Raw genomic sequence first — 53,970 nt, forward strand, 5'->3', positions numbered from 1 at the left:
GCCGGAAAAAATTGATATGGTCGATGTCTTCCGTAATTCCGAGGCGGCGTGGGAAGTGGCGCAGGACGCTATCGCCGTAGGCGCAAAAACGCTGTGGATGCAGCTGGGCGTGATTAACGAGCAGGCCGCCGTGCTGGCGCGGGATGCGGGGTTGAAGGTTGTCATGGACCGCTGCCCGGCGATCGACATCCCCCGTCTGGGGCTGGCGAAGTAAAAAAAAGCCCGTTCATCGGGCTTTTTTTACACGCTTAGTTCCGCAGGCGCGGAGCCTGTAACTGTTTGCGGATAGTCTGAGCAAGTTCATCCATTGTGGGTTGCTCCGGATGTTCTTCCTGCAGCTCGCTACTCAGCTGCGCTTCGGCCAGATAGGTGTGAACGGGTTGTCCATCATCACCTTCCATTACCACGTGGTACCAGGGCGCGGCGCGAAGCTCTGCGTTCACCGCCAGCTCGTCTGCTGACGGTTCATCAAGGGAATACTCCGGGTCGATATCCACGACCACACCCAAATACCCTAGCAAAGTGTGGCGGACCTGCTGGCCGATACCGAATTTGCTGGCAATCATAGTCACCTCCCGGGAAACACTACTTACACGTTATGTGCGGGCAATATTTCTCTTTTCAAGTTACATGACGCGACAGGCAAACCCTTTCAGATACAGTCCTTCCGGGTAGGTAGCAATCACGGGGTGATCGGCTGCCTGACGGAACTGCTCTATAAATTGTACATCACGGCCAGCATCTATTGCGGCATCGGCGATGATTTTCTGAAATAAATCTGTGGTCATCAGGCCGGAGCAGGAGAAGGTGAGCAGAACCCCGCCCGGGTTCAGAAGCTGGATAGCCAGCATGTTGATATCTTTATACCCACGGCACGCGCCCATCAGCTGGCTTTTGTTTTCCACAAACTTTGGTGGATCCATCACGATGACGTCGAACTTCTCGCCCTGGTCGCGATACTTACGCAGCAGCTTAAAGACGTCATCGCGCACAAACTCCGCTTTGCTCAAGTCCAGCTTGTTGAGCTCGACGTTCTGTTTTGCCACGTCCAGCGCTTCCTGGGAGGTGTCCACGCTCACTACCTGGGCACAGCCGCCCATCAGCGCCGAAACGGCAAAACCGCCGGTATAGGAGAAGCAGTTCAGCACGCGTTTGTCAGCAACGTACTGACGCGTAGCCAGACGGCTGTCGCGCTGGTCGAGGTAGTAACCGGTTTTGTGCCCGCCCTGAATATCCACCAGCAGCTTCATGCCGTGCTCTTCAATCGGCAGCAGGGCCGGTGGCAGTTCGCCCGTTACGGGCCCCTGAGTCAGCTCCATACCTTCTTTTTTACGTACTGCAACGTCGCTGCGGTCATAGATGGCACACTGCGGGAACAGGGTTTGCAGCGCGCTAATCAGCGCGGCGCGCTGGTATTCCGCTCCGGCGCTCAGGAGCTGCAGCACCAGGAAGTTACCGAAGCGATCGATGGTCACGCCCGGCAGGCCGTCGGACTCACCGGCAATCAGGCGGTAGCTGTCCAGCCCATCGCGTTTTGCCAGCCAGTCGCGCCACTGCTGCGCCTGCTGCAGACGGCGAACGAAGAAGTCGATGTCGATGGTTTCATCTTTATCAAACGTCCAGACGCGAGCACGGATCTGGGACGCTGGCGAGTAGGCGCCTCGCGCTAACCATTTCCCCTGATGGTCAACGATATCAATGGTTTCACCGAGGCTGGCTTTGCCTTCCATACGGGCAACCGCGCCGGAAAAGACCCAGGGATGACGGCGCAGTAATGATTTCTCGCGCCCTTTGGCTAACACTAAACGTACACTCATAATTTGCTGTTCTGTCGATTTCAGGAAATGGCGCGTAGATTACCACATTCAGCAAGGCGCAATCATCTGCGGATGCCGTTGAGCGTTTCGGCACAAAATCAAATCGCTTAGGCACATTACGATATTGCAGCTGGCTGTAGAGTGGGGCTTCCGGTACAGCAAAGGGAGCACCCATGAAAAAGCGCAGTGTAATCGCAATAGCCGCTCTGGCGGCGATGAGTTTTCAGGCTTTAGCAACAACGCCTTTCGGCGTCACCAGCCGGGATATTTCCTTCGAAAAGCGACTGGCGCAACAGCAGGTATTTGAGGGGTTTGGCTGCCACGGTGGGAATATTTCTCCACAGCTGGCATGGAAAAATCCGCCCGCCGGTACGAAAAGTTTTGCCGTCACGGTATATGACCCGGATGCGCCCACCGGCAGCGGCTGGTGGCACTGGACCGTAGCCAATATCCCGGCGAAGACAATGACGCTGCCCGCTGATGCCGGTAACCCGAACGGCGAGAAATTACCTGCCGGCGTTGTGCAGGGGCGTAATGATTTCGGCTATTCTGGATTCGGCGGCGCATGTCCACCCGAAGGGGACAAGCCTCATCGCTATCAGATTACCGTCTGGGCTCTGGACGTGGATAAACTGCCCGTCGACAACAATGCCAGCGGCGCGCTGGTCGGTTTTATGCTCAATAGTCACGTTCTGGCAAAGGCTCAGTTAACGGCAACCTACAGCAGATAAGGATGACAGGGTGCAGGAGTTCCATTTTCGACATAACCATCTCACGGCGGGTGAAGTGACTGCCAGCAAAATGCATCGCCTGCACCAGGTTAAACTGTTTTTTCCGGCTATTTGTCATATCACTCACGGCACTAAGGTGATAGTTCAGGATGATAACCGCCTGGAGGCGACACGGGATGAGCTTATTATTATCCCGGCCAATACGGCGATGGAGATTATCAATCAGCCTGTAAACGGTCTGTTTCACTCGGATTTGCTGATGTTGTCCCCGGAGATCGTCGCCGAGTTTAAGGCGCATTACCTGAAATCCTGGCCGCGCACGACGCTGCATTCGCTCTGCGCCCCGCTGAGCGAGGGGCTGGCGTTTATGTGGGACAACCTGCTGCACGCCGTCCGTCAGGATTTACCGGAGGCGCTACAAAAGCATCAGGCCTTCGGCCTTTTGCTGGCCCTGATGCATGACGGTGTGGCGGGTCCGCTGCTTATTGAGCGAAACAGTAACCTGACAGAGCAGGTGCGGCAGTTCATTATGCTGTCGCCTGCCAGAGCCTGGACCGCGCAGGACGTCGCCAGCCGTCTGGCCTTAAGCGTGCCGACGCTGCGCAGGCGCTTACGTGAAGAGTCGCAGAGTTTTCGCCAGATCGTGGAGGAGGTGAGGATGGCCGTTGCTTTGTCACAGCTCCAGTCAACCCGATTACCAATTGGCGAAATCGCATTACAATGTGGGTATCTTTCCAGCTCTCGTTTCACCGCCCGTTTCCGGCAGCACTATGGCTGTTTGCCGAAAACGCTACGTTAAGGAGAAGAAAAATGTCAAAAGTCTGCACCATTGCCTGGGTTCACGGCGTTGTTCAGGGTGTGGGGTTCCGCTACAGCACCCAGCGCGAAGCGGTTGAGCTTGGGCTAACGGGATACGCGCGAAATATGGACGACGGCAGCGTTGAGGTGGTCGCCTGCGGCGAAGCGGAGCAGGTCGACAAGCTGGTGGCGTGGCTGAAAGCGGGCGGCCCGCGCAGCGCAAGGGTTGATAAGGTGTTAACGGAACCGCATCAACCCGGGCGCGAATACGTAAACTTCGGGATTCGGTATTAAATACACTTCACCGGCTTAGGCAGGCCAGCAATTTTGGTGGCTTGTTTTGCCGGGCCTTTCGGGAACAGACGATACAGATAGCGGCTGTTACCTTTCTCTTCGCCGAACTTATTGGCCATGGCTTTAACCAGCATGCGGATCGCCGGAGAGGTGTTGAATTCAAGATAGAACTCGCGAACAAAACGCACCACTTCCCAGTGTTCGGGAGAGAGGGTAATCCCTTCGTTTTCCGCAATTTTCTCCGCCAGCGGTTCGCTCCAGAGCGTCGTATCTTTCAAATAGCCTTCGTTATCGGTCTCAATTTCCTGGCCTGCAAAAATGAACATAATCTTCTGTCGTCTGTGAAAAAAACGGCGACAGTGTAGCAAAAAAGCCGCCGCAGGATAAACCGTGACCTACAGGAGCAGCTGCAGCAGATTGTTGGCGTTGAGCTTTTTCAGCGCGTTGCATTTATGGGTCGAAACCTGTTTCTCAGACATACGCGTCACGATGGCAATGTGGCGTACCGGCAACCCGGTAAGCATCAGATCGAGCACGTTGAATTCAAGACCGGTAAGACAGCAGTCAAGGCTTCGGACGCGGCGAGGCTCTTTTGCCAGCAGATATGCCGCATCTGCGACGGCGATCCGGTCATCGATGATATAAAGGGTTAACGTACTGAAACGCTTGCGTAAATGCGTCGCCAGCGCCCACCCCTTTTCATTGCAAACCAGATACAGGCTGCCTTGCCAGCGGGCTGCTTCCAGTCTGAGCAAAATGTTTATCAGCGCCTGATGCGTGGCGGCCACGGAAAAACGGCAGCGCACAACAAGCACGCGGCGGCTAAGCAGCGCTGGCTGCCATTGCACGGTGTCGCTTTGGACCTCTGGCTGAACGCCCCGACGCAGCAGCGCGTAGCGCAACCCTTCGGCGTAAAATCGATTATTGTCGAGAATGGCGTAACTCACGGTGACCTCGTTATAACGTGCTGGGCGTATAGATAACGCGCAGCGTGCCGGTATAGTCGCCCGCGTTTTTGCTGCTGGCGGCAAACGCGGGGGTTTTCAGGATAATAGGGGCAGGGATGCACAGTACGCTCTCGCGTCCGCCGGGCAGCACGACCTGACGCAGATACTGCGGATCGTTTGTACCTTGCCAGACCAGGGTTTTACCGTTCGAGACGGTTTCGGTTGCGCCTGTTATTGGATTGGTGACGGAGACCCGATAATCGAGACGATCCCGCGTATCGGTCTGGCTACCGCCGCGTCGCCTGATAGAAAACGCGCCTTCGGCACGGTCCGCAGACGTGACTCCGTCGTCTTCAAACCGAAGGTAGGCGCGGGTGCTGGTGCTGTTATTACCGTCGTACAGACACATATCCAGCGAGTTTTCACCCTGGATCTCACTACCACCCGGCCGCCCCGGGAAGTTGGTCAGGTTGAGGTTAACGATGGGCGTTGAGTGCGGAAATGCCGGCAGATAAATTTGCTGATTACCCGGATCGACCACCTCAATGCGAATGTTGGCCTGCCACCTGGCGATAGTGAGATAGCCAGGGCATCCGACGTTTACGTCATTGAAGTTCCCGCCACAGTCGGCGCTCCCCCATTGACGCAGGTTCTGCTTAAGCGTTGCGGTCCAGATCCCCGGCAGGGCGAGCTTATCCAGTTCGCTTTTCACAATATAGAAATCGAAGTAGGGCTCTCTGTTCCAGTCAGCAATTGTGGCCGTTCCCCCTGTCACAAAGCTGGCAAAGATAAACACTTTATTGTTGATAAACATGTAGTGATCGCCATACACCTTGATATCCACCGTCTTGCTGGTGAGGGCATGCGTGAAACGTAAATTGATGGCATAGGGCGCGGCCGGGTTACCCGAGAACCACACCGGGGCGGTCATGCAGGCTCCGTAGGTGGTGTCGGTGCGGGATAAACAGGTCAGGGTATTGCGCCCCCACTTTTGCGGGTCGGCTGCGTCATAGCCGCCCGATTCATGAAGCCAGATATCGAAACGCGCGGGCGGTGCCGTGCGATCGAAGCTGATCCCAACGCTGGTGTTTCGTCCCGCAGGGGCACCCGCCAGCGTCTGGCCTGTCCACAGGCTTAAAAACAGTAAAATAAAGAGACACTTAATCACATCATTTCCCTTTAGCGAGGTTGTCGGCGTTCATGGCGGTCGGGCTGACTGGGGTCGTTCGTCCGGCCAGCATCAGCTGTGCCTGCTGCTGGACGGCATCCGGCAGGGCGGAGAAGGTTAACTCCCGGCAAGGAATGGAACCGACGTAGCGCACCACGTCGCGCATACTCTTCACGTTCAGCGCGCACTGATAAAACTGCTGCTGACGCACCAGGTAGAGGTTATGCAGCAGGGCGTTGCTTTGGGCGCTAAACCCGCCGTTGCCAAGATCGCTCCAGCCGTTCACGTTCAGCGGCACGGCGCCGATAAACGGCGAATGACGCTCGTCGGTTAACTGGCCGAGCCAGGTGTAGCTTGCGGTGGTTTGCACATCCCGACGCAGCAGTTTGCCCGGCACCATAAACAGCGTTCTGCTGCCTGAACCTTGCGTAATTTCACTGCTGGCTCCTCGCGAGACGTCCAGCGATTCGTTAATCGTCAACGTTGACTGCTGATAGCCCGGCACTGCGAAGAGGGCGCGACTATTGCCCGGAATGTCTGCACTACCGCCGTTATCCAGCGACACGGCGACGCTCGGACCAAGAGTCTCTTCCGGGGTGGCAACGTTAACCGCGACGGCGGAAGCAGGACGTCCATCGCTCCAGCGGCCCAGCCACAGGCCAGAGCGCGACAGCGCAAGAGTCGAGCTGTAGTTGCCGCTGCTGCTCAGCGTATGGCGACGATCCTGACGATCCCAGGCATCGCTGACGGTCAGGCTGCCGTTGCCGTATCGCCCGCCCTGGCGCGTATAGGCTGAGGTATTCAGCGAGTCGCTGTTAATGCCCGACGCGCTCAGACCGTACTCGTTTTCACCGCGTGCATCGGCGTACCAGTTATGCGCCACGTTGTAGCTCAGCTGATTTTTTTCACGCTGCTGGTGCTGCCAGGTCGCGCCCATAGAGGTATAGCTCGACGCATCACCCTGACGGTTATGCGCCATGGACAGGCTCACGCTCAGGTAGCCGCCTTTGTCCCTGCCGTCGCGGGCGTCATCGTTACGCATGAACAGGTTAATGCTGCTGTTAATGTTGAGGCCTCGGGTGCTAAAGGCATTGCTCAGGCCTCCCTGCCAGGCCCGCGAGCGCGAGCGGGTCATATAAACCGATTCCCACGGCAAACCCGCATCGTGGCGATCGTCGCTATCCGGCAGCTCCCGACGTGAAACGTAACGTCCTTCGTTGCGGTTATCCGAATACCCCAGGCTCGCATACCAGGCGCCGACAGGGACGGAAAACATCACCGAGAGGGTTCTATAGCAGCCGTTCACGGCGTCAAACCCCGCGCTTCGGGTGTTGCAGTTTTCCGCTGATAGCGCGTTGCGATAGAGGCTCAGTGAAAAACCGTCGTTGTAGCTGATTTGCTGAATATTGCCGCGCTGGCCTTCGCTGCCGTAAAGGTAGCTAAACCGGGTACTCAGCACGCCGTCGATCGGACCCGCGTTGAAGCCCCGGCTCCAGTCGAGCGCATTTTCCAGGAAGCGCTGGTTTTTCTTTATCGTTGCTCCGCTGGTAAGCGCTAAGGTCGGGGTGACGGGCAGGCGTACGCCCGCTTGCGCAACCGCGCTGCGTTCTTCGTTTTGATCGCTATTGTCGGTTTCACCCGCCTGCAGGAACCACTCGACGCGGTCAAATGGCGTAATGCCGGTTCGGGTAAACGGCACCTGCTCGGTACGCGTCAGCCGGTTATTTTCATAGACCGACAGCGTGACGGTGTAGCTCCCGTCCGGAAACGAGCGCGTGTCCAGGGTTTGCGCCCCGGCATTCAGGTAAAAGCTGGCCAGCAGCTGATTGCCACGGCGGGCGTCGATACGCGCGTCATGGGAAAGCAGCACGGTGACAGGGGTTCCCTTTGACCGCTGAATCGGATTAATCCACGCCCGTGTTGAACCCGTGCGCAGACCGCGAATTTTGCCCAGCGGCAGCTGGCTGAGGTTGATATTTCCGCCGGCATTACTGAACAGATCGCGGGTATCCATCTCGCCCAGCTGGACATAGTACTGGCGCAAGATATCCTGGCGGAACCAGGCGTTGTTGACGGTGATTTCCTGTTGCTGCTGACGCCGTGAACGCTGTCCCAGCCAGGTCCAGTCGAGATTAACATAGCCGTCCTGCGTGAGCGCCAGCGCGCCATTGCCCTGCACAGTGGCAGACTGATAGTCCCTGTCGGCAACGAAGTTAACATTCTGCTGATGGATCAGCGCATTTTCGGTGTCCTGCGTGGGCTGATACCACTGATTTTCCGCGGTGGCTTTAGGCAGAAATTTCTTGTCCAAAAACAGGCTAATACGGGCGTTATTCTCGTCATAGATAATGGCCGCGCGGTCGGTATTAATGTAATCGCAGCCCGTTGCGGAGCCGTTGCTGCTGCAGGCCAGGTTGCCGTTACGGGCAAGCGGAACGGCCAGCGCGGCAGACACGGTGCCAACGAGAGCAGGGTCGTCGTTAAACCGTCGTTTGATGGCCGCTACAACGGTTTCAGGTGCGACAAAACTGACCGTTTCAAGCGTGATATCCGTTTCAAAAAGTCCAAGCGACTCGCCGTAGAGGTTGACCTCTGTCCACAGGCGCTGCGTTTTCGCCAGATCTTCAAAACCTGCCGGGACGGTCATCCCGGCGCAGGCGAGTTGGATGGATGCGGGTAACAAAGCAACAAAGAGGAGAGTATTTCTGTGAAACGCCATGAACGAGCCTCGACATCATCCTGACGTCAGAGGGCGGGCACCCTCTGACGTTATTCCTTAGGTGCTGTGGTGTTACGCACCGCCTTCCGTGGTAGTCGCCTGCGTCAGCATCAGGCTGACAACGCCGCTGTACTGACCGGTTTTCAGAATGCCTTTGGTGGTCTGAGAAATGGTCAGCGGCAGTACCGCTGAACCGTTTTCGATGCTCCCCGGGAACAGTTCAGTACCGGTATATTCAACATCGGCGGTAGAGAGGGTTTTATCGCCTAGCTTCACCGTCATTGGGATGGTCTCAGCACCGTCGGCATTTGCCAGCTTCGCGGCGCTCACCAGACGCACTTTCACATTGCTGGTGGCGGAGTTAGACCATACCTTGGTATTCAGGCGGTAGCTTTCCAGACCGCGGCCAGGCAGGTACTGCATATCGATGCTTGCTGGCAGCGGCGTGTTATCGGCCTGGGTCATGTCCAGCTGTGAATCAACGCTGGCATTGACGGTAATATCTTTTTGGATCGCCAGCGCGCTAACGGACGTGGTCATCGCGGCAACAATCATCAGAGGTTTAAAGTACTTACGCATTGATATCTCCATATTTATAAATGAGCACCCTGGCTCTTTAAACAAACCCTTTGGGGTCTTTACGGTAACGTCGTGTTATTGCACGACGGGTAAATCAGCTTCTTCAGCGGTTTTATTCACCCAGTTGAAGTAGCGGAATTTATATTTCTGGCCTTGTGTCTTTGTGAGCGTTTTTAATTTCCGTTCAGTGTCCGGATAAATCGTCGCGTCTTCTTTAATCCATTTACACGACGAATCTGCGTCACAAATACCGATCTCTCTCAGCGGCACGCGCAGCGTACCGTTGTTTTTTAACGTGCCCCTGCGAGGGTCAATCGAGAGTGAAACCACACTTTTTTCCGGGGCGAGGTGGATCAGGGCGCCCCAGATCACATTGACGCCCAATGTCGCCGTCGCAGCAGGGCTTTCTGCCTTGCCGGGAATAATGCTGTCAGGCTGCTTTACCCCTTCAAAATAGACGCGCCAGGTGGTCTCTTTTTCCGGTGGCGTAAGCGATACCAGACGAACCACGCGCATTGCGCCTGCCGCGAGGGCAAATTTTTCGGGCGTGACAACAACGCCGCCTTCTTTCCACGAGGCCACATCAATTTCTTTTTCCTGGGCCGTGCCGGGATTAAGAATTTTCTTTTGCCTCACTCGAATGAACTGAATATCATCCGTTTTCGACGCTACCTTAATTTGTGCCGCACCGGACTTGTCCATATTCAATTCCATCGGGTACACGCTCATATTGGCCATTGCCATTTCTGAGAAAAATGGCAATGACAGCGCGGCGACATAAAAGGCGGTTGTCATGTTCACTCTATTTTTCTGTTTCACATTCAGTCTGCCTGCTCTGAGTTCATCGGCGGCGCGTTAACACCAGGACACCGTCTGCTTTCGTATTGCTTCAGGGCAGGGAAACTTTAACCAGAACAGCGGTTTGTGAAAATTTGTATTAATTAACTCGCTAAATACAGGTTTTTATCCTGCTTTTCTGGCTTTAAGGTTGTATAGTTAAGCGAAAATACCGCGACCAGGGATAGGAAGAAAATTCCTTCTGATGAAAAAATAAGCAGGTCAGGAGGCGGTTTTCATGTCGATGTACCAGGGATAAAAAAGCATGCGGTAACAGCCGAGAATAAAAGATGTTTTTTATATGCAATAATTCGTTGTTATTCGATCCTGAAGCACATGCAATAAGTCTTGTTGGACAACCAGAATCTGTATTAACGCTTTCGGCGCCAGCCGTGCGGCTTTTGCAGGAATTTATTAAACACAAAGGATGCGACCTGAGTCGGGAGGAATTAATCACTCGCGTGTGGGAGGAATTTGGCTTTACGCCATCGGGAAATAATCTCAATAAAGCGGTTAGCGAATTACGTAAAAGCTTCCAGTCTCTGGGAGAGGGGCACGAGTTTATCGTGACCGTGCCCCGTTACGGGTTTCGTTTTGAGGCTGATGTGATTTTTCAGCCCGGAGAGAATATTCCATCCGCCGATCCGCAGCCTTCTTCCGCACCGCAAGAGGTGAAGCCTCAGCGCGCATCCGGGAAAAAATGGGTAATTGTGGCCGTATTGATCGTCGCTGCGCTGGTGACGAGCTTCTACTTCAGCCGACCGCAGGGGATCATCGCTCCGGCGAAGCTCAAGCCGCTTAAGGAAAAAATCGCGCGTTGCAGCCTCTGGATTATCAACGATCACGGAAGGCCGCTGGTGCTATCGAAATTAGCGGAACGGCTGGAGGCCAATAGCGTGGCGTGCGAACGCGAGGAGTATGACATTTATTATTTCAGCGCCCGTTTTTCTATTTCAGATGCAGATGAGGTGTTCATTGGTGCCTGCCCGGCCAGCAAAACCAGCCTGTGCAAAACCATACGTTATAAAAGCGGGGCTCAAAAATGAAAATAAAACTTCTTTTTGGGCTGGGTGGTGCAGTGGTCGGCAGTGCCCTGGCGCTGTTTTACTATTCCGGCTGTGCGGTTAAAAAGGATGTGCTGGCCTGCAGCACTGAATTTAACTTTACGCGCAATGAAGGAAAAGCCAGTGAAGTGAAGGTCAATGCCGTTGCCCAGTTCTATTTTCATCGGGACGGAACCGGGTTGACCACCTATAAAGGCGCGGCAAGGGCTGGCGGGCAAAATTTGATCGTTGACAGGGATGTGGACTTTACCTGGCAGCAGCGGGACGATGATAACGTGATTGTGTTGAGCTACACCAAAACCTGGCGTCGGCACAATGACAATACGCCTGATGCTCAGTGGGGGAGTTTCGCCAACCCAACCGCACGCTACTATCTGACGATCTCTGAACTCGCGCCTTCCGTGTGGCTGATTCAGGACCGGCGTTACCCCACCTATATTTGCCGGGGTGAGTAGGGCATAAAAAAAGGAGAATGCCGTTGGCATTCTCCTTTTTTGTATCCGTTGTGCTTAATCGCGGCTGGCGAAGCCCAGGATGCTCAACAGGCTGACGAAGATGTTGTACAGCGACACATACAGGCTCACGGTGGCGCGGATATAGTTCGTCTCACCGCCGCGAATGATATTGCTGGTTTCAAACAGGATCGCGCCTGAGGAGATCAGAATAAACACGGCGCTGATTGCCAGATGCAGGGCAGGCAGCTGCAGGAAGATGTTTGCCACCATACCCACCAGCACCACCACGACACCCGCCATCAGCATACCGCCGAGGAAGGACATGTCCTTACGGGTGGTCAGCACGTAGGCCGAGCAGCAGAAGAATACCAGCGCGGTGCCGCCCAGCGCCATGCCGATAAGGTCACCCATACCGGCAGACAGATACGCATTCAGCATCGGCCCCAGGATGTAGCCCAGGAAGCCGGTGAAGGCAAACGCGGACAGAATACCGACGGGCTTGTCAGCGGTTTTGTAGGTCAGGAACATCAGACCATACATACCCACCAGCGTCAGGATCAGCCCCGGAGATGGCAGCATCAGCACGGTGCTGGCGGTTGCGGTGATCGCGGAGAATGCCAGCGTCAGGCTGAGCATGAAATAGGTATTGCGCAGCACCTTGTGGGTGCTGAGTAGCGATGTGCGGTCGCGTGAAGAAGTAATTATACGATCCATGAGTCACTCTCTTATGACAGATGTAATTAGCGGAAAGAATAGGAAACGACACGCCAGTCTCAAAGTGGTTTTACCCATCTTTACTCAGCACGTTAGCGCTGGAGGTGGTTATTTCTTCTGCAGAAATCCGTTTCGCCAGTATGAACAGCGGTTTGCGACAATTTACCAGATCAAGCTCTTATAGGTTACTGAAAAATATTGCGTTATTACCATTCGAACGCTAAGAGTTATTTCCGGATCGTCATAAAACAGACTATAAGGCGAAGGAAATGAAACCACAAACACGCACTCACTTTACGCTCTCTTTGTTAACCGCAGGGATCCTGTGCGCCAGCACGGCAGCCTGGGCGGCTAACGTGCCGGCAGGAACCGCGCTGGCCGATAAGCAGGAACTGGTGAGAAACAACGGCAGTGAACCGGCTTCGCTCGACCCGCATAAAGTCGAAAGCGATGTCGAATTCAATATTATCAGCGATTTATTCGAAGGACTTGTAAGCGTCTCCCCGACAGGCGAAGTCCAACCCCGACTGGCGGAAAAATGGGAGAACAAGGACAACACCGTCTGGACGTTCCATTTGCGTCCGGGCATCACCTGGAGCGACGGCACGGCGATTACCGCTGAGGATGTGGTCTGGAGCTGGCAGCGCCTGATCGATCCGAAAACGGCTTCGCCTTATGCGAGCTATCCGGGCAACATGCATATCGTCAACGCGGCCGATATTGCTCAGGGGAAAAAAGCGCCCGATACGCTGGGCGTAAAAGCGATTAACGACACCACGCTGGAAGTGACCCTCACGCAGCCAAACGCGGCCTTCCTCGCGATGCTGGCGCACCCGTCGCTGGTGCCGGTGGATAAAGTGCTGATTGGCCGCTTCGGCGATAAGTGGACCAAACCGGAGCATTTCGTCAGCAGCGGGGCGTATAAGCTATCGCAGTGGGTGGTCAACGAACGCATCGTGGCGGAGCGCAACCCGCGCTACTGGGATAACGCGCATACCGTGATTAACAAAGTCACCTACCTGCCCATCACGTCCGAGGCCTCGGATGTGAACCGCTATAAGGCGGGCGAAATTGACATCGTGTACACGGTGCCGATTAACCAGTTTGCCCAGCTCAAGAAAACCCTGGGCAGCGAGCTGGACGTTTCACCTCAGCTGGCGACCTATTACTACGAATTCAATACCACCCGGCCGCCGTTCAACGACGCGCGCGTGCGCAAGGCGCTGAACATGGCGCTGGATAAAGACATCATTGCCGGGAAAGTATTAGGGCAGGGGCAGCGCCCGGCGTGGCTCATCAGCCAGCCGGATATCGGCGGCGTGAAGCTACAGAACCCGGATTACGCCAGCTGGCCGCTGGACAAGCGCATCGCCGAGGCGAAAAAGCTGCTGAACGAGGCCGGATATAACGCCAGCCACCCTCTGAGCTTCAACCTGCTCTATAACACCTCTGAATCGCACCAGCGTATCGCGATTGCGGCCAGCTCCATGTGGAAGAAAAACCTTGGCGTGGAGGCAAAGCTGCAAAACCAGGAGTGGAAAACCATGCTGGATACCATGCACACCCACAACTTTGACGCGGTGCGGTACGCGTGGATTGCCGATTACGACGATGCGGCGACCTTCCTGAACAACTTCCGCACGGGCGACAGCGAAAACACCAGCCAGTACAGCAATCCGGACTACGATCGCGCGCTGCTCAACGCCGCAAAAGCCAAATCAGCGGAAGAGCGGGGTAAGTTCTACCAGCAGGCGGAAGATCTGCTGGGGCGTGATGTACCGGCCATTCCGGTTTATCACTACGTCCGTACGCACCTGGTGAAACCGTGGGTGGGCGGATTTACGCCGGATAAGCTGGGGTACTATTTCACGAAAGACATGTACATCAAAAAACACTAAGCCTGTGCTGATAAAATCGTCGATGTGTCGTCAGTTCAACCGATTAAACACGTTTTGACTATTTTTACAGCGAACGAGTGCAGCCACTCTTTACAGCACGCGGTGAGGTGTTTATAGTTCGCCTCACTTAGGAAGCGTGGCCGAGCGGTTGAAGGCACCGGTCTTGAAAACCGGCGACCCGAAAGGGTTCTAGAGTTCGAATCTCTACGCTTCCGCCAGATATAAGCCCCAGGTTACTCGTTAACCTGGGGTTTTTCTTTTTGGATTTGCCGATCCGCCTCACACTTTTAAGTCCCTGCCATTTCCCTGTAAAAAACAGGCGTTATCATTCATCCCGTAAATATATTGCTATCTCTTACCGAGGCTTTGATGCTGGAGAATGTTTTCATCAGATAATCAGTCTCCCGCCCTTTTCAGGACGGACTGGTTATCGCTGCGCTTAAACCTTACGCGCGCACCTGCGGGTGTGGGCTCGTTTTTACGCATGATGATTACACAGGTTTTCCAGTATGAATTTATCCCGTCAGGAACAACGTACCTTACACGTTCTCGCCAAAGGTGGACGTATTGTGCACGTCCGCGACAGCTCTGGCCGCGTCACTTCCGTTGAGTGCTATACCCGTGAAGGGCTGGTGCTGAGCGACTGCACGCTTAGCGTCTTTAAAAAACTCCGCACCAAAAAGCTGATCCGATCCGTGAACGGGCAGCCTTACCGCATCAATACCACCGGGCTGAACAACGTTCGCGCCCAGCTGGATAATCGCTAAGCGGAATAAACAACGCCACCCGCGGGTGGCGTTCATGCATTAAACGGTGCAATGCAGGGATATCGTTGCGGATGCAGGAATGTAGGCCGGGTAAGCGCAGCGCTACCCGGCAATAAAGGCGATGTTTAAGAGCGGATAAAGGCCAGAATGTCCGCGTTGATAGTATCCGCGTGCGTGGTATGCATCCCGTGCGGGAAGCCCGGGTAAATTTTCAGTACGCTGTTCGCCAGCAGCTTGTCCTGCAGCAGGGCAGCATTCTTATACGGCACGACCTGATCGTCGTCGCCCTGCATTACCAGAACGGGAACCGTGATCGTTTTTAAATCTTCCGTCTGGTCGGTCTCTGAAAACGCCTTAATCCCCTCGTAGTGGGCCTTTGCGCTACCGATCATCCCTTGACGCCACCAGTTCTGGATCGTCCCCTGTGAAACGTCCGCGCCATCCCGATTAAAGCCGTAGAACGGTCCGCTGGCGACGTCGAGGTAAAACTGGGCGCGGTTAGCCGCCAGCGCTTTGCGGAAGCCGTCGAAAACCTCGATGGGCGTTCCGCCGGGGTTACCGTCCGTTTTGACCATCAGCGGCGGCACGGCGCTGACGAGCACCGCTTTGGCGACGCGCCCCTGCGGTTGCCCATACTGCGCAACATAGCGGGCGACCTGTCCGCCGCCGGTGGAGTGACCGACGTGCACGGCATTGCGCAGATCCAGGCTTTCCACCACGGCTGACGCGTCGGCCGCATAATGATCCATATCGTGGCCTTCACTCACCTGGTCCGAACGCCCGTGACCGCGACGATCGATAGCGATAACGCGATAGCCTTCAGCGAGGAAGAAGAGCATCTGGTTATCCCAGTCATCGGCACTCAGCGGCCAGCCGTGGTGGAAAACAATGGGTTGAGCCTCTTTTGGGCCCCAGTCTTTGTAGTAAATATTGACGCCATCTTTCGTTGTTACGAATGCCATACCGCAGACTCCTCTGTTAAAGGCAAAACGTTCCCCGGCTGAGCGCACAGCGAATCATTAATGCCTTAATTAAGTTGGCTTTTTTCTGTTTCCCGTACCGACAGTACTCCTAAAGTGTAGGAGAAATAGTAAAAGCAGTCGGTTTCATTCCTGTGAAAGGGAGCAGGACAGCGTTCAGGAGGAGGGGGAACGAAAGAAGGCTCTGGAGCGATCCTCCAGAGCCTTCAGGGCAGCATTAACCGCAGGGGCGTTTAGCGGTTTTCTTCAATATAGCGGGCCAGGTCCGCCGGGGTTTTTAGCACCGTCGCCACGTCAGTTGGCGGGATCATGCAGCCGTAAACGTCCTGCACTTCCAGCACCATATCGACTGCCAGGATGGAGTCGAGAATGTCGGATTCAATCAGTTCATCGTGAAAGCCCACCTTACGGGATAACACTTTTTCGAACAGGGCGAGAATTTCTTGTTCCATAATTTTTCCTGGGGTCATTAATTTGTGCGGGCGTAAGCGTCCAGCAGCTTGCGGTCAATTTTGCCGTTAGGATTCAGCGGCAAAGCGTCTTTTACGATAATTTGTGAAGGCACCATATAGTGCGGAACGACCTTCGAAAGCGATGTTTTGATGGTGTCCGGCGCCATATCCGTCACGCAGAACGCGGCAATGCGCAGCACGCTGCCGCAGGATTTCATCAGCGGCAGGACCACCGCTTCGTTGATGCCGGACATGGCCAGCAGGCGGTTTTCAATCTCATTGATTTCAATACGGTAACCGTTAAGTTTGACCTGGCTGTCGTTGCGGCCCTGGCAGTAGATCAGCCCCGCTTCATAGCCCAGATCGCCGGTACGGTAGCCGCGAAACGCTTCATCTTCCCGACGGAGTAATTTCGCCGCGTTCTCCTGCGGCAGGCCGAGATAGCCGCGCATGACGTTTTTACCCCAGATAATCAGCTCGCCGTCGGTGGAAATTTCCATTTTGCTCTCAGGCATCATGACCCCCACCGGCAGCACGGCGCTGTCGCTGTTCAGGATCGCATCCGTGATTTCAACCACGGTCGTCGCAATCGTCGCTTCCGTAGGGCCATAGGAGTTAATGATTTTGGCCTGCGGGAAGCGGCGGCGAAGCTGTTTAACCAGCGCCTTATTGAGCACTTCACCAATGAAGATAAAGACGTTGAGCGCAGGCAAATACTCGCTGTTGAACTGCGGGGAAAGCAGCTGCTGGTAAGCAAAAGAGGGGGTTGAAACCCAGGCGGAGACCGCGTTGCTTTTCAGTCGCTCCAGCCAGTTCTCTTTCTGAATGTCTTCTTTGGCGTTCAGCACGATGTGTCCGCCCATCGCCAGATTCGCCAGCAAAGGGATCAGGGAGAGGTCAAAGCTGAATACCGCGTGGTTCATCAGGACCGGTTTTTCCGGCAGTGAAAAGTCCTGGCTGACCCATTTCATGAAGTGCCATACGCTTTCACGCCCAATCTGCACGCCTTTAGGTTTACCGGTGCTGCCTGAAGTAAACATGATGTAGGCCAGATCCTGCTCCTCCAGTACCTTGCCCGGTTCCCCGGTGGCGATGAACTGCCGGGTCGCGACGTCGTAATAGTAAGGGGCGCTGGCCAGATGGCAGATCTCCCGAAGGCGCTCCTGCGGGTAAATGCAGTCCACCGGGATGTACGGAATGTTGTGCAGCAGGCAGCTATAAATCGCCACGGCGAACTCGGCCTGCTGGTGTCCGTACAATACGACCGGCGTACCGGCAACAGGCTGGCAGCGCTGATAGCGCTGCGCCCAGTCCGTCACGGCAGCGGAAAGCTGTAGCCAGCTTAAGGCTTCGTCGCTGCCGCTGATGGCCAGCTGCTGCGGGGAGGCGGGATCGCATAATGCCGCACGTAAGAAATCCTGCAGTTCCTGAAGATCGGAGTGATTTTTCATAGAGGTGACATTCCACTAAAGATGTAAAGGGATCCCGCGGCGCTTCCCAGCGTCAGGATTCGCCCTAAAAACGCAACGGCCGGATACTGCAAGCCGCGGTGCAATGCCGGGCTGCGTTTGGCTGACCACAGCAGCATATTGTGAGCGACGGAAATCGCGCCAAACAGCGCGCCGCTGATGACGTAATGGCGTTCCAGGCCATTCCATGCCCCCATGCAGAATAAGGTGCAAAAAATACCGATATTTTGCGCCAGCGTTTTGTTCTGACGGAAAAAGTTGAATTTCATCAGGTTCATATAAACGGGCATAAACACCACATCGCGCAGCCATTCAGACAAGCTGATGTGGAAGCGGCGCCAGAAATCCTGCGGGTTCTTTGCCAGAAGCGGCATGTTGAAGTTTGCCGGAATATTGAGTCCAAACAGGCGGCCTGCGCCGATGGCCATATTGCTGTAGCCCGCAAAATCAAAGTACAGGTAGGTGCTGTAGGCAATCGACATCACCACGCCCACGGTCAGCGTAAACGGCTTATGGCTCCAGGGCTGCACGACCAGCGAATCAATAAGCATGGCAAACAGGAACTTCTGAACAATGCCGGTAATGATTTGCTCTAACGCGACTAAAAACTGTTCGCGGTTAAGGGCAAATACGGGCTTGCTGACGTCACTCATCCATGTCCGCCAGCGGTACATTGGGCCGGCCAGGATAATAAAAGGCATAAACAGATAACAGAAATAGTGCAGGAAATTCTGACCTTCTTTTTTACTGCGATAGAGCAGCACGTCCAGCGCGCGGAACGTCATAAAAGAGAGGCCGATCATGCCCCAGTGGTTATTTAAATGTAATTTCACCAGCAGCAGCGGCAATAATGTCAGAACGACCGCCTGCCACGTTTTTAACCATCCCTTCTCTTTTAGCGTGGCAAAAACATAAAAGCTGAAAAAAACGGCGACGGGGACAATATAATCGCCCTGAAATATATATCCCCATCCCAGCGCCGTCAGCACCGATAGCGCAGATAACCAGGTCAGACGATGGCGTAATACGCGATTAACCAGCGCAAACGCCAGCGCGGATGAAAACAAATAAACAAAAAACATTCCTGAGCTGTACATCATTCGGCCTCAGAACTTTTGATATTCAAAATGCAGCTGCATACTCATGCTGTCATCGACAGAGGTCCACGCGACGATGGTGATCGCCAGCAGGAGATAAAGGAAAAAAAGACGGATCGCGATTTTCATCATTTAAAACTCTGTGCAATAAAGCGAATCATAGGAACCCAGGCCAGTTCGGAAGGGTGCAAACGATCCCAGTTCCAGCCATTCTGATAAGGCATGGCGTACATATCTAAATAAGGGATCTGGTTTTTTTCCAGAATGGTTTTTATTTGTTTATCAACCGGACGGAAGGTATCGGTATTGTAAAGCGCCCAGGGGTTAACCGGGTCGACGATAGCAATCACCTGCACGTGACGTTCTTTCAACAGCTGAACGGTTTTACTGAAAGCGGCGATTTGCGCAGGCACAACCGGCGTGTCGTCCCACTGCTGCGGCTTACCGTCCTCGTCGTAAATCGTTTTGTCCATCCACAGCGTAGCCGCGCTCTGCTGGCGTTTTTTATTTAACTCGCGCGCATTCGCCAGCTCTTTATCCCAGTCGGGGGCAATGTGGGTTGTTGGCTGCTGCGGCCAGGGCTGTACCGTCTGGGGCGTGATGTTGAGCAGCGCCAGCCAGTCGTTTTTTATCAGGGTGCAGACGTTGGCAAACTGGAAGCTCAGCTCGTCCCACATCAGATCGGGGTGCCAGCCAAAGACGCGCATTTGGCCAAAGGTTAAATGGCTTATTTCTTTACTATCAATATGCTTTAAATAATTAACCAGCAGCGGGCGCGCCTGCGGATCCTTCATCAGCGGATTAAAAATAGAGCCGGGGAAATTATCGGCATAGATAGCCGGTGGCAGCCCTTTTGAGTAAAAGCTGTCAGGGGCCAGAAGCAAAACAACTTTACTGTTTGCGTTAAGGCTATTTTTAAAACGTGAGAACAGTAAAAATTGCGTTTCATCATCGACGAACGCATCGCCATACGCCACGACGGGTTTGTGCAATTGCTTATTAAAGTAATTATATACAGCGTAATGTTCATCTTCTGAGGTGGCAACCTCAGACGCCCCAATGAAGAAAATAGCATTCCCTTCTAAGGCATGGGAAATAGTCGCAATTTTTTCCGCTTGTTCTTTAGGCGTGCCCGCCATTGATTTAATCAGCGGCTGGAAGGTGAGGGGCGGATTGAAGCTCGTCACCAGCGGGTGAACACAGAGGAACAAAATGGCCAGGGTCGCCATCAGGATATGTAAGCAAGGCGTATTTTTGATTTTCATCATCAACCAGTAACACTGCATGGCAGTAATTTCTAAATCTGTGGGTACGCAGATTTATAACAATTACACAACAAATGACCGTTTATTTTTGTGGCATTCTATACCAGAGCGATTTAAAAGGATGAGCGTTGCTGTGTAACGGTATGTACAAGGGGGCTGTGACCGATGCGCGGCAAGCGTCTGGGTGATTTTTGCGCAGTCAAACGCCGGTGGGTAAAAATAGAAAAATTCCTGCTTTACAAGGTGCTAATAGATGTTTATAGTGCGCCTCACTTTGGAAGCGTGGCCGAGCGGTTGAAGGCACCGGTCTTGAAAACCGGCGACCCGAAAGGGTTCTAGAGTTCGAATCTCTACGCTTCCGCCAAATTCGAAACCCTGCGATAGCAATATCGCAGGGTTTTTTCGTTTTACAGGGCAATCACCAGCTCCCCGGAATGGCTCCGCGAACAGCACAGCGCGACCTGCTGGTTTGGCGCGCCTTTTTCCGCCTCCGACTGCACGCTATCCCGATGATCCACCACGCCGTCAATCACCGGCGTCAGGCACGCCCCGCAAATCCCCATTTCGCATGACAGCGGCACGTCTACGCCGTTTTCCTGTAATACCTGAGCGATGGTCTTATCCGCGGGCACCGGCCAGCGCTCCCCGGTCGAGGCGAGTTTGACCGTAAAGATCTCGCCCGCGTCACCGCGTGCGGCAGGGGCCGCGGGCTGAAACGCCTCGCTGTGAAGATGGCCATCATCCCAACCCCTTACCGTCGCCACGTCTCGTACTTTTTCCATAAAACCTGCCGGGCCGCAGATCCAGGCGTGATGACCCGCCTCAGCCGCCGGGAGATGTTCTGCCAGCGCCGTGCGCGGGCTGGCGGTATGAATGTGGCACTCACCGAACCGGGAGAGTTCGCGCGCAAACGCCGCGCTTTCGCGGCGTTTGACGTAATAGTGCAGCGTAAACGGCGTTCCGGCCGCCTTCAGCTGCAGGGCCATCGCATACAGCGGCGTAATGCCAATGCCCGCCGCCAGCAGCAACACCCGCTCAGCCTGATGCAGCGGAAACAGATTGCGCGGGGCAGAGATCGCTAATTTCTGCCCGGGTCGCAGCGTCTCGTGAACGTAGCGCGATCCGCCGCGCGAGGCGGTTTCCCGCCCCACGCAGATAAGATAGCTCTCGTCTCCACATGCCCCGGTCAGGGAATACTGGCGCACCGCGCCGCAGGGCAAGTGCACATCAATGTGCGCGCCGGGCTGCCACGCCGGCAGCGCGTTACCGTCTTCAGCCACCAGCCTGACGGCGAGGCTTTTATCGCCCTCGCGCCACAGTCCGTCAACAATTACGCTCAGCATATCGGCCTCCGTCATACGAGGAAAAATTCGCCAAAGCCCATCTTCTTCAGTCCCCGACGGTAGGCAATTGAGCTTTTATCGGCGGGAATATGGGCTTCCAGCGTCAGATCCAGCGGCAGACTTTCCGGGCGCTGGGTTTCGACCATCAGGCGATCCTCTTCAAAAATGCGCAGGTTAAAGGCATGTACATCCTCCACCGGAATATGCAGGTCAAAGTTACGCGCGATAGGGGCGAACATGCGGGTGACGCGCGATGACACGGGCGACGCGGCGTTCATGATCGCCAGTCTCGATTCTCCCGGAAAATGAATCGTCAGGGTGGCGGTAAACGGTAGATGCATTTCAAAATGGCGCAGCCACTGGAACCCTTCCGGCGCCTGCACGGGTGAACTGGCGGGATAGTTGCTCACGGTGCTCCAGTAATCGGCAACAAAACCGAACGGCGTCTCCTGCGGCTGATAGGCGGGCACAAGCTGGTTACTGGGATCGGCAAAGGTATCGGTGTGGATCCAGGCAAAGTGCGCCACGTCCAGAAATCCCTCCACCTGTCGCCCGGCGAAGCCGTTCACCTCAAAAGCCGGGCAGTTGATCTGCTGAAATCCGTCGTCATCCCAGTGCGGCATGGTGGGCAGCGGTACAGGATTGTCCGGGTCAAACGCCAGGCAGGTCCAGATCAGGCCGAAGCGTTCCTCAACGGCGTAGTTAATCAGGTTCAGCTTCGCCGGAACGGGCTGGTCGGGGCTGGACGGAATACGATTGCAGCGCCCGTCCTCCCCAAAGCGGAGGCCGTGGTAGGGGCAGATAATCCCGTGCTCGTCGTGGAAGCCGAGCGTCAGCGGCACGCCGCGGTGCGGGCAGACGTCACGGGCGACCACGACCTGGTCGTTAATCCGGTAAATCACCAGCTGTTCATCCAGCAGGGTCGCCTTGACCGGTGCCGGACCGACGTCGCAGGCGCGCGCGACCGGGTGCCAGCATTTCGCCAGGCGCAGCCAGTCCTCTGGCTCAAACGTGCAGTGGGCGGGTGGAGTCGGTTCTCTTTTCATGGTTGTCCCTCTTGCGTTCAGCCTAACGGGCCGCCCTGAATGGTCTCGCACAGACCGTTGATAATGCGCTCACCGGTCTCCTCTTTGAGCTCCTGATACCAGGCCTGCGTCAACGCCATGTCTTTCCCGTGGGTGACGTCGCAGCGTTTACGCGCCTTCAGCACCAGGTCGCGCACCCGGTCGCAGCGCAGCGCTTCGTACTGCCGCAGCGCCAGCGTGATGCTGTGGTTTTCAAGCAGGCATTCTCCCAGTACCACGGCGTCTTCCATCGCGGCACAGCCGCCCTGACCGATGTCCGGCGTGGTGCTGTGCGCGGCATCGCCGAGCAGCGCGACGTTGCCGCGCACCAGGCTGTCGAACGGTTCAATGTCGTGGATTTCAATGCGGTTGGTGGTCTCGGGATCCAGCGCCGCGATAAGCTTCTGCACCGGCGGCGCCCAGCCGCGGAAGTAGCCCGAGAGATCGGCGCGCAGGGTGGTGCGATCCTCCGCCAGGCCAGCGGGCAGCGGCACGTCAAAAAAGAAGTAAAAGCGTCCGCCGGAGACGGGCATCAGCGACACGCGTTTGCCTTCGCCAACGAAGGTGGTCCACTGGTGCGCCGGGGCGATCTCTTCGTCAATCTTCACCAGCCCGTTCCAGTTCACGTACCCGGCGTAGCGGCGCTCCGGGGTGTATCCCAGCACATACGGGCGAACCGCCGAGTGGCTGCCGTCGGCGGCAATCAGAAAATCGCCCACTGCCGTGGTGCCGTCGGTGAAGGTCACGCTCACGCCCGCGCCGTCTTCGCTTACGCGTTCGACGCGCTTGCCGAACTGCACCCTGTCGCGCCCCCAGAAGTCCAGCATTTCGCGCTGGAGCTCGGTGCGCGAGACGGGGCAGGGACGCCCGCCGGTACGCTCAACCAGCGGGGCAAGGCTGAAGCGGGTCAGGGTCTCGCCGCGCCGGTAATCCTTGTAGGCCATAAAACGCATCGGCCCGCCGTAGGTCTCGATGATGTCGCCCATACCGAGGTGCTGCATGCATTTCACGCCGTTAGGCCAGATGGAGATGGCCGCCCCGACGGGCCGGATCTCTTTGACGGCTTCAAACACGGTACAGTCGATGCCCGCTTTCTTCAGCGCGACGGCGGCGCTCAGGCCGCCAATACCCGCGCCAATGACGATTGCTCTCATGCTTCTCTCCTTTTGCAGGGTGTAAAGGCATTCAGCAATTTGCGTACCAGGCTGCAGAGTGGCGAAAACGGCGTTGTGAGGGGGACGTTTGCACTGCTAAGGTGCGCAAACGCGGTGAGCGTGCCTTTTTTTGAATCAAAAATTTCCAGTTGAGCTATACGGAATCGACTGTTTCACGCCCGCGCTCAGAGTGGCGTGGTTTGTGCAACAACCAGGAAGAAGACAATAAAGGAGACACTATGATCGCACTGCACGACTTCAATCATCTTCCCCACGAAAAGGCCTTAGCGCTGATTCATCCCTGCGTGGCGCTCCCTGAGTGGGCCGATGCGCTGGCTCTGGGGCGGCCCTACGCCAGCCGGGACGAATTGTTCAGTACGGCAAACGCGCTGACGCAAGCATGGGGCGAAGCGGCGCTGGCACAGGCCCTGAGCGCCCATCCGCGCATCGGGGAAAAACCCGCAGGTTCACAGGCGGAGGCGGCGCTGTCGCGCCAGGAGCAGGGCGCGGTGAACGATCGCGATGCTGCCCTTGCCCAGGCGCTGCGCGAGGGCAATGCCCGCTACGAGGCCCGCTTCGGACGCGTGTTTCTGATCCGCGCGAAGGGCCGCAGCGGCGAGGAGATTTTACAGGCGCTGCACGCGCGGCTGGAGAACAGCGACGCGCAGGAAGTCCGTGCCGCGCTGGAACAGCTGCGGGAAATTACGCTGCTACGGCTGGAAGGAGTCATTAGCGAATGAGCACACTCAGCACCCATATTCTCGATATCTCGACGGGCAAACCCGCAGCGGGCGTGACGGTTCATCTACAACAGGACGGGAACACGCTGGCCACGGGCGTGACCAACGCCCAGGGGCGCATCGCCGCGTTCGTTCCCTCTCTGCCCGCAGGCCGCTATCGGCTGGTGGCCGAGATCGGCGCGTGGTTTAGCGAAACCGGTCGCGACACGCTCTACCCCTGCGCGCAAATTGATTTTGTGACGGGAGAAGCGGCAGGCGAGCACTTCCACCTGCCGTTTGTGATTGCGCCCGGCGGGTGGTCAACCTACCGCGGCAGTTGACCATACCCGCTCGCCGTTGACCCAGGTCTCGCTGATGTTGCGCTCGTCGCCCAGGGTCATCAGCACGAAAAGCTGCTCGTAGATATCCTGACAGCGGCGATTGCGCAGGCGCTGCAGCGGCGTCACGTCAGGGTCGATCACCACGAAATCCGCCTCTTTGCCGGGCGCGAAGTTGCCAATCTTATCGTCGAGCCTGAGGGCGTGCGCGCCGCCCAGCGTGGCGTGGTAAAACGCCTCGCTGGCGCGCAGGCGGTAGCTCTGAAGCTGGCCGACCTTGTAGGCTTCCCCCAGGGTGCGCAGCATGCTGAAGGTGGTGCCCGCACCGACGTCGGTGCCGATGCCCATCCGCACCCTGTGCTGCCAGCAGGCGGGCAGGCGAAACAGCCCGCTGCCGAGAAACAGGTTTGAGGTGGGGCAAAACGCCACCGCCGAGCCGGTGTCGTGCAGGCACTGCCACTCGCTGTGGTGAAGATGAATCGCGTGGGCAAACACGCTGCGCTCGCCGGTCAGGCCGTAGTGGTGATACACGTCCAGATAGCGCTCGTGCTCCGGCCAGAGGTCGCTCACCCAGGCCACTTCGTTGGGGTTTTCGCTCAGGTGGGTCTGCATCCAGGTATCCGGGAACTCCTCTCTGAGCAGGCTGACCGCGGCAAGCAGCTCGGGGGATGAGGTCGGGGCAAAGCGCGGGGTAATGGCATAGCCCAGCCGTCCCCGGTGGTGCCAGCGCTGGATCAGCGCCCGCGTCTGCCGGTAGCTCTGCTTCGCGTCTTCGCTCAGGTAGTCCGGCGCGTGTCTGTCCATCATCACCTTTCCGGCGATAAGGCGCATGTTGAGGCGCAGGGCTTCGGTAAACAGCGCCTCGACCGACTCCGGATGCAGCGTGCAAAACACCAGGGCGGTGGTGGTGCCGTTGCTTACCAGCTGGTGAATGAAAAATTCGGCGATCTCTTTCGCGTAGGCTTCATCGGAAAACTGGCTCTCCACCGGGAAGGTGTAGGTGGTCAGCCACTCCAGCAGCTGTTCGCCAAAGGCGCCGATCATCTCCGTTTGCGGATAATGGACGTGGGTGTCGACAAAACCGGGCAGCAGCAGCCTGCCGCGCAGGTCGGTGTAGCCCTTGTGGGGGTCAAGATACTGCTCGCCCTCCTGCCACGGCATGTGCGCCAGAATTTTCCCGCTCTGTATAAACAGCAGCCCGTCCTCAAGGTAGCGCGCGTGTTGGGCAATCGCGTCTGCGCTGTCGCAGACCTGGGCAATATCAAAAAATGCGCCGCGGATCGCTGTCTGGTAATCCATCATGGTTCCTGCCTTAGTGTTTGCGTAGCGGGGTGATAAGGCGCAGCAAGAACGGTGCCAGAATGAACGGGCCGCAGACACGCTGCGGCCGGAAGGAGGGGGTTACTCTTTTTGCGTCGCCACGCGGGAGCTGAACGACGTCGCGCCCGCCGTCTCGCGGTCTTCCCGCGCCAGCCAGCGGTAGGTCACGCCGCCGAGGAAGACGCCGATAAACCAGCTGAAGTTCGCCACCTCATGCAGGGCCGGGATAAAGCTAATCACCAGGCCTACGGCAACGGACGGGATCAGCGCGCCAATGGCTTTCGGGTTAAAGCCGTTGCGGTACCAGTATTTGCCCTTTGGCGTGTCGTCGAACAGATCGTCGACCGACACCTTGCCGCGCTTAATCAGGTAGAAGTCGGCAATCAGAATGCCGAACAGCGGGCCGATGAACGCCCCGAGCACGTCCAGGGTGTAGTGGATAAGCTCCGGCGAGTTGAACAGGTTCCACGGGGTGAGCAGGATCGAGCCGACGGCGGCAATCATGCCCCCGGTGCGGAAGCTGATTTTCTGCGGCGAGCAGTTAGAGAAATCAAACGCCGGGGAGACAAAGTTCGCGACGATGTTGATCCCGATGGTGGCGGTGATCATCGTCAGCAGGCCAATCGCCACGGCCAGATCGTTGCCCACGCGGCTGACGGTTTCGATCGGGTCGGTGATCATGCGGCCAAACAGCGACTGGGTGCCGGAGACAATGACCACGGTGACGATGGAGAACAGCAGGAAGTTAAACGGCAGGCCCCAGCGGTTGCCGCGGCGGATCTCGCCCATGCTTTTGCCGTAGCGGGAGAAGTCGCCAAAGTTGAGCAGCGGGCCGGAGAAGTAAGACACCACCAACGCGGTCGCGGTGATCATCTGCCAGGTCTGCTCGCCCGCGCTCAGGGATTTGCTGGCGAGAGTGAAGGAAATGCCGTCAAAACCGGTCTTGTATACAATCCAGCCTGCAAGGGCCAGCATGACCACGTAGACCGCCGGACCGGCGATATCAATAAAGCGCTTGATGGCGCTCATGCCGTGCCAGAAGACCATCGCCTGCAGGACCCACATGATGGCAAAGCAGATCCAGCCCAGATGCGACAGGCCCAGGAACGCGCCGGTAGTGAGCGAAGAGAGCGACGGCCAGAACTTCAGCGCCACCAGCATCAGGGCGTTGGCGGCCAGATAGGTCTGAATGCCGTACCACGCGAAGGCAATCAGCCCGCGGATCACCGCCGGAATATTGGCCCCGAAGACGCCAAACGCCTGACGGCTGATCACCGCGTAGGGCACCCCCGCCATCTGGCTCGGTTTGGCCACCAGGTTGGCGCACAATTGCACGATGCAAATCCCCACCAGCAGGCAAAGCAGCACCTGCCAGCTTGCCAGCCCGAGCGTAAAGAAGCTCGCGGCGACAACATAACCCCCCATGCTGTGAACGTCCGACATCCAGAACGAAAAGATGTTGTACCAGCTCCAGTTCTGGTCACGCGTCGGTGCCAGATCCTCATTGCAAAGACGTGGGCTGTAAACCGCACCGGAATCAGCGGCCGTACCCTGCTGCGCGTTTTGACTGTTTGGCATGAAACCTGCTCCTGTGAATGAAAACCCGTTGAGTGGGAGTGCAGACGGTGTTGCAGGATCCAGGCCAAAATAATAAATCTTGTATGCAATATTTTATTTTTATGTATACGATTCGATAACGAAGAGTAAAAGACGGAGTGGTGAATGAACAACATAAACGCCCTGCAGACCGCGCCAGACCTGCATGACAAAGATGAATCGATCTTTCAGGCGCTGATGACCGCGATTGTCGAACATCAGCTGCTGCCGGGGAGCAAGCTGCCGGAAGAGGCGCTGGCCGAGGTGTTTGGCGTAAGCCGCACGGGCATCCGCAAGGTGCTGCAGCGACTCGCCGCTGTGCAAATGGTCACCTTAACGCCCAAGCGTGGTGCACACGTCGCCAGCCCGACGGTGGAAGAGGCGCAGCACATCTTCCGCACCCGCGCCCTGCTGGAGGTCGCCAACCTGCCGGACGTGCTGGCCCGCTGCCAGCCGCCGCACCTTGCCGCGCTGGAGGCCATCATTCGCCAGGAGCAGCAGGCGCACGAGGCGTACGACGGCCCGGCGGCGATCCGCCACTCCGCCAATTTCCACATTCAGCTGCAGGCCATCTCCGGCAACCAGGTGCTGACGGAGATGGTGACCGGCCTGAGCCAGCGCTCCTCGCTGGTGATTGCCACCTGGGGCGCGCCGTGGCGTCAGGGGTGCCGCTGCAACGATCACGAACAGCTGGTGGATCTGCTGCGCCAGAAGGCGCTCCAGCCGCTCAGCGATGCCTTAATGCACCATTTTGAACATATCGTCGCCAGCCTCTGCTTTGAGCGGGCGGGCGAGTGCCTGCCTGATTTTGCCCGGCTGTTTGCCGGCCACAAGGAGTCGTAATGTCCTCTGTCTGTATACAAGTGATTAACCCCAACACCAGCCTCGCGATGACGGAAACCATCGGCGCGGCGGCCCGCGCGGTGGCGGCGCCGGGTACGGAGATCCTCGCGGTCTGCCCGAGCGCGGGCGTGCCGTCTATCGAGGGCCACTTTGATGAAGCCATCGCCGCCGTGGGGGTTCTCGAACAGGTCAGGCTCGGCAGAGAGCAGGGCGTGGACGGTCACGTCATCGCCTGCTTTGGCGATCCGGGCCTGTTGGCGGCGCGCGAGCTGGCGCAGGGGCCGGTGGTGGGCATTGCGGAAGCCGCCATGCATATGGCGACGCTGGTGGCGACGCGCTTTTCGGTGGTCACCACGCTGCCGCGCACGCTGATTATTGCCCGTCATCTGCTGCACCAGTATGGCTTTCAGGACAGGTGCGCGGCGCTGCACGCTATCGATCTCCCGGTGCTGGCGCTGGAAGACGGCAGCGGTCTGGCGCAGGAAAAAGTGCGTGCGCGCTGTATACAGGCGCTGAAGGAGGACGGCTGCGGCGCCATCGTGCTGGGCTGCGGCGGCATGGCGACCCTGGCGCAGGAGCTGACGCGCGAGCTGCGCGTGCCGGTCATCGACGGCGTCAGCGCGGCGGTGAAGATGGTGGAATCGCTGGTGGCGCTGGGGCTATCGACCAGCAAGCACGGGGATCTGGCCTTCCCGGAGAAAAAAGCGTTAAGCGGACAGTTTCAGGCACTGAATCCATTTTAATTTTTGGGGGTGGCAATGGGGCTTTTTGAACAGGATTACCCGCGGGATCTGCGCGGCTACGCGGGCAACCCGCCGCACGCGCGGTGGCCGAATCAGGCGCGCGTCGCCGTGCAGTTTGTGCTCAACTATGAGGAAGGGGCGGAAAACCACGTTCTGCACGGCGATGCCGGATCCGAGCAGTTCCTGTCGGACATCATCGGCGCGGCCAGCTATCCGGATAAACACATGTCGATGGACTCCCTCTACGAATACGGCAGCCGCGCCGGGTTCTGGCGGATCCACGGTGAATTTCAAAAGCGAGGCCTGCCGCTGACGGTCTTTGGCGTGGCGATGGCGCTGGCGCGTCACCCGGAGATCGTCGAGGCAATCAGGGCGGCTGATTACGACGTGGTGAGCCACGGCTGGCGCTGGATCCACTATCAGCACATGGATATCCAACAGGAGCGCGAACACCTGCACAAGGCGGTGCAGGTGCTGACCGACCTGTTCGGCAAGCCGCCAACGGGCTGGTACACCGGGCGCGACAGCCCCAACACCCGCCAGTTGGTGGTGGAGCACGGCGGCTTCGACTACGACAGCGACTACTACGGCGACGATCTGCCCTTCTGGACGGAAGTGGCCTGCGGCGACGGCTCCCGTAAACCGCACCTGATCGTGCCGTATACGCTGGATGCGAACGACATGCGCTTCGCGACCGCGCAGGGGTTTAACACCGCCGAGCAGTTCTATACGTATTTGAAGGACAGTTTTGACGTGCTGTACGAAGAAGGGGAAAGCGCGCCGAAGATGATGTCCATCGGCATGCACTGCCGCCTGCTGGGGCGGCCGGGGCGTTTTCGCGCGCTGCAGCGTTTCCTGGATTACGTGCAGCAGCACGAGCGGGTGTGGGTCTGTACCCGCCAGCAGATTGCCGACCACTGGCGGGAGGTGCATCCGTTTCAGAAATAAGTGTGCCGCGTTTAGCCGGGTGGCGGCTGCGCCTTACCCGGCCTACAGGACCTCGTATTCCCGGTGGCGTTACAACATCAAACTCACCTGCGCCGCCACGATGCGCCACCCGTAGGCAAACCGCACCCACGTCTGCTGCTGGCGGCCAATGCGCTCCGTGCCCTCACGGGTAAACTCGGTGCTGCACACGGCATAATCCTCCCCGAAGGTGGTAATCACGGTGTGGCGCAGCGTCCGCTGCAGCCCGGCGGACGGGCGCGCCGCGCGAAAGGCGCGGATTTCATCAATCCCGTACAGGTTTTCACCCGCCCCCAGACGCACCGTGTTTTTGTCGTGCCAGAACAGCTCGTCCAGCACCGCAACGTTGTTGCTGACCAGCGCGTCTTCATAGCGGTAAAACGCGGCGGTCACCTCGGCAACCACCCACGGCAGGTTAATGTCATCGTGATTCATCATGCGGCCACCTCCGCCGGACGGGCATCGGTGATGCCACTCTCCTCCAGCACGCGCGCGACGCGCAGGCAGGCCTGCTCGTTAAACGGCGCGGCAATCAGCTGCAGGCCAATCGGCGCACCCTGGGCGGTGCGCAGCGGAACGGTGGTCACGGGCAGGCCTAAAAACGAAATCGGCTGGGTCAGCATCCCCATGCTGGCGCGGATGGGGAGCGGCTGACCGTTAATCTCCATGGTTTGCTCACCCGCGAGCGTCGCGCTGCGCGGCGTTGCCGGGGCGATCAGCACGTCGGCCTGCGCGAACAGGGTTTTAAACGCCTGTCGGGCGTGCGCGCGAAACCGCTGGGCCTGAATGTACCAGGCGGAGGGGATCATTGCGCCTGCCAGCAGGCGCTCCCGGGAGTGCGGCTCAAAACGCTCGGGCTCGCGGCGAAGCGCGGGCAGGTACTGGTTTCCCCCTTCGGAGGCGCTGATGATAAACGCCGCGGAGCGCGCCAGCTCGGCGTCCGGGAACTGCAGCTCATCCTGCACGTCGAGCGCCTTCGCCACCCGCGCCACGGCGTCTCTGGCATCCGCGTCGCACCAGGTGGTGAAGTAGCCGCCGAGCACCGCGCAGCGCAGGCCGTCGAGCCCGCGGTCGAGCAGGGGGCGCGTCTGCTCGCGCGAGCTCTCTGCCTGAAAACCGTCGCTGCTGTCCCGGCCCTGCAGCGCGTCGTACACGGACGCCAGGTCGCACACGCGGCGGGCAAAGGGGCCGATATGATCGAGGCTCGCGACAAACGGATGGCTGCCGGATCGCGACAGGCGGCCAAAGGTGGGCTTCAGGCCGTAGATGCCGCACAGGGAGGCCGGAACGCGAATCGAGCCGTTGGTGTCGGTGCCGAGCGAAAAATGCACCAGCCCGGCGGCCACGGCGGCGGCCGAGCCGCCGGACGATCCGCCCGCAATGCGCGCCAGATCGTGCGGGTTACGCGTGGTGCCGTAGTGGCTGTTTTCGGTTGTGAAGCCGTAGGCGTAGGCGTCCATATTTACCATCCCGGTCAGCAGCCCGCCCGCGCTGCGCAGCTGGCGCACCGCGAAGCTGTCAGCGGCCGCGGCAGGGCGCTGGCTGAACAGCTCAGCCCCGGCGAGGGTGGTGTGACCGGCAACGTCGAACAGGTTTTTCACCGCGTAGGGCACGCCCGCCAGCGGCGGCAGGGGGCGCTTTTCGCGGCGCAGGGTGTCGATGCTCTCGGCCTCGGCAAGCATGCGTGCTTCCGTCACGGCGGTCCAGGCGTTGATATGCGGGTTAACGCGCGCAATCGCCTCCAGCGTCTGGCGGGCAATCTCGCGAGCGCTCAGCTCGCCTGCGCTCAGCGCATGCTGGATCGCGCTGATACTCATCTCGTGTAGCCTCATGCTTTGTATACTCCTGCGATCTCCAGACGGTCGTCGAGCGGCAGCGCCATCAGCGGGGCGGCCAGGGTGGCAATGCGGCTGAACTGCAGCTGCAGCTCGGCGCGGCGGACATCGTCCAGCTCTACGCCGAGCACGGACTCCATTTGCGCAAGATAAGCCTGCCAGTCGGGTTGTGGTGTCGTCATTGTTTTCTCCTCAGAATCCGGCGGCCGCGCCGTTGCTGCGCGGGTCAAATGCCCCTTCGAACAGCCCGTTGGGGTGGCGAACAATCGCGCCCGCGTGGCCCATTGCTTCGCTGAAGTCAGGGAATATTTCCACCTCGTGTCCGAGTGCCTGAAGCCGTGAGACCGTCTCAGCGCTAAAGCGGCCTTCCAGCTTTAACGTGTCCGAGGTTTGTCCCCATGTGCGCCCCAGCAGCCAGCGCGGGCGGGAAATGCTTTCCTGTAAAGGCACGCCCTGAATCGCGTAGCGGGTAAAGAGCGCGGCCTGGGTTTGCGGCTGGCCGTCGCCGCCCATGGAGCCGTAGACCATCACGCGCCCGTCCTTAAGACGCGCCGCCGCCGGGTTCAGGGTATGGAAAGGCTGCTTGCCCGGCGCGAGGGCCAGAAGATGATTGGGATCGAGGCTGAACGATGCGCCCCGGTTCTGCCAGACGATGCCGGTGTCGGGCAGCACCACGCCGCTGCCGAACTCGTGATAGATACTCTGGATAAACGACACGGCGAGTCCGCTGTTATCCATTACCCCCATCCACACCGTATCGCCGGGGCCTTTTCCGGTGCCCCACGGCGCGGCGCGGCCGTCGTCAACCCTGTCGGCAAGCGCCTGCAGAGCGGCGGGATCCAGCAGACCCTGAATATCGGTTTTCAGCTCGCGCGGGTCGGTGATGTGGGCATCGCGCAGGCCAAAGGCCAGCTTGGTGGCTTCAACGATGCGGTGAACGGTGTCGGCGTCGTCGGCCTCCGCCATATTCAGGCGGTCGGTGATGCCGAGTATTGCCAGCGAGACCAGCCCCTGCGTCGGCGGGGCGTGGTTAAAGATCTCCCCCTGCTGATGCTGTAGCCTCAGCGGCGCGGTGCGCCGGGCAGCGTGCGCGTGTAAATCGGCCAGCGTCACGGGCAGGCCCAGCGTCTCCATGCCGTGCGCCAGCACGTCCGCTAGCGGGCCGCGGTAAAAGCTGTCCAGACCGTCCTCCGCCAGGCGCGTCAGGGTCGTGGCCATGGCGGGCTGGTAAAAGCGGCTCCCGACCTCAGGCGGCTTACCGTCCACCAGCCAGGTTTCCGCGAAGCCGGGGACGTCCTTCAGCTCGTCGAATTTGCTGGCCGTGGCGTGGGCCTGAGAGGCCGTGACCGGCGTGCCGTTCTGCGCGTACTCAATGGCGTCGGCCAGCAGGCGGGCCAGCGGCAGCGCCTTGCCGGTCATCTCGCGCGAGACCTTCAGCGCCTCGTCCCAGCCGCTCACCGTGCCGGCGACGGTCAGCGCCGCGCGGGGGCCGCGGTGGGGAATATGCGCCAGCCCGTCGTAGGCGGCGAGCGTTGCGCGCGATCCCGCCGCGCCGCTGGCATCAATGGCGACAGGTTCGCCTTCCGGCGGCACGATAAGCCAGAAGCCATCGCCGCCCAGCCCGTTCATGTGCGGATAAACCACGGCAACGGTGGCCGCCGCGGCGACCATTGCCTCTATGGCGCTGCCGCCTTCGCGCAGCACCGCCAGCGCGCTCTGGCTGGCAAGATGGTGGGGCGCAACGGCCATGCCGTGCGTGGAGACATTACTTTGCATGAAGCGTCCTCGTAACCCTGAAAGTCACAAGGTGCTGCAAAAGCTGTTCCAGTTCTGAAAGAAAAGTTTCAGTAAACTGGCACGTATAATGAAAGGTAGAATGAAAGGAAAAATGTGATGAAACAAAAGTTACAGAGGCGCTATGGAACAACTGGATGAACGTCTGAAAGCACAGTACCCGTCGCTGTCGCCGCAGGAGCAGCGGGTGGCGGATTTTATTTTCGATCATTTTGACGATCTGATTAGCTACAACAGCGCCGAGCTGGCGCAGCTGAGCGGGGTGTCGAAAGCCACGGTCAGCCGTCTGTTTAAGCGTCTGGGCTATGAGAAATATAAGGACATGCGCGACGAGCTGCGCACCCTGCGCCAGAGCGGGATGCCGCTCACCGATAACCGCGACGCGGTGCAGGGCAATACGCTGCTGGCGCGCCACTATAAGCAGGAGATGGCGAACCTGACCCAGTGGGTCAATGCCCTCGACGCGCAGCAGTTTGCCGACGCGATGGCCTGCATGGTGAAGGCGCGGCGCATCGTCATTATCGGCATGCGTAACGCCTATCCGGCGGCGCTGCACCTGCGCCAGCAGCTGCTGCAGGCGCGCGGTCAGGTGCTGGTCCTGCCGCAGCCGGGGCAGAGCCTGGGCGAAGAGCTGGTGGATTTAACGCCGGACGATCTGGTAGTCATGATGGCCTTTCGCCGCCGCCCGCGCATTATCCGCCCGCTGATGCAGCAGCTTCAGAGCAGCGGCATTCCGGTGCTGCTGATGTGCGAGCCGCAGGCGCACAGCCTGTTTCCGCTGGCGAGCTGGCAGCTCTGCGCCCCGCTGGACAGCGTCTCGGCCTATGACAGCTACTCCTCGGTCAACAGCCTGATCAACCTGCTGGCGAATGCCTTTCTGCATGAAATTCTCGATAAAGGCCGTCCGCGCATTCACGAAATTGCCTCCCTCTACCAGCAGCTGGACGAACTCGAACAGCGATAATGGGGCATCAGGCTGGTGCTTTGCATTAAAATGGTGCAGTCTGACGGGGCGAAAATGGAGAATATTTTCGCCCCGTCCGCGTTTTATCAGGCTCTACAAGAATATTCCCCGCTTCGCCTTATCTGGCACATTAGTTGCAAAATCACATTCAAAGAATCTTTTGTTTCATGTTAACGTTACGGGGAAGCACCATGAAAAAATTGTTGATTGCACTGGCCGGGGCCGCATGCCTCTTCACGCAGCTGCCGGCAAAGGCTGACCAGCTTCAGGATATCGAGAAGCGCGGCACCATTCGCATTGCCGTGCCGCAGGACTTCCCGCCGTTTGGCTCGGTGGGGACCGATCTGCAGCCGCAGGGCTATGACATCGACATGGCGCGCTATCTGGCCAAACAGATGAAGCTCAAGCTGCAGCTGGTGCCGGTGACCAGCGCCAACCGCGTGCCGTACCTGCAAACCGATAAGGTGGATCTGGTCATTTCAAGCCTCGGTAAAAACCCGGAGCGCGAGAAGGTGATCGACTTCAGCCGCGCCTACGCGCCGTTCTTCCTCGGCGTGTTTGGTCCGAAAGGGGCCGAGCTGAAGGACGCCGCCGCGCTGAGCGGAAAAACTATCGGCGTGACGCGCGGGGCGGTGGAGGACATGGTGCTGACCGGCCTGGCGCCGAAAGACGCGGACGTGAAGCGCTACGAAGATAACAACACCACGCTCTCCGCCTACCTCTCCGGACAGGTGCAGTACGTGGCAACCGGCAACCTGGTGGTGGCGGCTATTTCGCGCCAGAACGCGGATAAAGCCCCGGTGCCGAGCTTTATGCTGAAAGATTCGCCGTGCTTTATTGGCCTGAAGAAAAACGAACCGGCCCTGAAGGCAAAAGTGGATGCGCTGATTGAGCAGGGCATCAAGGACGGCACGCTGAACGGCCTGTCTGAGCAATGGCTGAAGGCCCCGCTGCCGGCAAACCTTGGCGCCTGAGCCGATGACGGAGCAACTTGATTTCTCCGCGCTCTGGCCGCACTGGCCGGAGCTGCTGGCGGGGCTGTGGGTCACCGTTCAGCTGACGGTGATGGCGACCGTCGGCGGGCTGGCGATAGGGATTTTCGGGGCGGCGATCCGCAGCGGACGCACCACCTGGTTCAGCCGGATCTGGGGCGCGTACGTGGAAATCATCCGCAACACGCCGTTTGTCGTGCAGCTGTTTTTCATCGTCTTCGGCCTGCCGAATCTCGGGCTGAAGATGACGGCGGGGGAAGCGGCGCTGCTGGCCATGGTGGTGAACCTGGGCGCCTACAGCACCGAGATTATCCGCGCGGGCATTCAGGTCACGCCGAAAGGGCAGTGGGAAGCCGGACGCGTGCTGGGGTTGACCCGCCTGCAGACCTTTATCCGCGTGGTGCTGCCGCCCGCGCTGCAGCGCATTTACCCGGCGCTGGTGAGTCAGTGCATCATCGTGATGCTCGGCTCGTCGGTGGTGTCGCAGGTCTCGTATGAAGAGCTGACCTTCGCCGCCAACCTGATCCAGTCCAGAACGTTTCTGAGCTTTGAGGTCTATCTGGTGACAACCGGCATTTACTTAGCGCTGTCGATTACCCTGCGCCAGCTGATGATGGCGGCAGGACGCAAATGGCTGGGGGTGCAGGCATGATGACCACCTTTACCGACTGGGACATTATTCGCAACCTGCTGCTGGCCGGACGCTGGACGGTGCTGCTGTCGCTGGTGGCGTTCGTCGGCGGGGCGGCGGTGACGCTGCCGCTCCTGCTGCTGCGCCTGACGGGCGGGCGCGCGGTGAAGCGCATCATCCGCGGCTATATTGAGCTGTTTCAGGGCACGCCGCTGCTGATGCAGCTTTTTCTGGCCTTCTTCGGCGTGGCGCTGTTCGGCATCGACGTCTCGCCGTGGACTGCCGCCTCGCTGGCGCTCACCTTCTACACCAGCGCGTTTCTGCTCGATATCTGGAACGGCAGCATTCGCGCGCTGCCCAAGGGGCAGTGGGAAGCCTCGCGCTGTCTGGGGCTGACCTTCGGCCAGACCCTGTTTCGCGTGGTCGCCCCGCAGGCGCTGCGCATCGGCATCGCCCCGACGGTCGGCTTTGCCGTGCAGGTGATTAAAGGTACCGCGCTGGCGTCGATTATCGGCTTCATCGAGCTGACCAAGGCCGGGACCATGCTGACCAACGTGACGTATCAGCCGTTTAAGGTCTTTGCGCTGGTGGCACTCGGCTACTTTATTCTGTGTTATCCGCTGTCGCGCTACAGCCGCTATCTGGAGACGAAATTCAATGCCTCTCATCACCATTAATCAGGTGCAGAAATACTACGGCGATAACCACGTGCTCAAGGGCGTCGATCTGGATATCGACATGGGCCAGGTGATCTCCATTATCGGACGCAGCGGATCGGGCAAAAGCACGCTGCTGCGCTGCATCAACGGACTCGAAGGCTATCAGGACGGCAGCATCAAGCTGGGCGGCATGACCATTACCGATCGGGATTCTCAGGCGCGGGAAATCAGCCGCTCGGTCGGGATGGTGTTCCAGAGCTTTAACCTGTTCCCGCACATGACGGCGCTGGAAAACGTGATGCTCGCCCCGCGTCGGGTGTTGAAGAAAAGCGCCGCCGAATGCCGGGCGCTGGCGCAGCAGATGCTGGAGAAGGTCGGCTTAGGCGATCGTCTGGATTACTACCCGTCGAGCCTCTCCGGCGGCCAGCAGCAGCGCGTGGCGATTGCCCGGGCGCTGGCGATGTCGCCGAAAGTTTTACTTTGTGACGAGATCACCTCCGCGCTCGACCCGGAGCTGGTGGGCGAAGTGCTCAAGGTGCTGGAGCAGCTGGCGGCCGAGGGGATGACGCTCATACTGGTTACCCATGAAATGAATTTTGCCCGCGAAGTGGGCGACCGCGTGGTGTTTATGCACCAGGGGAAAGTCTGGGAGCAGGGCGACAGCAAAACGCTGTTCGCCAACCCGCAGACCACGGAACTGAAGCAGTTCATCTCCTCCGTGCGCGGCCTCAACTGATAAGGACTAAACAATGGATATCGCACGCTTTCCGCAAATCAACCCGCCCCAGCGCCTGCTGATGGGGCCGGGCCCGATCAACGCCGACCCGCGCGTGCTCCGCGCCATGTCGAGCCAGCTGATCGGCCAGTACGATCCGGCCATGACCCACTACATGAACGAGGTGATGGCGCTCTATCGCGGGGTGTTTCGCACCGAGAACCGCTGGACGATGCTGGTGGACGGCACCTCCCGCGCGGGAATTGAAGCCATTCTGGTCTCAGCCATTCGCCCGGGAGATAAGGTGCTGGTGCCGGTCTTTGGCCGTTTTGGTCACCTGCTGTGCGAAATTGCCCGCCGCTGCCGCGCCGAGGTGCATACCATCGAGGTGCCGTGGGGCGAGGTGTTTACCCCGGACCAGGTTGAGGATGCGATTAAGCGTATTCGCCCGCGCCTGCTGCTGACCGTGCAGGGCGACACCTCCACCACCATGCTGCAGCCCCTCGCCGAGCTTGGCGCCATCTGCCGCCGCTACGACGTGCTGTTTTACACCGACGCCACCGCGTCGCTCGGCGGCAACGCGCTGGAGACCGATGACTGGGGGCTGGACGCCGTCTCGGCCGGGATGCAGAAGTGCCTCGGCGGCCCGTCGGGCACGTCGCCGATCACCCTGAGCGCGCGCATGGAGGAGGCGATCCGCCGCCGCAAATGCGTTGAGGAGGGCATTCGCACCGACGCTCACCGCGACGGCGACGAGGAGATGATCTACTCCAACTATTTCGATCTCGGCATGGTGATGGACTACTGGGGGCCGGAGCGCCTGAACCACCACACCGAAGCCACGACCGCGCTGTTTGGCGCCCGCGAATGCGCGCGGCTGATCCTGCAGGAAGGGCTGGATAACGGCATCGCGCGTCATAAGCTGCACGGCGATGCGCTGCTGAAGGGGATCCAGGCGATGGGGCTGGAGACCTTCGGCGACCTGAAGCACAAGATGAACAACGTGCTGGGCGTGGTTATCCCGCAGGGCGTCAACGGCGACCAGGTGCGTAAGCTGATGCTGGAGGATTTCGGGATTGAAATCGGCACCTCGTTTGGTCCGCTGCACGGCAAAGTGTGGCGCATTGGCACCATGGGCTACAACGCGCGCAAAGACTGCGTGATGACCACCCTGAGCGCGCTGGAGTCGGTGCTGAACTACCTGAAATTCACCACCACGCAGGGGGCCGCCATGCAGGCCGCGTGGGACCACTATCGCCGCGAGACGCCGCAATGAGCCCGGCGGCTGAACGGGTGATGGCGCGCGCCGACGCGCTGGCCGCCATCAGCGAAACCCCGGATGCGCTGACGAGGGTTTATCTCTCAACCCAGCATCTGCAGGCCAACCAGCTGGTGGGGCAGTGGATGAGCCAGGCGGGAATGACCGTCTGGCAGGACAGCGTGGGCAATATCTGCGGTCGCTATGAGGGTGCGCAGGAAGGGGCGCAGGCGGTGCTGCTCGGCTCGCATCTGGATACCGTGCGCAACGCCGGGCGCTACGACGGTATGCTCGGCGTGCTTGCCGCCATTGAGGTGGTGGACAGCCTGCACCAGCAGGGTGTGCATCTGGCGCAGGCCATCGAGATTGTCGGCTTTTGCGACGAAGAGGGGACCCGCTTCGGCATTACGCTGTTAGGCAGCCGGGGGCTGACGGGCACCTGGCCGCAGGGCTGGCTGGAAAAAGCCGACGCCAGCGGAATCAGCGTGGCGCAGGCGATGACCCTGGTGGGGCTCGATCCTGCCCGCGTGCTGCATGCCGCGCGCCGTCAGGAGGATTTCAGCGCCTATCTGGAGCTGCATATTGAGCAGGGGCCATGCCTTGAGCAGGAGGCGCTCGCCCTTGGCGTGGTGGAAGCCATTAACGGCGCGCGTCGTCTGAACTGCCGCTTCACCGGCGAGGCCGGTCACGCGGGAACCGTGCCGATGCACCACCGCAGGGACGCGCTGGCCGCCGCCGCCGAGTGGATGGTTATTATTGAAAACGCTACCCGACAGCAGGGCGGCAACCTGGTGGCGACGGTTGGCGAGCTGCGCTGCCTGCCGGGGGCGGTGAACGTGATCCCCGGAGAGGTTCAGCTCTCGCTGGATATTCGCGGGCCGCAGGATGCGCCGCTGGATCGGTTGCTTAACGACCTGCTGGAACATGCGCAGGCGATCGCCTCGCGCCGCGGTCTGGACTTCAGCGCCGAGGAGTTTTACCGCATTGCCGCCACGCCGTGCGATATCCACCTGCAAAACGTGCTGGGGGAGGCCGTCACATCGGTACAGGGTCGCTCGCTATCGCTGCCCAGCGGTGCGGGCCACGACGCGATTGCCATCGCGGAACGCTGGCCGGTCGGCATGCTGTTTGTGCGCTGCAAAGAAGGCGTCAGCCATCATCCGGCGGAATCGGTGATGGCTGAAGATGTCGCCCTGGCGATTGAGGCGTTTGGGCTGGCGGTAAGAACGCTGGCCGACAGTGGCCCGTGTTAAATTGTAGGCCGGGTAAGCGCAGCGCCACCCGGCAAGGTCAGCGTTACTCCAGCCCCAGCGTATATTGCGCGATCTTAAAGTAGATAATCAGCCCGGTGCCGTCGATAAGCGTCGCGATAAACGGCGCGGAGACGACCGCCGGGTCAATGCCGCAGCGCTTGAGCACCATCGGAATGACGGACGACACGATCGCGCTCCAGAGCGTTATGCACACCAGCGTCAGGCTGACGATAAGCGTGATTTCCAGCCCAATCCCCATCATCCAGGCGCGAATGCACCCTGCGATACCGAGCGTGGCGGCAATCATCAGCGAGGTGGTCATCTCTTTACGCAGCACGCGGCCCACGTCGCGCAGACGGACTTCCCCCAGCGCCATGGCGCGTACCAGCGTGGAGGTGATCTGCGTCCCGCTGTTGCCGCCCGTGCCGATCAGCAGCGGAATAAAGAACGCCAGCGCGATAGCGGACTCCAGCGCCTCTTCAAAATGCTGGATCACCGAGCTGGTATAGGCCTCCGCGACAAACAGCAGCAGCAGCCAGACGGAGCGTTTCTTCCACAGGCTGTACGGGCTGGTGTCCAGATAGGGCTTCTCCAGCGGCAGCGTTGCCCCCTGAAGCTGGGCGTCTTCGGTGACGTCATCTTCCAGCAGATGGGCGATTTCGCGCTCGGTCAGGCAGCCGACGAGCTTGCCGTGGGTGACCACTGGCACCACGTCCGCGCCGCCGTGCGCCAGCAGTCCGGCAACGTCGGCACGTTCATCCTCCGGTTTGACCTGCAAAAACTGCGAAATCATCAGCGATTTCACCGGCTGTACCGTATCGGCGGTTTGCAGCAATTTACGTACGGCAATCATGCCCGCCAGGCGGCCATTGTCTTCAATAAAAATATGAGACGGAATATCGTCGTCTTTTAATTTTTCGAAGAATTGCTCGCGCGCCAGCGCCACGCATAATGAAATATCGAGGACAATAAAATCGGTATTCATATATTGCGCGATGGCGCTGTCATTGAATGCCAGGTTCTGGTTGTGAATAGCGTAAGACATAGTGAATTCCCTTTGAATAATAACATCTCTCAGGGGCGAGCAAGACAGGGCATGTCGAAGAGGAGATCCCCACGTCCTGGGTTCAGCACTGTACACCGTATCCCGCGAGGGAAGTTATACTGACAAAGCCTTGATTCGACAGTGCCTGTTTTACCCTGTGTCGGTTCTCTCGAACCTACCAGAGCGATAACGTGTATTTGTACAGGAGCCTCGCCATAACGAGATCGTTGTAAAACGAGAGGAATAATACGCTTATTTAAATTTACCGCTCAGGAAATTAAATAATGTTTAAGAACGGTTTAGACGATTTTTATTAATAAAATGTTGAGGGTTTATTTAAGTTAATTCATTTCTAATGGAGGATTAAATAACCAACGGAGGAGGGGAGAATGGCGTGGTTTGATAATCTGCTGAATCATTTTGCGCTGTATCCGGCACATCTTTTCGCGCTGTTATTTGTGATGGCGCTGAGTAAATCGACGGTGCTAGTCTCCTCCGTGCTGCCGCCCGCCTCGGTGATGCTGCTGGCGGGCATTACCGTCAGCCAGGCGAGCATGCATCCTGCGCAGGCGTGGCTGGCCGTGGTGTTGGGGGCAGCGGCGGGTTCGGTGCTGAATTACCATATCGGCCAGCTGATGGGGCATACCCGGCTGGTCACGCGTTTTACCTCAAAGCATGCCGATAAGTTCTTGCGGGTACAGCATCAGCTGCAAAAGAACGGCGTCATCGTGCTTTTTACGTCGCGTTTTCTGGCGGTGTTGCGCTACATCGTGCCGCTGGCGGCGGGGATGCTCAGGCTGAATGCAGTCAAGGTCTACGCCGTCAGCCTGCTTTCCGCCTGCACATGGGCGGCGCTGTATGTCGGCATCGTCACCGGCATCAGCGCCTTTTGAGTTACAAACTCCCCATTCCGCCGTCCACCAGCAGCTCCGTTCCCACCGTGTAGCTCGACTCGTCGGACGCCAGATAGAGCGCGGCTTTTGCCAGCTCCGTCGTCGAGCCCATTCTGCCGAGCGGCACCAGCTTGATGATCTCCGCCATCATCGCGTTAAGCGCCTCGTCGCTTAAGCCCGTCTTCGTAAACGCCGGGGTTTCCACCGGACCGGGGCTCAGACCGTTGACGCGGATCCCGCGCGGCAGCAGCTCCGCCGACAGCGTGCGCGCCAGCGACAGCAGGGCGGCCTTGCTCGCGGCATACACGCTGCTGGTGGGCAGGCCGATGCGCGCGCTCACGGAGCCGCAGAGGATCACCGACGACGGGTTATTCAGCAGCGGCAGCAGCGCCTGAATTAAAAAGAACGGTCCCTTCAGGTTGATGTCCATCAGGCGGTCCCAGGCATCCTCCTGCCAGGCTTCCAGCGGCGCGTGCGTCACGTCGCCCGCGTTGAGAAACACCGCGTCGAGGCGTGGCCAGCGGGCGGCGAGGGTTTCCGCCAGCGCTTTTTGCGACGCGATATCGCCCGCATCGGTCGGGATCACCCAGGCCTTATCGCCAAGAATACGTTCTGCTTCGGCGAGGGTGTCCGGGTTGCGTCCGGTCACGGCGACGCGCGCGCCTTCGGCGATAAACGCCTGCGCGGTGGCAAGACCGATGCCGCTGGTGCCGCCGGTAATCAGCGTATATTTATCTGTTAAACGACCCATGTTCTTCTCCTGAAATGTCTCTGGAGAAAGCACTATAGAAACGTTAGTATCGAAAGGAAACCAGGTACCAAATGGATACTAACGAGGCAAGAGGTGTGCTATGGCAGAAATGCTGGAGGTGTGCTGTGAAAAAAAATCTGAGGCGTATACCTGCCCGATGACGCAGTTTGTGAACCTGATTTCCGGTAAATGGGCGATCCCCATTCTCTACCGCCTGATTGTGTTCAACACGCCCGTACGCTTTGGCGATCTGCTGCGGGCCGCTGCCCCCATCACGCAGAAAGAGCTGACGAAGCAGCTGCGCCTGTTTGAGCAGCGCGGGCTGGTGACGCGGACGGTCTACCCGGAGATCCCCCCGCGCGTGGAGTATCAAATCACCGAGCTGGGGCTAACCCTGCAGGACGCACTCTCCCCGCTGGCCGCCTGGATGAGCGAGTACGGCGACCAGCTAGAGCGATAGGCTACTGTTTTACGTAGCGCGGTGCCGGAATGCCGGTGCGCGCGCTGTTGAATAGCTCAAGTCGCGCCGCTTCGTACCGATCCCACAGGCCGGCATCGTGCATCGGCGGGATGGTGATCGGTTCACCCTGATCCAGACCCGCCAGCGACGCATCCACCATATCGCCGGTGGTCATCACCGATCCTTCCGGCAGATCGTTTACCGTGACGCCCGAATGGCTCCAGATTTCCGTCGCCGTGGCGGCGGGCAGCACGGCCTGAATGCGCACGCTGCTGTCGGCAAACTCTTCCTGTAACCCACGGGTAAAGCTCAGAACCCACGCCTTGGTGGCGCTGTAGAGCGCGCTGCCCGCCCGGACGTGCAGTGCCAGCACGGACGCGATATTGATCAGCGTGCCGCGATTGTTCTGCGCCAGGCGCGGCAGGATGGCGTAGGTCAGACGCATCAGCGCCGTGGTGTTCAGGGTGTTAATGGCCTGATGCTGCGCCACCTCGCCCGCGAGGAACGGTGCCATCTGCGCGGTGCCCGCGTTGTTAATGAGCGTATCAATGGCGGTATTGCTGCGCAGTTCTTCTTCCACGGCGCGGATCCCGGTCTCGTCGGTGAGATCGGCCACCAGAATATCGACGGCTACGCCATAGCGCGCGCGCAGGTCGGCAGCGAGGGTTTTCAGGCGATCTTCGCGACGGGCGACCAGCACCAGGTTAGCGCCGCGCGCGGCAAGGCGATCGGCATAAACGGCACCAATCCCGGAAGAGGCACCCGTAATCAGGGCGGTGGTGATTTGCGTAGTCATCGTGTGTTACCTCAAGGCAAAGTGGGTTATTTGGTTTCAAGATGAAACTGAATAAACTCTCTGCTATTTGGTTTTATAATGCAACCATTTTGCTGAGCATTTTGTGCTTTTGCCGTCGGTTACGATCAGGAGGGAAGTTTTGCCACGATCTCTTCAGGCGTCAGTTCGCGCCCATCGTCGGCGATAAGCGCCAGCTTGCGCAGGGGTTTGCGCTGTTCAGCATCGACCAGCACGGTGCCGCATTCGTTATCCGCAAACAAAAATTCATTGCCCCACTGGGAGAGGGCAACCAGCACCGTTTGCAGGGCACGCCCCTTGTCTGTCAGGACGTATTCCTGCCAGGCGCTGCCGTCGGACGCGGGCTGAAGCCGGAGGATGCCTTCGTCGACCAGCAGTTTCAGCCGCGTGGTCAGCATGTTTTTCGCGATGCCGAGACTTTTCTGGAACTCGCCGAAGCGTTTAATCCCGCGCAGCGCGTCGCGCACGATCAGCAGCGACCACCAGTCGCCGATGATATCCAGCGAACGGGCGACGGGGCAGGTGCTCTCTTCGAGGCGGGTACGTTTCACGGTCAATTCTCCGGTAGGGTGTAGTTTTATTATAAAACTTATTGGTACACACCGTAAGCACGTTAATCATCAGTTTGAGAAATGCTTCCCGGAAAATTGTCACCAATCTGTCACACTGAGCGCGACATTTTAAAACGAGTGAGGAATTAGGGATGAGAAAAGCACTACTCGCGCTGGCAGTCGCCGGTTCCATTTCAGCAACGTTTGGCGTGCAGGCGCAAGAGACGCCGGAAGGGTATCAGCTGGAGCAAGTTTTAATCATGAGTCGCCATAACCTGCGCGCGCCGCTCGCCAATAACGGCAGCGTGCTGGAGCAGTCCACGCCGAAGCAGTGGCCGGAGTGGGAGGTGCCGGGCGGTCAGCTCACCACCAAGGGCGGCGTGCTGGAAGTCTATATGGGCCATTACATGCGCGAGTGGCTGGCGCAGCAGGGGATGGTGAAGACGGGAGAGTGCCCAGCGGCGGATAGCGTTTATGCTTACGCCAACAGCCTGCAGCGTACCGTCGCGACCGCGCAGTTCTTCATCACCGGCGCGTTCCCGGGCTGCGACGTTCCCGTGCACCATCAGGAAAAAATGGGCACCATGGATCCGACCTTTAATCCGGTGATTACCGATAACTCGCCGGAATTCCGCGAAAAAGCGCTGAAGGCGATGGAGTCCGAGCGGCAGAAAATGCAGCTTACCGAAAGCTATAAGCTGCTTGAGCAGATGACGAACTACGCCGATTCTCCGTCCTGCAAGGAGAAAAAGGTCTGCTCGCTGGCGGATGCGAAAGATACCTTCAGCGCCGACTATGAAAAAGAGCCTGGCGTATCCGGGCCGCTGAAGGTGGGTAACTCGCTGGTGGACGCGTTCACGCTGCAGTATTACGAAGGCTTCCCGGCCGACCAGGTGGCCTGGGGCGAAATCAAAACCGACCAGCAGTGGCGCGTGCTGTCGAAGCTGAAGAACGGCTATCAGGATTCGCTGTTTACCTCCACGGAAGTGGCGCAAAACGTGGCGAAGCCGCTGGTGAAGTACATTGATAAAACGCTGGTCACCGAACAGGCAAAATCGCCGAAAATCACCCTGCTGGTGGGGCACGACTCGAACATTGCTTCCCTGCTGACGGCCCTGGATTTCAAACCGTATCAGCTGAACGACCAGCAGGAGCGCACCCCGATTGGCGGCAAGATTGTCTTCCAGCGCTGGCATGACAAAAACGCCAATCAGGAGCTGATGAAAATCGAGTATGTCTACCAGAGTTCAGAGCAGCTGCGTAATGCCAGCGTGCTGTCGCTTCAGTCGCCCGCGCAGCGCGTGACGCTGGAGCTGAAAGGCTGCCCGGTGGATGCGAACGGCTTCTGTCCTGTCGATAAATTCAATGCGGTAATGAATAACGCGGCGAAGTAAAGGAGAACCCCCCGCTGCGGCGGGGGGAAACGCTTAGACGTTTTTACGTTCGATGGTTTGCTCGCCCCAGAAGAGCGAGTCTTTATCCGTTTTTTCGAAGGCGCGCACCAGCACCTCATCGTTACCTTCCTCCCAAATTTGCTCGGCCAGCTTTTCATCGTACTTCGCGACTTCAAAGATAGCTTCGGCAATCTCCGGAGAGGTGTTGCGTAAACTTGCCCATTCGCCCACGTGGTGAGCTTTGGATTCTTGAGTTGGCATGCTTGTCCTCCTGTTGGGTGTTAGCCGTTCAGTTTTTTGGCCAGACCCGCGACGTATTCACCCTGATAGCGGGCGATAGACAGTTCTTCATTGCTTGGCTGACGTGAGCCATCCCCACCGGCAATGGTGGTTGCGCCGTACGGCGTACCGCCACGCACCTGGGAAATGTCAAACAGCTCCTGGGCGCCGTAGCCAATCGGCACAATCACCATCCCGTGATGAGCAAGGGTAGTCCAGGTTGAGGTAATCGTCTGCTCCTGACCGCCGCCGGTGCCGGTAGAGCTGAATACGCTGGCGAGTTTGCCGTAGAGCGCCCCGGATGCCCAAAGTCCGCCGGTTTGATCGAGGAAGGTGCGCATCTGGCCTGACATATTGCCGAAGCGGGTCGGGGTGCCGAAGATAATGGCATCATAGTCCGCCAGCTCCTGCGGGGTGGCGACCGGAGCGTTTTGCGTTTTCCCCCCGGCTTTCAGGAAGGCTTCCGCCTGCATGGTTTCCGGTACGCGTTTCACCACAACCTCAACGCCATCAACCCTGTTCGCACCTTCTGCTACCGCGTGAGCCATGGTTTCAATGTGTCCATACATGGAATAATAGAGCACCAGAACTTTTGCCATTTTGCATCACTCCTCGTTGGTTTTTCTGACAGCGGATCGCTGCGTTCTTTTAAAGATATGCCATCACAGCCAGACTGCAAAAATGAACGGCATTTCTTTGATTTATAACAATATGGTTACAAAAAGGCGTTGTAGCAAAATGATACAACTTTTTGGCGGCGGACTTTTGAAATGATAAGAAAGGCTTATGCATCCCCGTCGCGTCATCTCACCCGAAAGGCTGAGTTCATGTTGCAGAATATTACCTGCGGCTTGCCGGATAGCGGCATTCCACTAAGCTTAGTTTCACGCGGCACAGATAAAGGCACTGTCCTTGTGTTGCGAGGTGAAAGATTCCTCTTTTACTGAATGCAATATGATGTCTAATGTTTCACATTCTGGAGGTTAGAGATGGCAAACCATCGTGGTGGTTCAGGTAATTTCGCAGAAGACCGTGAAAGAGCATCAGAAGCAGGCCGTAAAGGTGGCCAGCATAGCGGGGGCAACTTCAAGAATGACCCGCAACGCGCATCTGAAGCTGGCAAGAAAGGGGGCAAAAACAGCCACGGCAGCAGTAAGTAACACGCCGGGTTGAACCCCTGCCGCCGGGATCTCCCGGCGGTTTTTTTATTTCTGCAACATTGAACTGTAACCAAAGGCAACGCACACTAGGGAATTGATCTTAACCGCGAGTGCCGCATGTCTGTCTCACGCTTCAAATTCTCCGTAAAACCGCAGGAAGCCATCCTCATTCTCATCACCATGTTCTGGGGCGGTACGTTTCTGGCCGTTCAGTACGCGGTGACCCTCAGCGATCCGTTCTTTTTTGTTGGCCTGCGCTTTGCGACGGCGGCGCTTGCCGTAGGGCTGATTTCGCTTAAAACGCTGCGGGGGCTGACGCTTACAGAGCTTAAGGCCGGCGTGGCGATTGGCGTGGCGATAGCGATGGGCTATAGCCTGCAGACGTGGGGATTGCAGACCATTTCCAGCAGCAAATCCGCGTTTATCACAGCGATGTATGTACCGCTGGTGCCGCTATTGCAGTGGCTCTGCCTCGGCAGAATTCCGGGCCTGATGTCCTGTATTGGCATCGTGCTGGCGTTTATCGGTCTGATCCTACTGGCCGGGCCGGAAAATAACCTGCTGGCGCTGGGGCCGGGCGAAATCATCACCCTGATTGGGGCGATTGCTATTGCGGCGGAAATTATTCTGATTAGCGCCTGGGCGGGCAAGGTCGACGTTAAGCGGGTGACGGTGGTACAGCTCGCCACGGCGTCGCTGGTGGCGTTTGCGACGATGGTGCCGGCAGGGGAATCCGTGCCGCCGATGTCCACCGGCCTGGTGGTGGTCGCACTGGGGCTGGGTATCTTCAGCGCCATTATTCAGGTCACCATGAACTGGGCGCAGCGCAGCGTATCGCCAACCCGCGCGACGGTGATTTATACCGGCGAACCGGTCTGGGCGGGGATTTTCGGACGTATTGCAGGTGAGCGTCTGCCGCTGCTGGCGCTGGTGGGCGCGGCATTTATTGTCGCCGGGGTGCTGGTGAGCGAGTTAAAACTCAAACGGAAGAAGAACGCGCTGCCAGAAAATGACAGCGCGGCGTTAAATCAGGAATCCTGATGCACGACGGCGCCCTGCGGCGCGGCGGCCATCCGGCGGCTCAGCAGGGCGTTAAGCAGGATCGCGCCGAAGGTCGCCGTACCAATCCCGCCAATCGTAAACCCGCCAAGCGTCAGGGCAAAATCGCCCGCGCCCAGCACCAGCGTGACCGCCACCATAATCAGGTTGCCGTTCTGGCTGAGATCGACTCGATGCTGCACCCAGATGCGCGCCCCGGCCACGGCGATCAGCCCAAACACCACAATCGATGCCCCACCGATAACCGGTGACGGAATGGTGTGGATCAGCGCGCCGAACTTTGGTGAGAAGCCGAGCAGCATCGCCATCACCGCCGCCGCCACGAAGACCAGCGTCGAGTAGACCTTGGTCACCGCCATCACGCCGATGTTTTCAGCATAGGTGGTGACGCCGCTGCCGCCTACGGAACCGGAGAGCATGGTCGCCAGACCGTCACCGACGAACGCGCGGCCCATGTACGGATCCATGCTGCGCCCGGTCATTCCCGCAACCGCCTTCAGGTGGCCTAAGTTCTCTGCTACCAGGATCACCGCCACCGGTGCGATAAGCATCATCGCCTGGGTGTTAAAGGTGGGCGAGGTCACCTTCGGCAGGCCAAACCAGGCGGCCTGATGCAGTAGGGTAAAATCAACCGGCTTTCCCAGACCGAACACGTTGGCCAGCAGGGCGTAGACCAGACAGGCGACAATCAGCCCAACCAGGATCAGCAGACGCTGGATCATGCCGCGCGTGAACACCGCCACCAGGCCGATGCAAAGCACGGTGATCACCGCCATCCAGCTTTCAAACGGCGAGGCGGAGACGCTCCTGACCGCAATCGGGGCGAGATTGAGGCCTATCGCCATCACCACGGCGCCCGTCACGACCGGGGGCATCATTCGCTCGATCCAGCGCGTGCCGATTTTCATCACCACCAGACCAATCAGGGTGTACACCAGACCGCAGGCGATGATGCCGCCGAGGGCCACGCTCAGGTTGGGGTTGATCCCCTGGCCGTTAAATCCGGTGGTGGCGATGACCACCCCGACAAAGGCGGCGCTGGAGCCGAGATAGCTGGGCACGCGCCCGCCGGTGACGAAAAAGAACAGCAGGGTACCGATACCCGACATCAAAATAGAGAGGTTGGGATCCAGTCCCATCAGCATCGGCATCAGCACCGTGGCGCCAAACATGGCGACCGCGTGCTGAACGCCCATCACCATCGTCTGCCCGAGCGGGAGGCGTTCATCCGGCGCGACCACGCCTGCGTCTGTGGAGGTCGATTTCAACTGCCAGTGGGGAAATCCGAACATGGTCTGTCTCCTTAGAGCGGGTTAACAGGCGGGTCGCATGAGCGCGTGGTAGCCGCGGTCAAACCACACCAGCCCTTGCGGCGCGGGGTGGCGGATAATCGAAACAATGTCGCAAAACAGAATGTCGTGGGTGCCGACGCTCACCACCTGGCTGATGCGGCAGTCAAACGAGGCCAGCGCATCCTCCAGGCGCGGGCAGCCCGTGTCGCCCGTCTGCCAGCGGGCGGCGGCAAAGCGTTCCGCCATCGGCGTTTTCCCGCCAAACAGGTTAGATAAAGGCTCCTGTCCTGCGCTCAGGGTATTCACGCAAAGGGTGCGGTTTTCGCTAAAGGTTGGCCAGACGGACGCGCCGCGGTTCAGGCACACCAGCAGGGTGGGCGGTGAATCCGTGACGCTGCACACCGCGCTGGCGGTGAAGCCTGCCATCCCCGCCGGGCCGTCGGTGGTGATGATGTTGACCGCCGCGCCAACGCAGGCCATGGCGTCGCGAAAGGTTTGTTTATCCGGTGTCGTCATAATCGCTCCTTACGCCAGCCCGCAGGCATCGTCGAAGTCCAGACGCGGCAGGCGCCCGTAAAGTTTGCGGGTATCGCCATAGCCAATGTTGATCAGCAGATTGCTTTTAAGCGTGGTGCCGGTGAAAAAGGCCTCGTCGACCTTCTGGCGGTCAAATCCCGACATCGGGCCGGTGTCCAGCCCCAGGGCGCGACAGGCGAAAATCAGGTAGGCGGCCTGCATTGAGCTGTTGCGAAAGGCGGTCTCTTCCGCATGCGCGGGGCTGGTGGTAAACCAGCTCTTTGCATCGCCGTGCGGGAACAGCTCGGGCAGGCGCTCGTAGAATTCACCGTCCCAGGCGACAATCGCCGTGACCGGGGCGGTGAGCGTTTTCTCGAGGTTGCCGCTGGAGAGCGCCGGGCGCAGCTTCTCTTTCCCCTCCGCGCTTCGCACAAACACAATTCGCGCCGGGGAGCAGTTGGCGGACGTGGGCCCCCATTTCATCAGGTTGTAGATTTCGCGCAGCGTTTCGTCGCTGACGGGCATATCCAGCCAGCCGTTGTGGGTGCGGGCGCCGGTGAACAGCGTTTCCAGCGCGGCGGGGGTAATGGCTTCGCTCATTAAAGCTCCTTATAAAGCGGGTTCCGGGCTGTGCAGCAGGCTGGCAAGCCCGTTCAGCAACAGGGTGTTAAAGGTATCCGGCTCGGTGACGTTGCAGGCATGCCCGCCCTGGCGCATCACCGCGCTGCGGCTGTGCGGGATCGCCGCCTGCAGTTCCGACGAGCAGACGGAGGGCACCAGCATGTCGTCGGCGGAACAGATAATCTGTACCGGGCAGCGAATGCGCGCGGCATGGCGGCTGAAGTCGGCCTTTTTCAGGGCGCTGAGCCTGTGCAGCAGGTTGGATTTGCCCTGGAAATGGGCCAGCGCCAGCGCCTCTTCTGCCTCCAGGCGAGGGGCGCGGGCGGCCATCCAGTCCGCCGGGTAGAGAAACAGCGGCTGCGCCTCGACCCACGCCTGCGCGCCGCCGTAATGCAGCAGGCGCTCGCGGATCTGAAAGCAGCGGCGGGTGTGGGCGTTGAGGGTCAACCAGCCGTTGACGCACACCAGCGCGGTGAGGGCGTCGGGCCTGTCGAGGGCCAGCTGCAGGCCGACCAGCGCCCCCAGCGCGTGACCCACGACGCAGTAGCGGGCAATCCCGGCATCCGCCAGCGCCTGGGCCAGCTCGTCCGCCATCTGCGCAAGGCTGTACCCTTCCGGCAGGGTGTCAGGGTTATTGCCCGTTCCCCGCTGGTCATAGCACACCACCTGATACTCCGGCTCCAGCGCGGCCAGCTGGGGCAGCCAGTAGCTGCCGCTGCCGCCGAGACCGGAAATAAAGACCACCACGGGCGCGCCCTCATACGGCGGCGGCGAGACGGAAAGTTTCATACCTGCCTCACTTCGCGATGTGCGCAACGGTGGCGATTTCAACGAGCGCCTCTGGCTTCACCAGCCCGCACTGAATGCAGAATCGCGCCGGTTTATCGCCGGGGAAGAACTCGGCGTAAATCTCGTTAATCGCGGCGTAGTTTTTCCAGTCGGTGATAAAGATGCTGTTGAAGGTCACATCCTCCATCGTGCCACCCGCCGTTTCGATCACGGTTTTGATCGTCTCGAGCACGTGGCGGGTTTGCGCCTTTGGGTCGTTGATAAACACCACGTTGTTGTCTTTATCAAACGGCAGCGTGCCGGAGACATACACCACGCCGTCGGCGAGGGTGCCGGGAACAAACGGGGCAATCGGCGTGCTGGTACCCGGCGGGATGATTACGGATTTCGGCATCAGGTGTCTCCTCAGGCGATACGGGCGAGCGGGGGATTCAGGGCGTCGCAGAAATCATTGACGTTACTGACCCAGCCAAAAAAGGTTTCAATATTGAACAGGGCCGCCTTCTGGGCGAATTCCGGCCCGGCCTGATGGGTCGCGTCCTCCAGCACCACGCCAAAATATTCGAGGAAAAAGCCGTCGCGCAGGGTCGACTCCACGCAGACGTTGGTGGCGATGCCGGTGAACACCAGATGGCGAATGCCCCGGCTGCGCAGCAGGCTGTCGAGCGGGGTGTTGAAAAAGCCGCTGTAGCGCGGTTTGGGCAGGACAATATCGCCCGCCTGCGGTACCAGCTCATCCACCAGCTGATAGTCCCAGCCGCCTTTCGCCAGCAGCTTGCCCTGCAGTTCGGGCCGTTTACGCATGGTTTTAAGGGCGTTCGACTTGTGGAAGTTGGGCGAGCCGGGGCCGCCGGCCTCGACGTACTGGTCATCCCAGCCGTTCTGGAACCAGATGATGAGCATGCCCGCGGCGCGCGCGGCGGCAACGGCGGTTTTAATGTTCTCAATCACCGGCCGGGTGGCGGAGACGTCGAACCCCGCCAGATCCAGATAACCGCCCTGGCTGGCGTAGGCGTTTTGCATGTCCACCACGATCAGCGCGCTCTGCTGTGGCGCGAAGGTGATGGCTTCCGGGCGTGCGTTAAGGGTGGTCATTACGCCACCTCCTTCGTGACGGCAGGAATGTGGGCGCGGCACTGCATCAGCGGCTGGATGCGCTCGCCGAAGGTTTCCACGCCGGTCAGGAAATCGTCGAAGGTCAGCAGAACGCCTTCCGCACCGGGCACGGCCGCCACTTCGTCCAGCATTCTGGCGACGCTGGCGTACGAGCCGACCAGGGTGCCCATGTTGATATTGACCGCAGAGGTTGGGTCGGCCATCTGGCGCACGTTGGTATCCGCGCCGGAGCGGGTATCCTTCTGGCTCTGTTCGGTGAGCCAGCTCAGGGCCTCTTCGTCGGCGCCGTCCTTATAGCGCTCCCATTTGGCGCGCGCGGCGTCGTCGGTTTCGTCGGCGATCACCATGAACAGCACGTAGGAGCCCACGTCGCGCCCGGTCCTGTCGGCGGCCTCTTTCATGCGCGCGGCGGTCGGGGCGAAGGCGGAAGGCGTGTTGACCCCTTTACCGAAGCAGAAGTTAAAGTCGGCGTATTTGGCGGAAAATTCCATCCCCGCGTCGCTCTGTCCGGCGCAAATCACCTTCATCGGCACCGACGGCTGCGGGCTGACGCGGCAGTCGTTCATGGTGAAGAAGTCACCCTTGAAATCGCTTTTGCCGGTACCCCACAGGTCGCGCAGCACCTGGACGTATTCGGTCAGGTAGTCGTAGCGACGCGAGAAGTAGTCGTCACCCGGCCAGAGCCCCATCTGCTCGTACTCGGGTTTTTGCCAGCCGGTGACCAGGTTGACGCCAAAGCGCCCGCCGGAGATGGAGTCGATGGTGGAGGCCATGCGCGCGACGATCGCCGGGGGCAGGGTGAGCGTGGCGGCGGTAGCGTAGATTTGGATCCGCGAGGTGACCGCGGCCAGCCCGGCCATCAGGGTAAAGGACTCCAGGTTGTGGTCCCAGAATTCGGTTTTGCCGCCAAAGCCGCGCAGCTTGATCATCGAAAGCGCAAAGTCGAAATGGTAGTGCTCCGCTTTCTGCACGATGGCTTTATTGAGCTCAAA

61 protein-coding genes, 2 tRNA genes, 1 pseudogene and 1 riboswitch (2 of these 65 only partly in view) are annotated in these 53,970 nt (G+C 58.9%); of the genes and pseudogenes, 27 read left to right on the plus strand and 37 right to left on the minus strand.

What is annotated here, in order from left to right:
- Nucleotides 1-214, plus strand: the 3' portion of a protein-coding gene (locus DFO52_RS09375) for a CoA-binding protein (protein ID WP_028012609.1). It extends 200 nt beyond the left edge of the window; 214 of the gene's 414 nt are visible here — the last part of the coding sequence; the start codon falls outside the window, past its left edge; its stop codon occupies nucleotides 212-214.
- A gap of 34 nt (nucleotides 215-248) precedes the next feature.
- On the opposite strand, the gene hspQ is transcribed toward DFO52_RS09375, so the two are convergent.
- Complete coding sequence (gene hspQ / locus DFO52_RS09380) at nucleotides 249-566, minus strand: heat shock protein HspQ (RefSeq protein WP_008499919.1); 318 nt, start codon at nucleotides 564-566, stop codon at nucleotides 249-251.
- A gap of 60 nt (nucleotides 567-626) precedes the next feature.
- Nucleotides 627-1,817, minus strand: coding sequence for a 23S rRNA (cytosine(1962)-C(5))-methyltransferase RlmI (gene rlmI, locus DFO52_RS09385; protein WP_061715623.1), 1,191 nt, complete (start codon nucleotides 1,815-1,817; stop codon nucleotides 627-629).
- A gap of 173 nt (nucleotides 1,818-1,990) precedes the next feature.
- Between rlmI and DFO52_RS09390 the strand changes: the two genes are divergently transcribed.
- From DFO52_RS09390 to yccX, 3 genes are read left to right on the plus strand one after another with little or no spacing between them, the layout of a single operon-like run.
- On the plus strand, nucleotides 1,991-2,548 hold the full coding sequence (locus DFO52_RS09390; protein ID WP_133550228.1) for a kinase inhibitor: 558 nt from the start codon (nucleotides 1,991-1,993) through the stop codon (nucleotides 2,546-2,548).
- 10 nt (nucleotides 2,549-2,558) lie between these two features.
- Complete coding sequence (locus tag DFO52_RS09395; RefSeq protein WP_029739908.1) at nucleotides 2,559-3,347, plus strand: AraC family transcriptional regulator; 789 nt, start codon at nucleotides 2,559-2,561, stop codon at nucleotides 3,345-3,347.
- A gap of 11 nt (nucleotides 3,348-3,358) precedes the next feature.
- The gene (gene yccX / locus DFO52_RS09400) at nucleotides 3,359-3,640 is read left to right on the plus strand and encodes an acylphosphatase (RefSeq protein ID WP_029739909.1); all 282 of its coding nucleotides are present in this window, start codon (nucleotides 3,359-3,361) and stop codon (nucleotides 3,638-3,640) included.
- Here the strand turns inward: yccX and tusE are convergent.
- From tusE to DFO52_RS09430, 6 genes are all read right to left on the minus strand, one after another.
- Entirely contained in the window at nucleotides 3,637-3,966 is a 330-nt protein-coding gene (gene tusE, locus DFO52_RS09405) for a sulfurtransferase TusE (RefSeq protein WP_133550230.1), read from the minus strand. The genes yccX and tusE overlap by 4 nt on opposite strands.
- A gap of 69 nt (nucleotides 3,967-4,035) precedes the next feature.
- Nucleotides 4,036-4,587, minus strand: a complete 552-nt coding sequence (locus DFO52_RS09410) for a LuxR C-terminal-related transcriptional regulator (protein WP_029739911.1) — start codon at nucleotides 4,585-4,587, stop codon at nucleotides 4,036-4,038.
- A 10-nt stretch (nucleotides 4,588-4,597) separates the two neighbouring features.
- The gene (locus tag DFO52_RS09415; RefSeq protein WP_133550232.1) at nucleotides 4,598-5,755 is read right to left on the minus strand and encodes a CfaE/CblD family pilus tip adhesin; all 1,158 of its coding nucleotides are present in this window, start codon (nucleotides 5,753-5,755) and stop codon (nucleotides 4,598-4,600) included.
- Nucleotide 5,756: 1 nt separating this feature from the next.
- On the minus strand, nucleotides 5,757-8,474 hold the full coding sequence (locus DFO52_RS09420; RefSeq protein ID WP_133550234.1) for a TcfC E-set like domain-containing protein: 2,718 nt from the start codon (nucleotides 8,472-8,474) through the stop codon (nucleotides 5,757-5,759).
- 72 nt (nucleotides 8,475-8,546) lie between these two features.
- Nucleotides 8,547-9,053 (minus strand): CS1 type fimbrial major subunit, encoded by a 507-nt coding sequence (locus DFO52_RS09425; protein WP_021240847.1) that lies wholly within the window; start codon nucleotides 9,051-9,053, stop codon nucleotides 8,547-8,549.
- Between the two features lie 75 nt (nucleotides 9,054-9,128).
- Nucleotides 9,129-9,872: a fimbrial protein gene (locus DFO52_RS09430; RefSeq protein ID WP_166642355.1), complete on the minus strand. Its 744-nt coding sequence runs from the start codon at nucleotides 9,870-9,872 to the stop codon at nucleotides 9,129-9,131.
- Nucleotides 9,873-10,180: 308 nt separating this feature from the next.
- Here DFO52_RS09430 and DFO52_RS09435 point away from each other — a divergent pair, with 308 nt between their 5' ends.
- Nucleotides 10,181-10,936: a winged helix-turn-helix domain-containing protein gene (locus tag DFO52_RS09435; protein ID WP_133550236.1), complete on the plus strand. Its 756-nt coding sequence runs from the start codon at nucleotides 10,181-10,183 to the stop codon at nucleotides 10,934-10,936.
- A complete protein-coding gene (locus DFO52_RS09440; RefSeq protein ID WP_029739917.1) occupies nucleotides 10,933-11,409 on the plus strand; it encodes a hypothetical protein in 477 nt (158 codons plus the stop codon). Before DFO52_RS09435 ends, DFO52_RS09440 begins: the two co-directional genes overlap by 4 nt.
- A gap of 54 nt (nucleotides 11,410-11,463) precedes the next feature.
- On the opposite strand, the gene yccA is transcribed toward DFO52_RS09440, so the two are convergent.
- On the minus strand, nucleotides 11,464-12,123 hold the full coding sequence (gene yccA / locus DFO52_RS09445) for an FtsH protease modulator YccA (protein ID WP_023335168.1): 660 nt from the start codon (nucleotides 12,121-12,123) through the stop codon (nucleotides 11,464-11,466).
- 269 nt (nucleotides 12,124-12,392) lie between these two features.
- On the opposite strand from yccA, the gene DFO52_RS09455 reads away from it, so the two are divergent.
- The 3 genes from DFO52_RS09455 to DFO52_RS09465 all read left to right on the plus strand — a co-directional run bounded on the left by DFO52_RS09455 (nucleotide 12,393) and on the right by DFO52_RS09465 (nucleotide 14,788).
- Nucleotides 12,393-14,021, plus strand: a complete 1,629-nt coding sequence (locus DFO52_RS09455) for an ABC transporter substrate-binding protein (protein ID WP_029739918.1) — start codon at nucleotides 12,393-12,395, stop codon at nucleotides 14,019-14,021.
- 130 nt (nucleotides 14,022-14,151) lie between these two features.
- A tRNA-Ser gene (locus DFO52_RS09460) sits at nucleotides 14,152-14,239 on the plus strand.
- Nucleotides 14,240-14,530: 291 nt separating this feature from the next.
- Nucleotides 14,531-14,788 carry a YjhX family toxin gene (locus DFO52_RS09465; protein WP_021240841.1) on the plus strand — a complete coding sequence of 86 codons (258 nt, stop codon included), beginning with the start codon at nucleotides 14,531-14,533 and terminating at the stop codon, nucleotides 14,786-14,788.
- 125 nt (nucleotides 14,789-14,913) lie between these two features.
- Here DFO52_RS09465 and DFO52_RS09470 read toward each other — a convergent pair whose 3' ends face one another.
- From DFO52_RS09470 to DFO52_RS09490, 6 genes are all read right to left on the minus strand, one after another.
- Nucleotides 14,914-15,750: an alpha/beta hydrolase gene (locus tag DFO52_RS09470; protein ID WP_023311045.1), complete on the minus strand. Its 837-nt coding sequence runs from the start codon at nucleotides 15,748-15,750 to the stop codon at nucleotides 14,914-14,916.
- A gap of 251 nt (nucleotides 15,751-16,001) precedes the next feature.
- Complete coding sequence (locus DFO52_RS09475; protein WP_008499867.1) at nucleotides 16,002-16,220, minus strand: acyl carrier protein; 219 nt, start codon at nucleotides 16,218-16,220, stop codon at nucleotides 16,002-16,004.
- A 17-nt stretch (nucleotides 16,221-16,237) separates the two neighbouring features.
- Nucleotides 16,238-17,671 carry an AMP-binding protein gene (locus DFO52_RS09480; protein WP_029739921.1) on the minus strand — a complete coding sequence of 478 codons (1,434 nt, stop codon included), beginning with the start codon at nucleotides 17,669-17,671 and terminating at the stop codon, nucleotides 16,238-16,240.
- Nucleotides 17,668-18,786, minus strand: coding sequence for an MBOAT family O-acyltransferase (locus DFO52_RS09485; RefSeq protein ID WP_029739922.1), 1,119 nt, complete (start codon nucleotides 18,784-18,786; stop codon nucleotides 17,668-17,670). The genes DFO52_RS09480 and DFO52_RS09485 overlap by 4 nt, the downstream gene beginning before the upstream one ends.
- 9 nt (nucleotides 18,787-18,795) lie before the next feature.
- A complete protein-coding gene (locus DFO52_RS23415) occupies nucleotides 18,796-18,918 on the minus strand; it encodes a hypothetical protein (RefSeq protein WP_023335174.1) in 123 nt (40 codons plus the stop codon).
- Nucleotides 18,915-20,051 (minus strand): D-alanyl-lipoteichoic acid biosynthesis protein DltD, encoded by a 1,137-nt coding sequence (locus DFO52_RS09490; RefSeq protein ID WP_133550405.1) that lies wholly within the window; start codon nucleotides 20,049-20,051, stop codon nucleotides 18,915-18,917. Before DFO52_RS09490 ends, DFO52_RS23415 begins: the two co-directional genes overlap by 4 nt.
- 276 nt (nucleotides 20,052-20,327) lie before the next feature.
- On the opposite strand from DFO52_RS09490, the gene DFO52_RS09495 reads away from it, so the two are divergent.
- Nucleotides 20,328-20,415 (plus strand) — tRNA-Ser (locus DFO52_RS09495).
- 43 nt (nucleotides 20,416-20,458) lie between these two features.
- Here the strand turns inward: DFO52_RS09495 and DFO52_RS09500 are convergent.
- Genes DFO52_RS09500 through hpxO form a run of 3 tightly spaced genes read right to left on the minus strand, consistent with a single transcriptional unit; the run spans nucleotide 20,459 to nucleotide 23,612 of the window.
- A complete protein-coding gene (locus tag DFO52_RS09500) occupies nucleotides 20,459-21,394 on the minus strand; it encodes a PDR/VanB family oxidoreductase (protein ID WP_133550238.1) in 936 nt (311 codons plus the stop codon).
- An 11-nt stretch (nucleotides 21,395-21,405) separates the two neighbouring features.
- A complete protein-coding gene (gene hpxD / locus DFO52_RS09505; protein WP_029739925.1) occupies nucleotides 21,406-22,440 on the minus strand; it encodes a molybdenum cofactor-independent xanthine hydroxylase subunit HpxD in 1,035 nt (344 codons plus the stop codon).
- Nucleotides 22,441-22,457: 17 nt separating this feature from the next.
- A complete protein-coding gene (hpxO, locus tag DFO52_RS09510) occupies nucleotides 22,458-23,612 on the minus strand; it encodes an FAD-dependent urate hydroxylase HpxO (RefSeq protein WP_133550240.1) in 1,155 nt (384 codons plus the stop codon).
- 239 nt (nucleotides 23,613-23,851) lie between these two features.
- Between hpxO and uraD the strand changes: the two genes are divergently transcribed.
- The gene (uraD, locus tag DFO52_RS09515; RefSeq protein WP_133550242.1) at nucleotides 23,852-24,352 is read left to right on the plus strand and encodes a 2-oxo-4-hydroxy-4-carboxy-5-ureidoimidazoline decarboxylase; all 501 of its coding nucleotides are present in this window, start codon (nucleotides 23,852-23,854) and stop codon (nucleotides 24,350-24,352) included.
- Nucleotides 24,349-24,672, plus strand: a complete 324-nt coding sequence (gene uraH, locus DFO52_RS09520; RefSeq protein WP_133550244.1) for a hydroxyisourate hydrolase — start codon at nucleotides 24,349-24,351, stop codon at nucleotides 24,670-24,672. Before uraD ends, uraH begins: the two co-directional genes overlap by 4 nt.
- Here uraH and guaD read toward each other — a convergent pair.
- Nucleotides 24,652-25,971 carry a guanine deaminase gene (gene guaD / locus DFO52_RS09525; RefSeq protein ID WP_133550246.1) on the minus strand — a complete coding sequence of 440 codons (1,320 nt, stop codon included), beginning with the start codon at nucleotides 25,969-25,971 and terminating at the stop codon, nucleotides 24,652-24,654. The two genes, uraH and guaD, sit on opposite strands and share 21 nt — an antisense overlap.
- 99 nt (nucleotides 25,972-26,070) lie before the next feature.
- Entirely contained in the window at nucleotides 26,071-27,567 is a 1,497-nt protein-coding gene (locus DFO52_RS09530) for an NCS1 family nucleobase:cation symporter-1 (RefSeq protein ID WP_029741848.1), read from the minus strand.
- Nucleotides 27,568-27,711: 144 nt separating this feature from the next.
- Here DFO52_RS09530 and DFO52_RS09535 point away from each other — a divergent pair, with 144 nt between their 5' ends.
- From DFO52_RS09535 to puuE, 3 genes and pseudogenes are all read left to right on the plus strand, one after another.
- Entirely contained in the window at nucleotides 27,712-28,428 is a 717-nt protein-coding gene (locus DFO52_RS09535; protein ID WP_010429412.1) for a GntR family transcriptional regulator, read from the plus strand.
- A pseudogene (gene hpxA, locus DFO52_RS09540) lies at nucleotides 28,428-29,302 on the plus strand (allantoin racemase). The gene DFO52_RS09535 and the pseudogene hpxA overlap by 1 nt, the downstream one beginning before the upstream one ends.
- Nucleotides 29,220-30,119: an allantoinase PuuE gene (gene puuE, locus DFO52_RS09545; RefSeq protein WP_233457922.1), complete on the plus strand. Its 900-nt coding sequence runs from the start codon at nucleotides 29,220-29,222 to the stop codon at nucleotides 30,117-30,119. Before hpxA ends, puuE begins: the two are co-directional and overlap by 83 nt.
- 69 nt (nucleotides 30,120-30,188) lie before the next feature.
- Here puuE and hpxZ read toward each other — a convergent pair whose 3' ends face one another.
- From hpxZ to hpxW, 4 genes are read right to left on the minus strand one after another with little or no spacing between them, the layout of a single operon-like run.
- The gene (gene hpxZ, locus DFO52_RS09550; protein WP_133550250.1) at nucleotides 30,189-30,575 is read right to left on the minus strand and encodes an oxalurate catabolism protein HpxZ; all 387 of its coding nucleotides are present in this window, start codon (nucleotides 30,573-30,575) and stop codon (nucleotides 30,189-30,191) included.
- Entirely contained in the window at nucleotides 30,572-31,969 is a 1,398-nt protein-coding gene (locus DFO52_RS09555; RefSeq protein ID WP_133550252.1) for an AtzE family amidohydrolase, read from the minus strand. Before DFO52_RS09555 ends, hpxZ begins: the two co-directional genes overlap by 4 nt.
- Nucleotides 31,966-32,154 carry an oxalurate catabolism protein HpxX gene (gene hpxX, locus DFO52_RS09560; protein WP_121931218.1) on the minus strand — a complete coding sequence of 63 codons (189 nt, stop codon included), beginning with the start codon at nucleotides 32,152-32,154 and terminating at the stop codon, nucleotides 31,966-31,968. The genes DFO52_RS09555 and hpxX overlap by 4 nt, the downstream gene beginning before the upstream one ends.
- Before the next feature lie 10 nt (nucleotides 32,155-32,164).
- Nucleotides 32,165-33,748, minus strand: a complete 1,584-nt coding sequence (gene hpxW, locus DFO52_RS09565) for an oxamate amidohydrolase (protein ID WP_133550254.1) — start codon at nucleotides 33,746-33,748, stop codon at nucleotides 32,165-32,167.
- Between the two features lie 142 nt (nucleotides 33,749-33,890).
- On the opposite strand from hpxW, the gene hpxU reads away from it, so the two are divergent.
- The 7 genes from hpxU (at nucleotide 33,891) to hpxK (ending at nucleotide 40,238) form a co-directional block, all read left to right on the plus strand.
- Entirely contained in the window at nucleotides 33,891-34,730 is an 840-nt protein-coding gene (hpxU, locus tag DFO52_RS09570) for a MurR/RpiR family transcriptional regulator HpxU (protein ID WP_023311063.1), read from the plus strand.
- Between the two features lie 191 nt (nucleotides 34,731-34,921).
- Nucleotides 34,922-35,704 (plus strand): transporter substrate-binding domain-containing protein, encoded by a 783-nt coding sequence (locus DFO52_RS09575; RefSeq protein WP_023311064.1) that lies wholly within the window; start codon nucleotides 34,922-34,924, stop codon nucleotides 35,702-35,704.
- A 4-nt stretch (nucleotides 35,705-35,708) separates the two neighbouring features.
- Nucleotides 35,709-36,374, plus strand: coding sequence for an amino acid ABC transporter permease (locus DFO52_RS09580; RefSeq protein WP_029741842.1), 666 nt, complete (start codon nucleotides 35,709-35,711; stop codon nucleotides 36,372-36,374).
- Entirely contained in the window at nucleotides 36,374-37,030 is a 657-nt protein-coding gene (locus tag DFO52_RS09585; RefSeq protein ID WP_071789398.1) for an amino acid ABC transporter permease, read from the plus strand. The genes DFO52_RS09580 and DFO52_RS09585 overlap by 1 nt, the downstream gene beginning before the upstream one ends.
- Nucleotides 37,011-37,748, plus strand: a complete 738-nt coding sequence (locus tag DFO52_RS09590) for an amino acid ABC transporter ATP-binding protein (protein WP_023327069.1) — start codon at nucleotides 37,011-37,013, stop codon at nucleotides 37,746-37,748. The genes DFO52_RS09585 and DFO52_RS09590 overlap by 20 nt, the downstream gene beginning before the upstream one ends.
- Nucleotides 37,749-37,761: 13 nt before the next feature.
- Nucleotides 37,762-39,003 carry an alanine--glyoxylate aminotransferase family protein gene (locus tag DFO52_RS09595; protein WP_023335201.1) on the plus strand — a complete coding sequence of 414 codons (1,242 nt, stop codon included), beginning with the start codon at nucleotides 37,762-37,764 and terminating at the stop codon, nucleotides 39,001-39,003.
- Nucleotides 39,000-40,238: an allantoate amidohydrolase gene (gene hpxK, locus DFO52_RS09600; RefSeq protein WP_121931223.1), complete on the plus strand. Its 1,239-nt coding sequence runs from the start codon at nucleotides 39,000-39,002 to the stop codon at nucleotides 40,236-40,238. The genes DFO52_RS09595 and hpxK overlap by 4 nt, the downstream gene beginning before the upstream one ends.
- 43 nt (nucleotides 40,239-40,281) lie before the next feature.
- Here hpxK and DFO52_RS09605 read toward each other — a convergent pair whose 3' ends face one another.
- Nucleotides 40,282-41,283 carry a magnesium transporter gene (locus tag DFO52_RS09605; RefSeq protein WP_029741838.1) on the minus strand — a complete coding sequence of 334 codons (1,002 nt, stop codon included), beginning with the start codon at nucleotides 41,281-41,283 and terminating at the stop codon, nucleotides 40,282-40,284.
- 60 nt (nucleotides 41,284-41,343) lie between these two features.
- Nucleotides 41,344-41,513: riboswitch (M-box (ykoK) riboswitch) on the minus strand.
- A gap of 159 nt (nucleotides 41,514-41,672) precedes the next feature.
- Between DFO52_RS09605 and DFO52_RS09610 the strand changes: the two genes are divergently transcribed.
- Complete coding sequence (locus DFO52_RS09610) at nucleotides 41,673-42,176, plus strand: DedA family protein (protein ID WP_133550256.1); 504 nt, start codon at nucleotides 41,673-41,675, stop codon at nucleotides 42,174-42,176.
- Between the two features lies 1 nt (nucleotide 42,177).
- Here the strand turns inward: DFO52_RS09610 and DFO52_RS09615 are convergent, their stop codons facing one another.
- A complete protein-coding gene (locus DFO52_RS09615; RefSeq protein WP_133550258.1) occupies nucleotides 42,178-42,927 on the minus strand; it encodes an SDR family oxidoreductase in 750 nt (249 codons plus the stop codon).
- Between the two features lie 100 nt (nucleotides 42,928-43,027).
- Between DFO52_RS09615 and DFO52_RS09620 the strand changes: the two genes are divergently transcribed.
- Nucleotides 43,028-43,387 carry a helix-turn-helix domain-containing protein gene (locus tag DFO52_RS09620; RefSeq protein ID WP_023335206.1) on the plus strand — a complete coding sequence of 120 codons (360 nt, stop codon included), beginning with the start codon at nucleotides 43,028-43,030 and terminating at the stop codon, nucleotides 43,385-43,387.
- 1 nt (nucleotide 43,388) lies between these two features.
- Here DFO52_RS09620 and DFO52_RS09625 read toward each other — a convergent pair whose 3' ends face one another.
- Entirely contained in the window at nucleotides 43,389-44,183 is a 795-nt protein-coding gene (locus tag DFO52_RS09625) for an SDR family oxidoreductase (RefSeq protein WP_133550260.1), read from the minus strand.
- 125 nt (nucleotides 44,184-44,308) lie between these two features.
- On the minus strand, nucleotides 44,309-44,752 hold the full coding sequence (locus DFO52_RS09630) for a helix-turn-helix domain-containing protein (protein ID WP_121931227.1): 444 nt from the start codon (nucleotides 44,750-44,752) through the stop codon (nucleotides 44,309-44,311).
- 152 nt (nucleotides 44,753-44,904) lie between these two features.
- On the opposite strand from DFO52_RS09630, the gene agp reads away from it, so the two are divergent.
- The gene (agp, locus tag DFO52_RS09635; RefSeq protein WP_133550262.1) at nucleotides 44,905-46,146 is read left to right on the plus strand and encodes a bifunctional glucose-1-phosphatase/inositol phosphatase; all 1,242 of its coding nucleotides are present in this window, start codon (nucleotides 44,905-44,907) and stop codon (nucleotides 46,144-46,146) included.
- Between the two features lie 33 nt (nucleotides 46,147-46,179).
- Here the strand turns inward: agp and DFO52_RS09640 are convergent, their stop codons facing one another.
- Together DFO52_RS09640 and wrbA are read right to left on the minus strand one after the other, a co-directional pair.
- Entirely contained in the window at nucleotides 46,180-46,407 is a 228-nt protein-coding gene (locus DFO52_RS09640; RefSeq protein ID WP_008499832.1) for a YccJ family protein, read from the minus strand.
- 20 nt (nucleotides 46,408-46,427) lie between these two features.
- Nucleotides 46,428-47,024: an NAD(P)H:quinone oxidoreductase gene (wrbA, locus tag DFO52_RS09645; protein ID WP_023311076.1), complete on the minus strand. Its 597-nt coding sequence runs from the start codon at nucleotides 47,022-47,024 to the stop codon at nucleotides 46,428-46,430.
- 390 nt (nucleotides 47,025-47,414) lie between these two features.
- On the opposite strand from wrbA, the gene DFO52_RS09650 reads away from it, so the two are divergent.
- Together DFO52_RS09650 and DFO52_RS09655 are read left to right on the plus strand one after the other, a co-directional pair.
- Nucleotides 47,415-47,585, plus strand: coding sequence for a general stress protein (locus DFO52_RS09650; RefSeq protein WP_023311077.1), 171 nt, complete (start codon nucleotides 47,415-47,417; stop codon nucleotides 47,583-47,585).
- A gap of 117 nt (nucleotides 47,586-47,702) precedes the next feature.
- Nucleotides 47,703-48,626, plus strand: a complete 924-nt coding sequence (locus DFO52_RS09655) for a DMT family transporter (protein ID WP_133550264.1) — start codon at nucleotides 47,703-47,705, stop codon at nucleotides 48,624-48,626.
- On the opposite strand, the gene rutG is transcribed toward DFO52_RS09655, so the two are convergent.
- The 7 genes in view from rutG to rutA are tightly spaced (at most 21 nt apart) and all read right to left on the minus strand, a layout consistent with a single transcriptional unit that may run on beyond the window.
- The gene (gene rutG, locus DFO52_RS09660; protein ID WP_029742095.1) at nucleotides 48,614-49,936 is read right to left on the minus strand and encodes a pyrimidine utilization transport protein G; all 1,323 of its coding nucleotides are present in this window, start codon (nucleotides 49,934-49,936) and stop codon (nucleotides 48,614-48,616) included. The two genes, DFO52_RS09655 and rutG, sit on opposite strands and share 13 nt — an antisense overlap.
- 21 nt (nucleotides 49,937-49,957) lie before the next feature.
- On the minus strand, nucleotides 49,958-50,452 hold the full coding sequence (gene rutF / locus DFO52_RS09665; protein ID WP_133550266.1) for an NADH-dependent FMN reductase RutF: 495 nt from the start codon (nucleotides 50,450-50,452) through the stop codon (nucleotides 49,958-49,960).
- 9 nt (nucleotides 50,453-50,461) lie between these two features.
- Nucleotides 50,462-51,052, minus strand: a complete 591-nt coding sequence (locus DFO52_RS09670; RefSeq protein WP_047648127.1) for a malonic semialdehyde reductase — start codon at nucleotides 51,050-51,052, stop codon at nucleotides 50,462-50,464.
- 9 nt (nucleotides 51,053-51,061) lie between these two features.
- Nucleotides 51,062-51,862 carry a pyrimidine utilization protein D gene (rutD, locus tag DFO52_RS09675; protein WP_047648126.1) on the minus strand — a complete coding sequence of 267 codons (801 nt, stop codon included), beginning with the start codon at nucleotides 51,860-51,862 and terminating at the stop codon, nucleotides 51,062-51,064.
- Nucleotides 51,863-51,869: 7 nt separating this feature from the next.
- A complete protein-coding gene (rutC, locus tag DFO52_RS09680; protein ID WP_010429508.1) occupies nucleotides 51,870-52,256 on the minus strand; it encodes a pyrimidine utilization protein C in 387 nt (128 codons plus the stop codon).
- 11 nt (nucleotides 52,257-52,267) lie between these two features.
- On the minus strand, nucleotides 52,268-52,957 hold the full coding sequence (gene rutB, locus DFO52_RS09685; protein ID WP_029742091.1) for a pyrimidine utilization protein B: 690 nt from the start codon (nucleotides 52,955-52,957) through the stop codon (nucleotides 52,268-52,270).
- A protein-coding gene (gene rutA, locus DFO52_RS09690; protein ID WP_047648125.1) for a pyrimidine utilization protein A crosses the window boundary here: on the minus strand, nucleotides 52,957-53,970 show its 3' portion. 78 nt of this gene lie beyond the right edge of the window; 1,014 of the gene's 1,092 nt are visible here — the last part of the coding sequence; its start codon lies beyond the right edge, outside the window; the stop codon is at nucleotides 52,957-52,959. The genes rutB and rutA overlap by 1 nt, the downstream gene beginning before the upstream one ends.

Origin of the sequence: Enterobacter sp. AG326 (assembly GCF_004362415.1) — a bacterium.
Taxonomy (GTDB): Bacteria; Pseudomonadota; Gammaproteobacteria; order Enterobacterales; family Enterobacteriaceae; genus Enterobacter; species Enterobacter asburiae.

Coding starts and splice junctions, on each gene's coding strand:
- hspQ (WP_008499919.1), bottom strand. CDS start 566: ATGATTGCCAGCAAATTCGGTATCGGCCAGCAGGTCCGCCACACTTTG.
- rlmI (WP_061715623.1), bottom strand. CDS start 1,817: ATGAGTGTACGTTTAGTGTTAGCCAAAGGGCGCGAGAAATCATTACTG.
- DFO52_RS09390 (WP_133550228.1), top strand. CDS start 1,991: ATGAAAAAGCGCAGTGTAATCGCAATAGCCGCTCTGGCGGCGATGAGT.
- yccX (WP_029739909.1), top strand. CDS start 3,359: ATGTCAAAAGTCTGCACCATTGCCTGGGTTCACGGCGTTGTTCAGGGT.
- tusE (WP_133550230.1), bottom strand. CDS start 3,966: ATGTTCATTTTTGCAGGCCAGGAAATTGAGACCGATAACGAAGGCTAT.
- DFO52_RS09420 (WP_133550234.1), bottom strand. CDS start 8,474: ATGGCGTTTCACAGAAATACTCTCCTCTTTGTTGCTTTGTTACCCGCA.
- DFO52_RS09425 (WP_021240847.1), bottom strand. CDS start 9,053: ATGCGTAAGTACTTTAAACCTCTGATGATTGTTGCCGCGATGACCACG.
- DFO52_RS09435 (WP_133550236.1), top strand. CDS start 10,181: ATGTTTTTTATATGCAATAATTCGTTGTTATTCGATCCTGAAGCACAT.
- DFO52_RS09440 (WP_029739917.1), top strand. CDS start 10,933: ATGAAAATAAAACTTCTTTTTGGGCTGGGTGGTGCAGTGGTCGGCAGT.
- yccA (WP_023335168.1), bottom strand. CDS start 12,123: ATGGATCGTATAATTACTTCTTCACGCGACCGCACATCGCTACTCAGC.
- DFO52_RS09455 (WP_029739918.1), top strand. CDS start 12,393: ATGAAACCACAAACACGCACTCACTTTACGCTCTCTTTGTTAACCGCA.
- DFO52_RS09465 (WP_021240841.1), top strand. CDS start 14,531: ATGAATTTATCCCGTCAGGAACAACGTACCTTACACGTTCTCGCCAAA.
- DFO52_RS09470 (WP_023311045.1), bottom strand. CDS start 15,750: ATGGCATTCGTAACAACGAAAGATGGCGTCAATATTTACTACAAAGAC.
- DFO52_RS09475 (WP_008499867.1), bottom strand. CDS start 16,220: ATGGAACAAGAAATTCTCGCCCTGTTCGAAAAAGTGTTATCCCGTAAG.
- DFO52_RS09480 (WP_029739921.1), bottom strand. CDS start 17,671: ATGAAAAATCACTCCGATCTTCAGGAACTGCAGGATTTCTTACGTGCG.
- DFO52_RS09485 (WP_029739922.1), bottom strand. CDS start 18,786: ATGTACAGCTCAGGAATGTTTTTTGTTTATTTGTTTTCATCCGCGCTG.
- DFO52_RS23415 (WP_023335174.1), bottom strand. CDS start 18,918: ATGATGAAAATCGCGATCCGTCTTTTTTTCCTTTATCTCCTGCTGGCG.
- DFO52_RS09490 (WP_133550405.1), bottom strand. CDS start 20,051: ATGAAAATCAAAAATACGCCTTGCTTACATATCCTGATGGCGACCCTG.
- DFO52_RS09500 (WP_133550238.1), bottom strand. CDS start 21,394: ATGCTGAGCGTAATTGTTGACGGACTGTGGCGCGAGGGCGATAAAAGC.
- hpxD (WP_029739925.1), bottom strand. CDS start 22,440: ATGAAAAGAGAACCGACTCCACCCGCCCACTGCACGTTTGAGCCAGAG.
- hpxO (WP_133550240.1), bottom strand. CDS start 23,612: ATGAGAGCAATCGTCATTGGCGCGGGTATTGGCGGCCTGAGCGCCGCC.
- uraD (WP_133550242.1), top strand. CDS start 23,852: ATGATCGCACTGCACGACTTCAATCATCTTCCCCACGAAAAGGCCTTA.
- uraH (WP_133550244.1), top strand. CDS start 24,349: ATGAGCACACTCAGCACCCATATTCTCGATATCTCGACGGGCAAACCC.
- guaD (WP_133550246.1), bottom strand. CDS start 25,971: ATGATGGATTACCAGACAGCGATCCGCGGCGCATTTTTTGATATTGCC.
- DFO52_RS09530 (WP_029741848.1), bottom strand. CDS start 27,567: ATGCCAAACAGTCAAAACGCGCAGCAGGGTACGGCCGCTGATTCCGGT.
- DFO52_RS09535 (WP_010429412.1), top strand. CDS start 27,712: ATGAACAACATAAACGCCCTGCAGACCGCGCCAGACCTGCATGACAAA.
- hpxZ (WP_133550250.1), bottom strand. CDS start 30,575: ATGATGAATCACGATGACATTAACCTGCCGTGGGTGGTTGCCGAGGTG.
- DFO52_RS09555 (WP_133550252.1), bottom strand. CDS start 31,969: ATGAGGCTACACGAGATGAGTATCAGCGCGATCCAGCATGCGCTGAGC.
- hpxX (WP_121931218.1), bottom strand. CDS start 32,154: ATGACGACACCACAACCCGACTGGCAGGCTTATCTTGCGCAAATGGAG.
- hpxW (WP_133550254.1), bottom strand. CDS start 33,748: ATGCAAAGTAATGTCTCCACGCACGGCATGGCCGTTGCGCCCCACCAT.
- hpxU (WP_023311063.1), top strand. CDS start 33,891: ATGGAACAACTGGATGAACGTCTGAAAGCACAGTACCCGTCGCTGTCG.
- DFO52_RS09575 (WP_023311064.1), top strand. CDS start 34,922: ATGAAAAAATTGTTGATTGCACTGGCCGGGGCCGCATGCCTCTTCACG.
- DFO52_RS09580 (WP_029741842.1), top strand. CDS start 35,709: ATGACGGAGCAACTTGATTTCTCCGCGCTCTGGCCGCACTGGCCGGAG.
- DFO52_RS09585 (WP_071789398.1), top strand. CDS start 36,374: ATGACCACCTTTACCGACTGGGACATTATTCGCAACCTGCTGCTGGCC.
- DFO52_RS09590 (WP_023327069.1), top strand. CDS start 37,011: ATGCCTCTCATCACCATTAATCAGGTGCAGAAATACTACGGCGATAAC.
- DFO52_RS09595 (WP_023335201.1), top strand. CDS start 37,762: ATGGATATCGCACGCTTTCCGCAAATCAACCCGCCCCAGCGCCTGCTG.
- hpxK (WP_121931223.1), top strand. CDS start 39,000: ATGAGCCCGGCGGCTGAACGGGTGATGGCGCGCGCCGACGCGCTGGCC.
- DFO52_RS09605 (WP_029741838.1), bottom strand. CDS start 41,283: ATGTCTTACGCTATTCACAACCAGAACCTGGCATTCAATGACAGCGCC.
- DFO52_RS09610 (WP_133550256.1), top strand. CDS start 41,673: ATGGCGTGGTTTGATAATCTGCTGAATCATTTTGCGCTGTATCCGGCA.
- DFO52_RS09615 (WP_133550258.1), bottom strand. CDS start 42,927: ATGGGTCGTTTAACAGATAAATATACGCTGATTACCGGCGGCACCAGC.
- DFO52_RS09620 (WP_023335206.1), top strand. CDS start 43,028: ATGGCAGAAATGCTGGAGGTGTGCTGTGAAAAAAAATCTGAGGCGTAT.
- DFO52_RS09625 (WP_133550260.1), bottom strand. CDS start 44,183: ATGACTACGCAAATCACCACCGCCCTGATTACGGGTGCCTCTTCCGGG.
- agp (WP_133550262.1), top strand. CDS start 44,905: ATGAGAAAAGCACTACTCGCGCTGGCAGTCGCCGGTTCCATTTCAGCA.
- DFO52_RS09640 (WP_008499832.1), bottom strand. CDS start 46,407: ATGCCAACTCAAGAATCCAAAGCTCACCACGTGGGCGAATGGGCAAGT.
- wrbA (WP_023311076.1), bottom strand. CDS start 47,024: ATGGCAAAAGTTCTGGTGCTCTATTATTCCATGTATGGACACATTGAA.
- DFO52_RS09650 (WP_023311077.1), top strand. CDS start 47,415: ATGGCAAACCATCGTGGTGGTTCAGGTAATTTCGCAGAAGACCGTGAA.
- DFO52_RS09655 (WP_133550264.1), top strand. CDS start 47,703: ATGTCTGTCTCACGCTTCAAATTCTCCGTAAAACCGCAGGAAGCCATC.
- rutG (WP_029742095.1), bottom strand. CDS start 49,936: ATGTTCGGATTTCCCCACTGGCAGTTGAAATCGACCTCCACAGACGCA.
- rutF (WP_133550266.1), bottom strand. CDS start 50,452: ATGACGACACCGGATAAACAAACCTTTCGCGACGCCATGGCCTGCGTT.
- DFO52_RS09670 (WP_047648127.1), bottom strand. CDS start 51,052: ATGAGCGAAGCCATTACCCCCGCCGCGCTGGAAACGCTGTTCACCGGC.
- rutD (WP_047648126.1), bottom strand. CDS start 51,862: ATGAAACTTTCCGTCTCGCCGCCGCCGTATGAGGGCGCGCCCGTGGTG.
- rutC (WP_010429508.1), bottom strand. CDS start 52,256: ATGCCGAAATCCGTAATCATCCCGCCGGGTACCAGCACGCCGATTGCC.
- rutB (WP_029742091.1), bottom strand. CDS start 52,957: ATGACCACCCTTAACGCACGCCCGGAAGCCATCACCTTCGCGCCACAG.